47 protein-coding genes and 3 pseudogenes (1 of these 50 running past the window's edge) are annotated in these 57,671 nt (G+C 69.6%); 20 read left to right on the top strand and 30 right to left on the bottom strand.

All coding sequences use genetic code 11. The annotated features are described in order from the left end of the window. Both V7793_RS02445 and V7793_RS02440 read left to right on the top strand, forming a co-directional pair. Window positions 1-156 carry the 3' portion of a helix-turn-helix transcriptional regulator gene (locus V7793_RS02445; RefSeq protein WP_335581187.1) on the top strand. 891 nt of this gene lie to the left of the window's left edge, so only the last 156 of its 1,047 coding nucleotides appear in the window; its start codon lies beyond the left edge, outside the window; its stop codon occupies window positions 154-156. 170 nt (window positions 157-326) lie between these two features. Further along, a complete protein-coding gene (locus tag V7793_RS02440) occupies window positions 327-782 on the top strand; it encodes a hypothetical protein (RefSeq protein WP_335581186.1) in 456 nt (151 codons plus the stop codon). Here V7793_RS02440 and V7793_RS02435 read toward each other — a convergent pair. Beyond that, window positions 673-1,305: an ATP-binding protein gene (locus V7793_RS02435; protein WP_335581213.1), complete on the bottom strand. Its 633-nt coding sequence runs from the start codon at window positions 1,303-1,305 to the stop codon at window positions 673-675. The two genes, V7793_RS02440 and V7793_RS02435, sit on opposite strands and share 110 nt — an antisense overlap. Here V7793_RS02435 and V7793_RS02430 point away from each other — a divergent pair, their 5' ends adjacent. After that, window positions 1,306-1,581: a hypothetical protein gene (locus V7793_RS02430; RefSeq protein WP_443057829.1), complete on the top strand. Its 276-nt coding sequence runs from the start codon at window positions 1,306-1,308 to the stop codon at window positions 1,579-1,581. It abuts the gene before it with no gap. Window positions 1,582-2,017: 436 nt separating this feature from the next. Here V7793_RS02430 and V7793_RS02425 read toward each other — a convergent pair. The 11 genes and pseudogenes from V7793_RS02425 to V7793_RS02370 form a co-directional block, all read right to left on the bottom strand. Beyond that, window positions 2,018-2,321 (bottom strand): annotated as a pseudogene (locus V7793_RS02425) (IS5 family transposase); the annotation flags it as partial. A gap of 19 nt (window positions 2,322-2,340) precedes the next feature. Further along, the gene (locus V7793_RS02420; RefSeq protein WP_335581185.1) at window positions 2,341-3,387 is read right to left on the bottom strand and encodes a DUF4034 domain-containing protein; all 1,047 of its coding nucleotides are present in this window, start codon (window positions 3,385-3,387) and stop codon (window positions 2,341-2,343) included. 578 nt (window positions 3,388-3,965) lie between these two features. Beyond that, window positions 3,966-5,354 carry a cytochrome P450 gene (locus V7793_RS02415; RefSeq protein ID WP_335581184.1) on the bottom strand — a complete coding sequence of 463 codons (1,389 nt, stop codon included), beginning with the start codon at window positions 5,352-5,354 and terminating at the stop codon, window positions 3,966-3,968. Between the two features lie 182 nt (window positions 5,355-5,536). Further along, window positions 5,537-5,668, bottom strand: a complete 132-nt coding sequence (locus tag V7793_RS02410; RefSeq protein ID WP_335581183.1) for a hypothetical protein — start codon at window positions 5,666-5,668, stop codon at window positions 5,537-5,539. 1,030 nt (window positions 5,669-6,698) lie between these two features. Beyond that, window positions 6,699-7,064, bottom strand: a complete 366-nt coding sequence (locus tag V7793_RS02400; protein WP_335581215.1) for a hypothetical protein — start codon at window positions 7,062-7,064, stop codon at window positions 6,699-6,701. A gap of 621 nt (window positions 7,065-7,685) precedes the next feature. Next, window positions 7,686-8,498: an RICIN domain-containing protein gene (locus tag V7793_RS02395; protein ID WP_335581182.1), complete on the bottom strand. Its 813-nt coding sequence runs from the start codon at window positions 8,496-8,498 to the stop codon at window positions 7,686-7,688. A 51-nt stretch (window positions 8,499-8,549) separates the two neighbouring features. Beyond that, window positions 8,550-9,236 carry an ATP-binding protein gene (locus V7793_RS02390; RefSeq protein WP_335581181.1) on the bottom strand — a complete coding sequence of 229 codons (687 nt, stop codon included), beginning with the start codon at window positions 9,234-9,236 and terminating at the stop codon, window positions 8,550-8,552. Between the two features lie 535 nt (window positions 9,237-9,771). Further along, window positions 9,772-10,056 (bottom strand): hypothetical protein, encoded by a 285-nt coding sequence (locus V7793_RS02385; RefSeq protein WP_335581180.1) that lies wholly within the window; start codon window positions 10,054-10,056, stop codon window positions 9,772-9,774. A 414-nt stretch (window positions 10,057-10,470) separates the two neighbouring features. Further along, a complete protein-coding gene (locus V7793_RS02380) occupies window positions 10,471-11,913 on the bottom strand; it encodes an eCIS core domain-containing protein (protein ID WP_335581212.1) in 1,443 nt (480 codons plus the stop codon). Window positions 11,914-12,148: 235 nt separating this feature from the next. Beyond that, the gene (locus V7793_RS02375) at window positions 12,149-13,243 is read right to left on the bottom strand and encodes an endonuclease/exonuclease/phosphatase family protein (RefSeq protein ID WP_335581179.1); all 1,095 of its coding nucleotides are present in this window, start codon (window positions 13,241-13,243) and stop codon (window positions 12,149-12,151) included. A gap of 445 nt (window positions 13,244-13,688) precedes the next feature. Further along, window positions 13,689-13,901, bottom strand: coding sequence for a hypothetical protein (locus tag V7793_RS02370; protein ID WP_335581178.1), 213 nt, complete (start codon window positions 13,899-13,901; stop codon window positions 13,689-13,691). 443 nt (window positions 13,902-14,344) lie between these two features. Here V7793_RS02370 and V7793_RS02365 point away from each other — a divergent pair, with 443 nt between their 5' ends. Then, complete coding sequence (locus V7793_RS02365) at window positions 14,345-15,199, top strand: arylamine N-acetyltransferase family protein (RefSeq protein ID WP_335581211.1); 855 nt, start codon at window positions 14,345-14,347, stop codon at window positions 15,197-15,199. Window positions 15,200-15,256: 57 nt separating this feature from the next. Here the strand turns inward: V7793_RS02365 and V7793_RS02360 are convergent, their stop codons facing one another. Beyond that, on the bottom strand, window positions 15,257-16,195 hold the full coding sequence (locus V7793_RS02360; RefSeq protein ID WP_335581210.1) for a helix-turn-helix domain-containing protein: 939 nt from the start codon (window positions 16,193-16,195) through the stop codon (window positions 15,257-15,259). Window positions 16,196-16,343: 148 nt separating this feature from the next. Here V7793_RS02360 and V7793_RS02355 point away from each other — a divergent pair, with 148 nt between their 5' ends. Then, window positions 16,344-16,736, top strand: coding sequence for a cupin domain-containing protein (locus tag V7793_RS02355; RefSeq protein WP_335581177.1), 393 nt, complete (start codon window positions 16,344-16,346; stop codon window positions 16,734-16,736). Window positions 16,737-17,032: 296 nt separating this feature from the next. Here V7793_RS02355 and V7793_RS02350 read toward each other — a convergent pair whose 3' ends face one another. The 7 genes from V7793_RS02350 to V7793_RS02320 form a co-directional block, all read right to left on the bottom strand. Continuing rightward, window positions 17,033-20,848 carry a hypothetical protein gene (locus V7793_RS02350; protein WP_335581176.1) on the bottom strand — a complete coding sequence of 1,272 codons (3,816 nt, stop codon included), beginning with the start codon at window positions 20,846-20,848 and terminating at the stop codon, window positions 17,033-17,035. 7 nt (window positions 20,849-20,855) lie between these two features. Continuing rightward, window positions 20,856-22,670, bottom strand: a complete 1,815-nt coding sequence (locus V7793_RS02345) for a hypothetical protein (protein ID WP_335581175.1) — start codon at window positions 22,668-22,670, stop codon at window positions 20,856-20,858. A 66-nt stretch (window positions 22,671-22,736) separates the two neighbouring features. Beyond that, window positions 22,737-23,765, bottom strand: a complete 1,029-nt coding sequence (locus tag V7793_RS02340; RefSeq protein WP_335581174.1) for a polyprenyl synthetase family protein — start codon at window positions 23,763-23,765, stop codon at window positions 22,737-22,739. A 3-nt stretch (window positions 23,766-23,768) separates the two neighbouring features. Next, complete coding sequence (locus tag V7793_RS02335; RefSeq protein WP_335581173.1) at window positions 23,769-25,199, bottom strand: hypothetical protein; 1,431 nt, start codon at window positions 25,197-25,199, stop codon at window positions 23,769-23,771. A gap of 177 nt (window positions 25,200-25,376) precedes the next feature. Beyond that, entirely contained in the window at window positions 25,377-25,748 is a 372-nt protein-coding gene (locus tag V7793_RS02330) for a hypothetical protein (RefSeq protein ID WP_335581172.1), read from the bottom strand. Between the two features lie 44 nt (window positions 25,749-25,792). Beyond that, window positions 25,793-26,731, bottom strand: coding sequence for a hypothetical protein (locus V7793_RS02325; protein ID WP_335581171.1), 939 nt, complete (start codon window positions 26,729-26,731; stop codon window positions 25,793-25,795). 334 nt (window positions 26,732-27,065) lie between these two features. Continuing rightward, entirely contained in the window at window positions 27,066-28,358 is a 1,293-nt protein-coding gene (locus tag V7793_RS02320; RefSeq protein ID WP_335581170.1) for a hypothetical protein, read from the bottom strand. 367 nt (window positions 28,359-28,725) lie between these two features. Between V7793_RS02320 and V7793_RS38085 the strand changes: the two genes are divergently transcribed. The 4 genes from V7793_RS38085 (at window position 28,726) to V7793_RS02305 (ending at window position 34,670) form a co-directional block, all read left to right on the top strand. Further along, the gene (locus V7793_RS38085; RefSeq protein ID WP_443057828.1) at window positions 28,726-29,292 is read left to right on the top strand and encodes a methyltransferase family protein; all 567 of its coding nucleotides are present in this window, start codon (window positions 28,726-28,728) and stop codon (window positions 29,290-29,292) included. 357 nt (window positions 29,293-29,649) lie between these two features. Next, a complete protein-coding gene (locus V7793_RS02315; RefSeq protein WP_335581169.1) occupies window positions 29,650-29,943 on the top strand; it encodes a hypothetical protein in 294 nt (97 codons plus the stop codon). 521 nt (window positions 29,944-30,464) lie between these two features. Further along, window positions 30,465-32,504, top strand: coding sequence for a WD40 repeat domain-containing serine/threonine protein kinase (locus V7793_RS02310; protein WP_335581168.1), 2,040 nt, complete (start codon window positions 30,465-30,467; stop codon window positions 32,502-32,504). A gap of 54 nt (window positions 32,505-32,558) precedes the next feature. Further along, window positions 32,559-34,670, top strand: a complete 2,112-nt coding sequence (locus tag V7793_RS02305) for a WD40 repeat domain-containing serine/threonine protein kinase (RefSeq protein ID WP_335581167.1) — start codon at window positions 32,559-32,561, stop codon at window positions 34,668-34,670. A gap of 446 nt (window positions 34,671-35,116) precedes the next feature. Here V7793_RS02305 and V7793_RS02300 read toward each other — a convergent pair whose 3' ends face one another. Next, window positions 35,117-35,533, bottom strand: a complete 417-nt coding sequence (locus V7793_RS02300) for a nuclear transport factor 2 family protein (RefSeq protein ID WP_335581166.1) — start codon at window positions 35,531-35,533, stop codon at window positions 35,117-35,119. 75 nt (window positions 35,534-35,608) lie between these two features. Between V7793_RS02300 and V7793_RS02295 the strand changes: the two genes are divergently transcribed. From V7793_RS02295 to V7793_RS02280, 4 genes are all read left to right on the top strand, one after another. Further along, window positions 35,609-36,559 carry a helix-turn-helix domain-containing protein gene (locus V7793_RS02295; protein ID WP_335581165.1) on the top strand — a complete coding sequence of 317 codons (951 nt, stop codon included), beginning with the start codon at window positions 35,609-35,611 and terminating at the stop codon, window positions 36,557-36,559. A 478-nt stretch (window positions 36,560-37,037) separates the two neighbouring features. Further along, window positions 37,038-37,247 carry a hypothetical protein gene (locus tag V7793_RS02290; protein ID WP_335581164.1) on the top strand — a complete coding sequence of 70 codons (210 nt, stop codon included), beginning with the start codon at window positions 37,038-37,040 and terminating at the stop codon, window positions 37,245-37,247. 236 nt (window positions 37,248-37,483) lie between these two features. Next, complete coding sequence (locus V7793_RS02285) at window positions 37,484-37,705, top strand: hypothetical protein (protein WP_335581163.1); 222 nt, start codon at window positions 37,484-37,486, stop codon at window positions 37,703-37,705. Between the two features lie 54 nt (window positions 37,706-37,759). Beyond that, window positions 37,760-37,918, top strand: coding sequence for a hypothetical protein (locus V7793_RS02280; protein WP_335581162.1), 159 nt, complete (start codon window positions 37,760-37,762; stop codon window positions 37,916-37,918). Between the two features lie 609 nt (window positions 37,919-38,527). Here the strand turns inward: V7793_RS02280 and V7793_RS02275 are convergent. After that, entirely contained in the window at window positions 38,528-39,466 is a 939-nt protein-coding gene (locus V7793_RS02275; protein WP_335581161.1) for a LysR family transcriptional regulator, read from the bottom strand. Between the two features lie 71 nt (window positions 39,467-39,537). On the opposite strand from V7793_RS02275, the gene V7793_RS02270 reads away from it, so the two are divergent. Continuing rightward, window positions 39,538-40,158 carry a maleylpyruvate isomerase family mycothiol-dependent enzyme gene (locus tag V7793_RS02270; protein ID WP_335581160.1) on the top strand — a complete coding sequence of 207 codons (621 nt, stop codon included), beginning with the start codon at window positions 39,538-39,540 and terminating at the stop codon, window positions 40,156-40,158. Between the two features lie 1,655 nt (window positions 40,159-41,813). On the opposite strand, the gene V7793_RS02265 is transcribed toward V7793_RS02270, so the two are convergent. Next, a complete protein-coding gene (locus tag V7793_RS02265; protein ID WP_335581159.1) occupies window positions 41,814-42,341 on the bottom strand; it encodes a dihydrofolate reductase family protein in 528 nt (175 codons plus the stop codon). Further along, window positions 42,338-42,919, bottom strand: coding sequence for a TetR/AcrR family transcriptional regulator (locus V7793_RS02260; protein WP_335581158.1), 582 nt, complete (start codon window positions 42,917-42,919; stop codon window positions 42,338-42,340). Before V7793_RS02260 ends, V7793_RS02265 begins: the two co-directional genes overlap by 4 nt. 957 nt (window positions 42,920-43,876) lie before the next feature. Here V7793_RS02260 and V7793_RS02255 point away from each other — a divergent pair. Further along, a complete protein-coding gene (locus V7793_RS02255; protein ID WP_335581157.1) occupies window positions 43,877-44,740 on the top strand; it encodes a haloalkane dehalogenase in 864 nt (287 codons plus the stop codon). Window positions 44,741-45,967: 1,227 nt separating this feature from the next. Next, on the top strand, window positions 45,968-46,324 hold the full coding sequence (locus V7793_RS02250; RefSeq protein ID WP_335581209.1) for a DUF805 domain-containing protein: 357 nt from the start codon (window positions 45,968-45,970) through the stop codon (window positions 46,322-46,324). A 1,205-nt stretch (window positions 46,325-47,529) separates the two neighbouring features. Here V7793_RS02250 and V7793_RS02240 read toward each other — a convergent pair. Beyond that, a complete protein-coding gene (locus V7793_RS02240; RefSeq protein ID WP_335581156.1) occupies window positions 47,530-48,411 on the bottom strand; it encodes an esterase/lipase family protein in 882 nt (293 codons plus the stop codon). Window positions 48,412-48,680: 269 nt separating this feature from the next. Here V7793_RS02240 and tpg point away from each other — a divergent pair. Continuing rightward, window positions 48,681-49,025 (top strand): annotated as a pseudogene (gene tpg, locus V7793_RS02235) (telomere-protecting terminal protein Tpg); the annotation flags it as partial. A 214-nt stretch (window positions 49,026-49,239) separates the two neighbouring features. Here tpg and V7793_RS02230 read toward each other — a convergent pair. Beyond that, window positions 49,240-49,629 carry a winged helix-turn-helix transcriptional regulator gene (locus tag V7793_RS02230; RefSeq protein WP_335581155.1) on the bottom strand — a complete coding sequence of 130 codons (390 nt, stop codon included), beginning with the start codon at window positions 49,627-49,629 and terminating at the stop codon, window positions 49,240-49,242. A 122-nt stretch (window positions 49,630-49,751) separates the two neighbouring features. Here V7793_RS02230 and V7793_RS02225 point away from each other — a divergent pair, with 122 nt between their 5' ends. Both V7793_RS02225 and V7793_RS02220 read left to right on the top strand, forming a co-directional pair. After that, window positions 49,752-50,585, top strand: a complete 834-nt coding sequence (locus V7793_RS02225; protein WP_335581154.1) for an enoyl-CoA hydratase/isomerase family protein — start codon at window positions 49,752-49,754, stop codon at window positions 50,583-50,585. Window positions 50,586-51,393: 808 nt separating this feature from the next. Further along, a pseudogene (locus V7793_RS02220) lies at window positions 51,394-51,640 on the top strand (IS630 family transposase); the annotation flags it as partial. 54 nt (window positions 51,641-51,694) lie between these two features. Here the strand turns inward: V7793_RS02220 and V7793_RS02215 are convergent. Together V7793_RS02215 and V7793_RS02210 are read right to left on the bottom strand one after the other, a co-directional pair. Then, window positions 51,695-52,180, bottom strand: a complete 486-nt coding sequence (locus V7793_RS02215) for a GNAT family N-acetyltransferase (protein ID WP_335581208.1) — start codon at window positions 52,178-52,180, stop codon at window positions 51,695-51,697. A 256-nt stretch (window positions 52,181-52,436) separates the two neighbouring features. Continuing rightward, window positions 52,437-55,148, bottom strand: coding sequence for a SpoIIE family protein phosphatase (locus V7793_RS02210; RefSeq protein WP_443057827.1), 2,712 nt, complete (start codon window positions 55,146-55,148; stop codon window positions 52,437-52,439). 1,015 nt (window positions 55,149-56,163) lie between these two features. On the opposite strand from V7793_RS02210, the gene V7793_RS02205 reads away from it, so the two are divergent. Continuing rightward, entirely contained in the window at window positions 56,164-56,739 is a 576-nt protein-coding gene (locus tag V7793_RS02205; RefSeq protein ID WP_335581153.1) for a hypothetical protein, read from the top strand. On the opposite strand, the gene V7793_RS02200 is transcribed toward V7793_RS02205, so the two are convergent. Continuing rightward, window positions 56,697-57,119 (bottom strand): transposase, encoded by a 423-nt coding sequence (locus V7793_RS02200; protein ID WP_335581152.1) that lies wholly within the window; start codon window positions 57,117-57,119, stop codon window positions 56,697-56,699. The genes V7793_RS02205 and V7793_RS02200 overlap by 43 nt on opposite strands. A 108-nt stretch (window positions 57,120-57,227) precedes the next feature. Continuing rightward, the gene (locus V7793_RS02195) at window positions 57,228-57,332 is read right to left on the bottom strand and encodes a transposase (RefSeq protein WP_335581151.1); all 105 of its coding nucleotides are present in this window, start codon (window positions 57,330-57,332) and stop codon (window positions 57,228-57,230) included. Window positions 57,333-57,671: the final 339 nt, after the last annotated feature.

Raw genomic sequence — 57,671 nt, 5'->3', positions numbered from 1 at the left:
CTGGTTCTCCAGCACTTGTACTCCGGTGCGGCTCCCAAACAGATCGCCCGTAGCCTCAAGGTCTCCCTGCACACCGTCAACACCCACGTAAAGGCGGTGTTCCGGAAGACCGGTGTCAGCGGCCGCGATGCGTTGCTCGCCGCACTCGACTCCTGACCGCTGCTCTGCACCGCTCCGGCATCCCCAATATTGGGGATGCCGGAACATCGTCGGCCGGGGACATAGTCGTGGTGACCGAATACCGAGCAATCAACGGGAGAGAGCCTGTCATGGCACGCACGGTACACAGGAAGACAGTGGGCACGGCGATGATATTGGGCCTAGTGGTGTCCGGCATCGGAGTGGGGACGGCCCAGGCGGCTGGGACGACCCGGCCCGGGAATACGGCTCAGGTACAGACGCGGGCCGAGGCGACGCTGACGGCGGTCGAAGTGACCTTCTACACCACCTACGACAACAAGGACCACGACACGAAGGTCTTCACGTCGGTGACGGACCACACCAACAAGACCATCGGGACTCTGGGCGAGCACTTCGGCGACGACGAGTTCTCGGACGGGGACGCCGACGGTCCGTACGCCCTGAGCCTGACCGAGCCTGCCACGTGGTCGTCCATGCGCGACGGACGGCTGCGCATCAGAATCGAGCCCAACGGCAACGACACCTGGAAGCTCAACGTCCGGTCGACCCTGTTCTTCTCGGACGGTACCCGGCGCCATGCCGACCAGGACAACCTGGCTCCGAGCCAGCGCAACCGCCAGGTGGACGTCCCCATCGCCTGACGGCCGTGGGGGTTCCAGGTGTGGGCCGGCCTGGTCTCCGGCAACGTGGGCCACGATTGCCTGCCGAGCAGGGATATCCAATGACTGAGCCCGTCGCAGCTGTGCGGAAGCTGTCGCCGCGGAGGGCTGATGACTTCCGCATGTGAACCAGGCGGTCGATCATTGCGTCGGTGTCATCGCCGAAGGCGTCCCCCCCCCGGCGGCCGAAGGGCATGTTGCTGGTCACGATCACGGACGCATGTTCACAGCGGCCGGAAATGAACTCGGAGAACAGGCAGGCTGCTTCCGGTCCGAAAGGGGAAGCGGGCCGCGCGGATACGGCCTCGGTGCCGTGGGCGTCACGGGGGGCGCCTTCGTGCTGGAGGCAGGCGGCGAGGCATTCCTCGTGGCTCCATTCCTCCGCCCTTGCTCGCTCGGCGAGGTCGTGGGATGAGGCCGCGAGGTGTGGCCGCGCGCCTCGCCGCCGCCGGGGTCGTGGCCAGGCGCCGTGGTGGACAGGCCCGCGAACCGCCGCGCACGGCAGATGGAAGCCGGAAGCATCGCGGCGGCGTGCGCGGCAGTGGGCGAGGCACTGTGCCAGGTGGCTGCTGTGCGCCCGGCGCAGGCCGGCAACGTCGTGGCCACGGCCACGGCGATGGCAGGAGCCTTGTGGCAGATGGCCGCCCCGGGAACCGAACTGCGCCGTCTCTACGAGTCGGATCCGGAACTCGCCCACGCCGTCGTCGACGTCGCCCCCCGGCTGACCGACATCCTGGACGCAATGCTGCGGGGCTACAGAGCCGACAGCGAAGCCGAGTAGAGGAAGGCCTCAGGCCTCATACGGTGGGCGACCCGCCAGTTGGTACGATCCGCGGCGACATGCCCGACCTGCCGACTGGTGCGCGCCTGCGTGAGCAGGCTTCCGGCGCGCTCCATGAGAGCAAGGGCACGGTCGAAAGCCGGGTCTGCGGTCACCCGGACCGATTCGCGTACGCCTCATCTCCGCGATGCTGCCGGGTCGGCCGCGCCGGCATCACTACGCTGACGGACGGGCCCGCACCGCGACGGGCAGCCTCTCACCGACGTCCGCATGCCTTCCGGGATGCCGTCTTCGGCTGAGCCCGGGCCGAATGGCCACCCGGCCCGCGATGTGATGTCAGGGAGGTCTTCTCAGCGAAATGATCTCGTGAGGTGACTCGTCCCAGGGGATCCCGCCAGCCGGGAAGAGTTTCTACGGCGTCCGGCGGTCGTACTGTGCTGCCCTTGTTCCTCCGGTAGGCGGCCTGGTCGCTCTTCTCCGGCATGACCGCCTTGATCTGACGTTTGCACAGGTAGGCGCGGTTGCGGCGGGATGCGTAGGCCTTGTCGCCTGCGATGGCGTCGGCCGGGCCGGGTGCGGGGGCGGCCGACGGGCAGACGGATGCGCACCTTCTCGAGCACGGGGATGAACCGAAGGTTGCCGCTCGTCCTGGCCGACGGCCAGGACGAGCGGCCGCGGCCGGCAGCCTAGGTCCCTGGCGAGGCGCAGTCGAGCCTTCGGCCCGTACCCCGGCTTCGCCCCCGGCCCTCCGTCCCTCCGTCAGCGGCTCACCTGGCGCGCGCCCCTGATGGCCTCGTTGCGGTAGGCGCAGTAGGCCGGTGCCGGCTTGGTGTAGTGGGTCCAGGGTGTGGCCCCTATCCAGCCGTCCAGCAGGCGGAACTGCTCTACTGCCTCCGCGTACCGCTCCTGCTTCGTCAGCAGGTACGCCAGCAGGTGACGGGCGTCCGCCAGCCAGGGGTGATCCGGGCGGCAAGCCGCCACGTCCAGCAGCGCGGCGTTGACCATGTTGGTGAGGTCGACCGAGCGGTAGGCGACTGCCGGGGCGTCGTCGTCCAGGTGGTGGTACCAGTAGTGCAGCGGCAGCATGGTCATCAGGTTGCCGGGCGGGGCCGTGCGCGCCGCGGTCCACGCGAACTGCAGGGCCAGTTCCTCGGAGCCGTGCCACCTCGGGAACCAGTACCACAGCGCGCTCGAGTGGGCCCCGAAGTGGTACGGGGCGCGGGAGGTGATCTCGGCCCACAACTCCCGCATCTGCTCGTGCGACGCACCCGTGCCCGTGTACAGCGGGATCTGTGCAATGTACGGGGTGGGGTCCTCCGGCGCGGCCAGGGCGACGGCGCGGGTGAAGTCCTCGCGCGCCTCTTCCAGCATCCGGTGGAAGCCTGCGAACTGCTCGGCCGTGGTGTCCTTGGCCCAGGCCGTGCCCCGGATCTGTCCGGCCACGGTCACCTTCGCCTTGGCCTTGACGAGGGCCGCGGCCGGGTCGTCCGGGCGCGCGGCCTCCCAGGCCCGCAGCCAGGCGTCGTCCTTCGCCGCCTCGTGGGCGATGATGCCGGCCAGCGCCGAGCGCCGGTCCCAGTCGGTACCCGTCGCCTCGAGCGCCTGGGCGGCGGGCTGCCAGTCGCCCCGCTCGAGTGCCGCCACCACGGCGATCGCCTCGTGGTCCGCGAAGGACCGGTCCGTGTTCTGCTGCTCCGGCGGCAGCCAGCCCTCGGCGGCCAGCTGAGCGGCGGACGGCGCCGCGCGCCGTTTCCTTCTGAACCAGAGGAAGACGGAGACGGCAATGACGATGATGGACAGGAGCATGAAGGAGGGGATCCGATCGGGTTTGAGCAGTAATGGACAGCCGGTAGGACAAAAGTAGTGGTTCGCGTAGCGGAGCCGCGCAGCGGAGCCGTGTCGGGGATGTCAGCGGTGGCAGGCCGTACCGCCTGCACCACTGCCACTGCCACCGCCACCGCACCGCCTCCTGCATCCGGGCGGTCGATGGCGGCAGCAGGCGGGCGGGCTCCGACCAGGACGGTACCCACCCGGCCTGCACTGTTCCGACCAGGGTCAGTTCGGTGAAGTCGCACGGTCCGAAGTGCAGCGCCGGGCGTAGGAACTCGCGGGCGGCTCGGCGCGAGCGCGTCCTACAGTGGGCGGATGCGTACGGCCAACGTGAGCAGTTGGGATCCGGTCGGCAGAGTGGGAGCTCGTAGGGCGCGCAGAGATGTGTCCACTGGGCAGGGCCCCCACTGTAGGTCTGGCGAATGGCAGCGAGGGGGGCCATATGTGCGATTGAGGGGCCGGCGGGCTGACTGCGGCCGTCGTTCTCCTTGGTGCGGCATGGCATGAACCGGGTCCGTGCATCGTGCGCCGTGCGCCGTGCGCCGTAGCGCTCGTCAGCGGCTCACCGGTGACGAAAGCTGCGGACGCCGCGTGACGGTGATGTGGATGGTGGCGGCCGGGGAGATGGTGATTCCGAAGGCGGCGTCGGCCGGCGCGGCGGCGTGAGGGGTGGCGGTGTAGGCGGGGAGGAGGTGTTCGAGGAGAGTGAGGGCTTCGCGGAGTGCGAACTGGGCGCCGAGGCAGGCTCTGGGGCCGAGGCCGAAGGGGTAGTAGGCGCCGGGCTGGGTGGGCCGGTGGTGGCCGGTGGTGAAGCGGTGGGGGAGGAACCGGTCGGCTTCGGGCCACAAGGCGGGGTCACGGTGGGTGAGGTAGGGGCAGGCGAGAACAGTGGTGCCGGCCGGGATGTGGTGACCGGCGACGATGTCGTCCTCGGTGGCGTGACGAGGCAGGAGCCAGGCCACCGGGTACAGGCGCAGGGTTTCACTGACCAGAGCTTGGAAGGCGCGGTTGAGGTCCGCGCTGCCCGTGGGGCCCGCCCGCAGGGCGCGGGCCCGTTCCTCCGGGTTCTGGTCGAGAAGCAGGTGCAGCCAGATGAGGGTGTTGGCGGTGGTCTCCTGGCCGGCGACGAGAAGGGTGATCACTTCGTCACGGATGAGGTGGTCGGGCCAGGAGTGGTCGTCCGCGGCGCGGATGAGGGAATGCAGGAGTGCGGGGCCGCCGGGAGGGGCGGGTGTGATGCGTGCGTCGGCGATGGCAGCATCGACGATGCTGTGGATGGTGACGAGGTGTTCGCCGAGGTCGGGCTGGTGCCCATCGGGAGGCGGCAGCAGGGGCAGCGCGGTGAGGATGACGTCCAGGGCGCCCAGAATACGGATAGTGTCGGTGGTGGCGCCCTGCCCTGTGAGAGCCCGCCAGATGACATCGAGGGCGTAGAAGCGTATGTCGGCCGTGAGGTCACGAGGCTCCCCGCTGTCCGCGTGGTGGCCCCATCGGGCGGCGAGGTGCCGTGCCGCGTCCTGCATGGCCGAGGTGAAGCGGCGGATTCCCTGACCCGTGAAATAGCTCTGCAGGAGGCGCCGTTGGCGTTTCCACGGCTCGCCGGCGGCAGTGAGGACTCCGTCACCCAGGAGCGCCCGTGCCCGGTGTGACCTCTTGGGGTAGCGGTCCGGGTTGAGGGCCAGAACGTGCTGGATTCCTGCGGGGTCGGTGAGGAGCACGGTCGATTTCGACCCCAGCCGGAGCAGGCTGACAGGGCCGAGCGTGTGCGCCAGACGCAGCAGATCGATCAGTTCGCCACCGCCTTGGCGCCACTGCTGGATGTGTTCGACGGCGAGTTCAGGAGGTGCGGTGGGGACTGACGGGCCGGCAGGCGTGTGCGGGGAGGGGCCCGGGGCGGCGGTCGTGGTCGCGCAGGGCTCTTCTGAGGGCAGGGACGGCGACATGGCCACGGATCATATCGCTGTATGATGACTTTGGTGCGATGTGCTACCGCCCGGCGCCGGCGCCCTGGACGTTTCAGTTGCCGCGGCGTATCCGGTGGCCTTGCGGGCTCCTGTCCGCCGCTCCCGCCACCACCGCAGGCCGGCGAGGCCTACCACCTTGCCTGTCTGCTGCGAGCGTGCCATCAAGCAAACGCCTCGGCGGTCCGGTCGGCGGGGAGGATCCTGGTCCGCAGCAGGGACATCGCTGGGGCGTCGAAGAGCGCGGCCGCCGACCGCATCAGCATCCCGGTCTCCGCGGGGCGGTGGTCGATCATGTGCACCGGACTGCCCTGCCGGGCAGGCCCGGCAGGGCGAGAGCAGCGACGGCTCCAGCGGAGGGCCCGCGCCCAAGTCGACACGGCCCGGCTCGATGTACTGGCCGTACGGTGAGAGCAGCGCAAAGTCGGCCTCACGCATCGGGCCCCGTCAGTGCGTCGGCGATCACGTCGATGCCGCCCGGAACCCTGCAGCTCAGCCACGAAGGCGGTACCGCGCGAGGACGTGGCCCGCACCGCTCCGAGTCCGAGGTGGCGCAGCGACTGCTGCTCGGTCTTCGTCCCGGCCGCGGCGTAGACGGTGGCGCCGATCCGCCGGGCGAGGTGGAGGCCGGAAGTCAGTGCACGGACCCCCACTCGCACGACGACCCCGTGCACTGACTGCCGGCCTGGATACGGATGGAGTGCCGCTCATGTCCGGGCGGTGCCACTACGCCACTACGCCACTACACCCAGCAGGTCGTGGCAGTTGAGCACGGCGTGAGCGACGGCGATCCCCACCTCGCCCGGACCGGGGCGCCCCCACCAGGATCCTGCCCGTCGTGTTCGAGGTGGGTAACCCGGCGTTCTCGACCAGCCGGGTCGGTGTCACCGTCACGGACCGTCGCGGGCGACGTGGTGACGCGCACCGGCGCCGTCATCGGCTCACCCGGTTCATGTCGCCCGAGCAGGTGCGAGGGAGACGCGTCACCCCGGCCAGTGGCGTCTTCTGCCTGGGTGCGGTCCTTGCGTGCGCCGCCACGGGGCGGATGCCGTTCGGGGACAACGCGAGTGGTGTCCATGCCCTGTTGTTCCGGGTCGCTCAGGAGGAGCCGGCTCCGGACGGACTCCCGCCCGGGCCGCTCCGCGACCTGATCACGGACTGCCTGGCCAAGGAAACTGCCCTCCGGCCGTCGGTCCCCGAAGTGCTGGCCCGTACGCGTGACGACCCCGACGCGCCCGGTGCCTGGCTGCCCGGCGCGCTCACCGCACACCTCGGCCAGCACGCCGTTCGCCTGCTGGTACGCGCTTCCCTGCTGAACAGGGCCGGTCAGTTCTCCACCGGCCACTCCAGCGGCTTCTTGGTGAAGCCCCGGGTCAGTTCCACTGCGGCGGCCTTCTGGCCCTCCGGGATGAGGAAGGCGGTGCAGATGTTCTCCGACTGGCCGGGCCCGAGCTGCTTGCTGCTCTGGGGCTCGGGGCAGTTCGGCCACTTCGCCTCGCCCATCAGGACGAGGAGAGCCCGTGTGCGCTGGCCCGCATTCGTCCTGACGACCAGGTCGTTGTCCATGTCGCCGAGCTCCATGGGTGTACCGCTCTTGTGCGTGAGCGTCGACCAGACGTAGACGGGGATCTTCGGCCCGTCCTTGTCGTCCTTCTTCAGGCCGGAATTATCCATGTCGGCCTTGGTGCCCATCTGTGCCTTGGTCGGCGTGACCGTGTACTTGGCATCCGATGACTTCTGCTTGGAGCTTTCCTGCTCGGGGCTCGTCTCACCCAGACGGTAGGTCGTCTTCTCATCGGACGTGCCTGCACCGGAATGCGACGAGTGGGAGCCGGAACTACCCCGGCGCTTGCCCGAACCCGAGTCGCTGCAACCGGTGAGAGCCACCGCCAGAGCAAGGGCGCCTGCCGCTGCCGGTACGGCGCGAGTCCACGTACGCATGTCGTCTCACTTTCCCCGTTGAACGTTCTTGCCGGTGACGGAGGCGAGCACCCGCATCACCTGAAACGGCGGCAGGAACGCGGGGACAAGTCCCGCGAGAACGCGACCCGTACGTGTACGGCATCCGCTGAAACGGCGACAGCGGTACGGGGAGGGGCGTCGGCCCACGACATCGACGGCGAGACCTTACAGCAGCAAGGGAGAGGCCCCGAAATCCCGCCGCGCAACTCGACGCGCTCCGCCCGATACCGGACTCCGGAACCGCCGGTGCGGGATGCCGACGTCGTTTTTGGGCCGGAACCGCCGCCCGGGACGGCTGAATGGCTTTCCCGCACGGCTGATGAGCGTTCCCGAGTTGCTCAGGGATGTTGCTCAGGGATTTCTGACGGTCCACTTCCGGGCCGGGCCCGCTCCTGCCTGCTGAAGGCGCAGGGCGTCACCGGGGCCGACGCCCAGGGTCTGTCCGGAGCCCTTCAAGGTGAGCGTGTAGGCGGCGCCGTCGGCGGCCACCAGCCACTGCTGGCTGTCCGTTCCGGCGCACGGCTGCTGAGTCACCCCGCCGGTGGGCGCGGCGGTGTCGGCCTGAAGGCATTTGCCGGAGTGGACCGCCGTGATGCGGACGTAGCCGCCGCCTGCGTTGGTGAGGATCCATCGCTGGTTGGGGTTGCCGGTGGGCTGGTAGGCGATGACCACCGCGCCGTTGTCGCGGGAGGCCGCCGTGACGTCCGCGACCTTGCCGGTGTCGCTGATCAGCATGTACGGCCCGCCCAGGAGCACCGCGGCGGGCGCACTGGGGGCGGCGGAGGGAGTGTTCGAGGGGGAAGGGCGGCCGGTGGAGCCGGGCGTGGCGGTGTCGACGGGTGCCGGTGACTGGGCGGCGGGGGCGGCGTCCTGGTCGCTGTCACCGAGTACCAGCGCACCGACCGCGAGACCGGCGGCCGCGCAGGCGGCGATGGCCGCGATGGGTATCCACACCCGCCGGGGCCGGCGTGTCGGCGGGCCGGGCTCGCGGGGTGGTGCCGGTTCGGGGTCGATGCGGGGCAAGGGCTTGGTCGCGTCGACCGGGTTCTCGGGTGGGGTGTGGCCGTATTGCTGCCAGGCTCCCGGGGAGAGGACCTCAGTCGCGTCCGGGTCGAACGGCGAGGGCTGATAGGGCGGCGTCGCGGGCTGTTGCGGATGGTTCACTACGGCTCCGGCTGTCGTGTCCTGGCCAAACAGGTCCGACCCTATCCCCCGTCAGATCGACCACCGCCTGCGCCTGGTCCCGGCGGTGGCGGTGGCAGCAATGCACGGGAGCGTGGCCGGCCACTGGTCGCCGGCCCCGTGCCTTCCGGGCGACGCGATGTCCGCGACGTCCCCGGCCGGCCGTTGCTCGGGGCTTGCACCGTCATGCCGTTCCCCGCGCGACGATGCCGTGCCAATGGAGTGCCGCGATGGCGGGGTGGTGCGCCGGGCGGCGCCGGTCTCTGTCCGGGGTCCTTCGGATGTGCGAATGCGGGGCACGAAGGGGCGAGGGAGCGGCGCCGTCGGGTACTGGGCGCGGATGGTGAACCAGACGGTCTTGCCGTCGGGCAACGGCTGTACGCCCCAGCTGTCGCTGAGCGCCGCGATCAACGCCAGCCCGCGCCCTGGCTGAGTGGCGGGATGAACACCGAGCAGCGCGGCCAGGTCGGTGTTCCGGTCCGTCAGGGAGACGGTCAGCTCTTGGCCCGACCGGTGCAGCTGCAGGGTGCATCGCTTGTCGGGGCCGGCATGCCGGTGGACGTTGGCCAGGAGTTCATGTACGCCCAGCCGCACCGGTCGCATCAGCGGCTCCAGTTGCCAGTAGCGCAGGTGTGCGGTGACGATCCGCTCGACCTGGGGCAACCGCCCCGATCGGACCTCCAGGTGCAGAATGTAGTGGTGGTCGGCCAGGGCGTTCATGGTCGCTGCTGCCTCCTTCGCCGCCGGGAGACCACTGGGTGTGCGCGGTCTTCCTCACCTCGCCGTAGAGGCATGGGATGGTCCCGGCGCGCGCCTCCGCCCCCTGGAGCGGCCCGTACCCGTCTTTTTCGTCGGCCGCCGCCGACGGCCGATCTCACAGGCTGTCCTTATTCGGTGTATTCCTTGTATTCCCTGTATTCCTTGCAAATGTCGAATTTGTCAGGATCGCGCAGCCCGTCATGTTCCCGCAACGTCACGCCTGTGCCTTGCACACCGTGACACTTTCCGCGCGTCCGCTGCCGGGCGCACGGCTTCGGCAGGGCGGGGAGGCCATGACCTGGTGCCGGTGCCTGCCGTCCGGGAGAGGGGAGGAGGAGCGGGAGGAGGGGGAGGAGGGGGAGGAGGGGGAGGAGGGGGAGGAGGGGGGAGAGGCCGGGGCCGCCGTTCCTGTTGGACCGGGTCCCCGAGCGACGGTGGCAGGCCCGAGGGCGGCCCGGGCTCCGGAGGGAAGGGGGCCGGCTGTGGTCGGCCCGGCTCACGCCGTGGGGCCCTGCCCCGTGACCTCGGCCATCCAGCCGTACGGCAGCGCGTCCCCGTCCACCGTCACTTTTTCGAGGGCCTGCGTCTCGGGGTCGATCTCCGCTTGGATGCCCTCGCCCTCGTAGCGAGGGAAGCCCGAGACTCCCATCTCGCCCGTGGCCTCGACTGTCGCGGTCCGCAGGGCAGCGCCGTGGTCAGGGTGGTGCTCCTCATCGGTGACCCGGGGTTTGAGGGCGATGGTGTAGCGGCTCGGAGTGGAGTGGGTGGGCTGCGGGCTCATGGTCCGTCAGGCTAGCCGCCGGGGCGGGTGAAGTCCCGGAAGCCGCGGGGCCCATCGGGGGCGGCGGTCGTCGACCGCTGTGGCGCGGGCCCTTCACCGGGCCCCTCACCGGACCGCGTACGGGGGCGGTCCCTCGCGGTGAACGGCGCCACGCCGTCCCGGGCCGAGGAACGGTGACCAGGACGGCGGTCTGCTCTGCTGTCTCCGCCGGGCGGCTCGTCAGCCGTCCGGGATGGCAGCGGCGCCGTTCGAGAGCAGGTGGTGGCAGCGGGGCCGGCCGCCGCTCCCATAGATCGTCGGAACAAGAACAAGATCAGCACGCGCCCCGGACACACACCCTGCCGACCAAGATTGTCGAGTGCAAGACCCGCAGCCCGACTCGTTCTGAAGCGATCAGTAAAGCTTGCCCGTCGGTCAGCGCGTTCCGGGGGCGAAGCTGACGCCCTCGTCGTTGAGCTGGTGCCGGACCACGAACGCCTCCACCGGGTCGGTCGGCCAGACCGATCCCTGCTTTCGCAGTGCCTCCAAGTACTGCTGGTTCTGCGGTGCGTCGGTCAGGATGACGTTCTGGTTCCCCTTGGCCAGCCATGGGTTGTCCGACAGACGTATCCGGTGTTCGAGGTTCAGTGGCTCGAATGCCTCCGTGCCGTTGGCGCGGATGACCTTGATCTGCAGTGTGCCGGTCGGGTTGAGCCGGGCGTCGCCTGCAGCGGCGAGCTGGTTCTCCACGGCCTGAAGGGCCGGGTCGGCCCGCAGCCGGCGCATCACCTTGCCCTGCAGTCCGCCGAAGTCGTTGCGCGCGAGGTCGCGGGCCTCACGCAGGATGGCGTTGCCCCTGGCCCGCTGCTGCGGGGACAGATTGGGGGCGTCGCCGACCTCTGCGCGCAGCGCAGCGAAATCGGTGCTGAGCGTGGCCAGCCGGGCCCGGCCCGGAGTGGCCCGCTCCGCGGCCAGGGTCTGGTTGATGACACCCGGAAGGCGTTCGTTGGCGAGCTGCTCGTAGCGGGCGACGAGTCCGGGGTTCGAGACCCGGATGTAGCGGGTTTGCGGGGCGCCGCGGGCCCCTCGGACCTCGGGGGCCGGCTTCACGAGGCCTTTGGACGCACTACCCGGCTTCATGCCGGCCAGCCCCTTGGCCATGCCGGAGACGAAGGTGTCCCGGACGGTCTGTTGGCCGGCCTCCTTCTCCGCCTCGATCTTGGACTCCGGGCCTACCCTGCCTTCGCTGATGAACCGGTTTTCCTGATACGGATGCGGGACGAGGACGTTGTCGATGACGACGGGCTCCTTGGTGTCCGCCTCGCGGTGGGGCAGCGTGCCGTTCCTCTCCAGCTCCCTCTCCAGGTCGCGGGGCGGGATCCTGCTGGGATCCATCGGGCCCCGGCCGAGCTCCAGGACGAGCTGGGCGAAGGTCTTGCCGGTCCGCTTTTCGAGTTCGCTGCGGACCTGGGAGTCGGTTCGTCCGTCCCGCTCCGGGCTCTCCTGCCGCGCGACGATCACACGGCCCGAAGCGTCGTACTGGACGACGTGAGCGAGCTCGTGCGCCAGGAGACGCCGGCCCGCAGGGCCGTGCACGGATACCCCGCGGCCGAGGACGATGTCCCGCCCGAAGCTGTACGCCCGTGCCCCCAAGGCCCGGGCCAGCTCGGAAGCCTCATGTCCGCTGTGGACGCGAACGCCACTGAAATCGTGTCCGAAGGCCCCTTCCATCTCTGTCCGCACCGAGGGGTCCAGGGAGCGTCCGCAGTTTGCCGGTACAACGCCCCTGTTTGCCGGTACAACGCCCCTGTCCGGTGTGTGGCGCTCTACAGGATGTCCCGCCGGTGCCCGCGTTCTCGTGGAACCCGCCCTGCCCATCTCCGCCAGAGCGCGGTCGGCAAGCGCGTCCGCTCCCCGCTCCGCAAGGCCGCCGGGTCTGGTGATCGCCGGGCTGCGCGGCGTCCACGTCGTCTCTCCCTGGCCCGCGGCGGAGGCCGGGGCACGGTAAGCGCGCACAAACGAGGACATGGGGAAACCTCCCACGCCGTACGGCAAGGAGTTCAGCAGCCTGGCCTCTCCGAGCGCTGCTCGGGGCGGTTTCGGTGGGTCGTCCTCACAAGTCGAGGTCTGCGTAGAGGGCGGCGTGGTCGGAGGCCTGGGTGCTCTTGTCCTTCACGCCGTCGAACGGTGTGACGCCCGGGAGCTTGGCGGAGATGCCGCGGCGTTCCAGGCCCACCGACTGCACCGTGTCCCACAGCTCCGGCGAGAACATCAGGTAGTCGAGCTTGTCGGTGAGGCGGTCGTCGTGCACGTGGGTGCCGAAGCCTCCTCGGTAACTGGGGTGGGTCATCGCGTCCCGCAACCCCGTGGCCAGGAGGAGCGAGAGCGGTACGCTCTCGAAGCCGTCGTTGAGGTCTCCGGCGACCACCACACGTGCGGAGCGTTCGAGCGCTGCCCGGTAGAGCGCGGCGACCCGCTCGGCCTGGCGCAAGCGCTGGTCGAAGCCACCGCCGATCTTGCTCTTGAAGTGGTTCCCCAGGAGCCACAACGGCTCTCCGCGGCCCAGATCGATCTCGAACTCCGGGCAGTCCCGGCTGAAGATCACCCGGGAGCCCTTGGTGTCGGAGAAGTGCGAGCGGAGGGAGGTGACGGGACGCCGGCTGAGGAGCCCGACATCGATGCCGCGGCTGTCGTTACCGTCGATCAGCAGGTTGTACCGGTAGGGGCGTGCGCCCAACTCGCCCTGCAAAACCTGAGTGTTGAAGCGGTCCAGTGTGACCCGGTCCTCGATCTCGACGACCAGCAGCACGTCGGCATCCACCGCGGCGATCACCTTGGCGACGCTCTTGACGGCAGCCCAGGTGAGGTCGTCGCGGGCGAGCTCGGCCCAGCCCACCCAGTCCAGCCGCCCTTTGGCCCTGACCTGGAGCTTCCCGTCCTCCGTCTTGAGCAGCTTCGCTCCGCCACGGGGCTGGTTCAGCACGATGGTCCTGGTGGTCTTCTTGTCGTCGGAATCGGTGCTGTGGGCCTGGAGAATGGTGAGGATGTCCGTCTTGTCGACGTCGGTGTATTCGCGGTGGTCGAGGGTATCGACGAGCTTCTTGAAGGAGTCGACGACGTCCTTGCGCTTCGTGTCGTTCTCGATGCCGAAGGCGGCGGGCCGCCGGAACAGGTTCTCGGCGTTGAAGGTGGCGATGCGGACGCTCATGGCGCCTCCTTCCACATTTCCGATTCTCCGGCGGCACGCCTTGGCTGTCGAACGGAGCGGGTCGCTCCCGGTAGCGCGGCACGTCCCACGCCATGGCGCCACCTGACTACGGGCTTCTGCCGACCGGTTCATCAGGAGCCGGGACAGGGACGGCGGGGCGGCGGCCCAGTCGTTCAGGGCGAAGCAGAACAGGGCCTTGACCAGGAAGAACGCCCCCAGGCAAGGGCTCACCGGGGTGTGGCCGGCGGCCCGGGCGGCCGAAGCCGACCAGCCCCTGCGCCGCCATCGCGCAGCACACGCTGGGATACGCGGCGTGGCAGGACCCTCCCGGTGGTTCTTCCACTGCGGCGACGGCGCCGCGTACCTGGGCCCGGTCGGGGCCACCTGATGCGACGGCCCGCAGGCGCCGAGTGGAGCCTGCCGCCTGCCGTAACTTGCCGGGCGTTCAGCCGCTGACGTACCGGTAGTGGGTGGTCAGCCGGCCGCGGTCGTCCAATACGTGGAAGGCGACCGCCGGCGACTGGTCGAGGTGGACGTGTTCCAGAGGGCGCGCCGGGTGCTCCCAGGGGAGTCGGATCGCGAAGGCGACGCCCGGCGCCACCAGCAAGGGCAGCCCGGCGAACGTGCTCGCCGTCGCCGGCGTCACCACTGCGGCCATGGAGGACCCCGGGCACGACCTCTACCGCGAGGTCGTCCGGCGTTCCGGACTCACACCCCTCCCGCTCCCCGTCGACGAGCACGGAGCCCGCGTCGATGGGCCGACCCATGGCACGGGATCGGTGTTCTTGACTCCCGCGCACTCCATCACGACGCCACTGGTCGCCCCCAGGGTTTGCTGATCGGGTTCGCGGCCCCGCCGGAACACGCCTATCCGGCCGCCCTCGACGCGCTGCTCACCGTTCTGTCCGAGCACGCCGGCGCCGGGGCCGTTCCCTTCGGAAGCCGTCACACGGCCTCCTCGGGCAGCCCGGTCGACCCACCTAGGACCAATGACCGAGGCCGGTACCGGCTACGGACAGATGTCTCGGGACGGGCCCGCCGCGTACCGTCGGGATCATGATCGATCGGCTCATGGACGATCGACTGACCAGCGAAGGAAGCATGACGCACATGAGCCCCACGTACGACTGGAGCGGCGACTCCCTGGACCTCGACGCCTATCTGGACCGCATCGGGTATCGCGGGGAGCGGGCCGCGACGCTGGACGTGTTGCGCGGGCTGCAGCGGGCGCACGTCACGTCGATACCGTTCGAGAACTTCGACGCCGTCCTCGGCGTTCCGATCCTGCTGGATCTCGAGTCCGTACAGGGCAAGCTCGTGCACGGCGGTCGCGGCGGCTACTGCTTCGAGCACGTCACGTTGTTCGCAGCGGCCCTGGAGCGGCTGGGCTTCCGGTTCACCGCGTTGAGCGGGCGCGTCATGCTCGGTTCCCCCAAGATCCTGCCTGCCACTCACGCGCTGCTGGCCGTGTCGGCGGCCGACGACGAGCGGCTGTGGCTGTGCGACGTCGGCTTCGGCAGCGGGCCCCTGGAGCCGATCGAGCTGGCGGACGGCGTCGAGGCCGACTTCGACGGATGGGGCTTCCGGCTGGAGCGGCGTCCAGGGGCGCTGGGCTTCGACGACTGGTGGCTGCACCAGCGCCGCGAGGGCAACTGGCTGGACCGGCACACCTTCACCTTGAACCCGCAGTACCCGATCGACTACGTCGTCGGCAGCCACTACGTCTCCACCCACTCGCGCTCCCCCTTCGTCAAGCGCCTCTTCGCGCAGGCGTTCAGCGCCACTCACCACGACCGGCTCGACGCGACGACGTGGACCACCTTCCGGCCCGACGGGTCGTACACCGAGCGGAAGATCGAGCCGGCCGATCTCGGGCGCGTACTGGCGGAGGACTTCGGCATCACTGTGAGCCCCGAGGACGAGGCCCGTCTCCGCGACGGGCTCGACCAGGCCTGAGAGTCCGGCGAGGCGCGGATCGTTCGGGACGTTCGGGACGTTCGGATGTCGCCTCCCTCATGCCCTTCCATGGCCGAACCGCTGCCGGTACGCCGAGGGCGTGAGCCCTCTCTCGCGACGCATCAGCGCCCGCAGGTTGGCAGCCGTGCCCAGCCCGCTGCGCCGCGCGACGGTCTCCAGGGACATGGATCCCCGTTCGATGAGACGGCACGCCAGAGCGAGGCGCTCCCGGGTGAGCCAGGCCAGGGGAGTGGTGCCGAGCTGGGCCCGGAAGCGACGGTGCAGCGTGGCCGGGCTGACCGCGGCGCGCGCCGCCAGGTCGGACACGGTCAGTGCCGTCTCCAGGTGCTCCTGGGCCCAGGCCAGGACGGGCCCGAGGGACTCATCGGGGAGCTCGGGGACGGGACGTTCGATGAACTGCTGCTGCCCGCCGTCCCGGTGGGCGGCGAAGACCAGGCGCCGGCTGACGGAATTGGCGACGTCGGCGCCGTGGTCGAGCCGCACGATGTGCAGCCCGAGGTCGAGCGCGGCCGCGCTGCCCGCGGCGGTGAGGATGTCCCCGTCGTCGACGAAGAGCACGTTCTCCTCCAGGCGGACGCGGGGGAAGCGGGCCCGGAAGGAGTCGGCCCACTGCCAGTGCGCCGTGGCCCGGCGCCCGTCGAGGACCCCGGCCTCGGCGAGGGTGAAGGCGCCGCTGCACAGGCCGACCAGCCGCGCGCCGCGCGCGTGCGCCCGCCGGACGGCGTCGAGCACGGCGGGACGGCGGGGGACGTCCACGTCCGGACGGTTGGGGACGATCACGGTGTCCGCCGCGTCGGCCGCCTCCAGGCCGGCGACTCCCGTGAGAGTGAAGAACCCGTCGCGCATCACGGTGCTGGGCTCGGGGGAGCAGAGCCCGAAGTCGTACAGCGTGCGGCCGATCTCGGGCCGGTGCAGGCCGAAGATCTCGGTCGTGCAGCCCAGCTCGAAGGGGTTGGAGTTCTCGTCCACGATCACGACGACGCGGTGCGGGCCCGCCGCCGGAGCTTGGCGTGCGTGACGGGCGTGGTGTGCCTGGCGTGCATGGAAGGTGTGCGAGGATTCTTGCGGCATGTGCGATTCCTAGCACTCACCCGGGGCGCGCTCAACCGGCGACGATGCCTGCATGAGCAAGGAACCCCTCGACCTCGGCGAAGCCCTCGCGTCCTTCGACGCCTTCTGGAGTCCCCGCATCGTCACACACGTCAACGACTACGACGTCCGCGTGGCGAAAGTCCGCGGCGAACACCTCTGGCACGCCCACGACGACACCGACGAGTTCTTCCTCGTCCTGGAAGGAGAGCTGAGCATCTCCCTGCGGGAGACGGCCGGGGAGCGCACGGTCCGGCTGCCGAAGGGCGCCGTCTTCACCGTGCCGAAGGGCACGGAGCACAAGCCGTTCTCCGCAACCGGCGCCGCGATCCTCCTCTTCGAACCGACCGGGACGCCGACGGTCGGCGACCGCCACGACGAGATCCCCGGCCACGTCGACGCGACGACGGGGCACCCTCTCGACTGATGAGGCCCGTTCGCCCGGCGGCCGCTCCGAGGGTGCGCGGCGCGCGGCGACCGTGGCGTCGTGGCCCCCGTTCCCCCTCTTGAAGGGCGGCGCTGAACGCGGGACTTCGGTCTTGTGCAGCTGGAACTTCTCGGAGACGTACGCCTGGCAGAGGCGCGCGCGGCCTACCGCTCGGCCGCGTCGGGATCCGCTGGGCCTGCCCTCCCTGCCCGCCCTGTCCGCCCTGTCCGCCCTGCACGAGCGCGTGCCGGGCGGACAGGACGGGGCCGAGGCCGCCGCCCGGAGAACAGGCCGCGTCAGGTGAGCTCCGCCACGGTCGTCGTCGCACAGTTCTTGAGCGCGTCCCAGATGCCCTCGCCCAGGGACTCGAAGAGCTTCTCCGGGTTGTTCTGCAGCCAGGAGACGACGTCGTCCCACGTGCTGATCGAGAACTGCTGGTCGAGGTGGAAGTCGACCAGGTGCGCGCCGAGCAGGTAGGCGTTGCAGCTCGCCGTCAGGTGCAGGCCGGCGCCGTTCCCGCCGACGGTGAGGTCGAAGCCGCCCTGCGCATGGATGCCGACGAGGTTTCCGGCGGGGACCGGGATACCACCGAGCGTCACGCCCCGGGGGATGTCCACGTCGAAGTCCAGTTTGACGTGGGCCGAGGCCTTCAGCCCGGTGCTGTTGAGCGTGCAGCTCATGTCGCCGTGGAGGATGTGGAGCAGGTCCGCGGCGATCGTGAACGCGAAGCCCGCGCTGCCGAGCTGTGCCTCGATCGAGGCCGACAGGCCGAGGAGGTCGAGCTTGCCGGAGAGGTAGAAGATCTTCGCCGGGAGGTGCCCGCTGCGGATGCCGCGGGTGTCGAGGAGGTACTGCGGGCCCTTGGCCCCGCTCGCGTCGGAGAAGGTGAAGACGCCCGCCAGCTTCAGTGGCTGGGCGATGGTGCTGTACGCGTAGAGGCCGTCGTCGCTGACGTTCACCTCGAAACGCCAGTTGTTGCCGAAGAAGTCGATGTCCCCCTTGGCGTAGAAGCCCTGTTTCCACTCCTCGTGGGTCACGGGGTTGGTCCAGCCGCCGGGCGCGGTCACCACGCAGACCGCCAGCTTGTGGAGCACGATCTGTTTCAGGAAGGCGAGCCAGTCCGGCGGAGCGACGAGGACGGCGAGCAGGTCCCAGACCGAGACACCGGTGTCCTGGTGGACGGCCTCCAGGTCGAAGCGGAAAACGGTGACGAACGGCTCCGGGGTGAACCCGCCCTCGACGTCGAGCTCCAGTGCGGCCTCGCCGACGACCACCGAACCGCCCCCGCCCAGGGTGAACCCGGTACCCGTCCCGTAGCCGATCTGCAGGTAGAAGTAGTGGACGTCGAATCCCTGGACACCGAAGGCGTTCTTCCACGTGGGGCGTTCGCCGGAAGACGGGGGCGTGCCTCCGCCGAGGCCGGCGAGACGGCTCGCGGTGTCACGTACCAGGCCGTACGTGGTCGCACGTGCGCCGCGCGGCGTTGCGTCGTGGACGAGGCCGCCACCGTCCCCGGGGACCGGGTCTGCGGTCAGCAGCGTGTATCCCGGGGACCGCAGGGCGTAGGCCAGCTGGTGCGGCGCGGGCCGCCCCGCGACGCCCACCCCGTCCACCCCGCCCACCCCGTCCGCCTCTTCCGCCCCGGGCCCGACGGGCTTGAGGACCAGGAAGAGGTGGAACTCGGTGCCCTTGAGGGCTCCTCCGGCCACGAACTGCAGCAGGGTCGCCGGGGCGGCCCCGACGGCCGGGACGAGGAAGTTCCACGACGTCTGGAGCGACACCTCCCGCTGCGCCGGCCGGAACGCGAGGGTGAGCCCCCCGAAGCCCTCCCGCGTCTTCTGTTCCGCGATGGACGCGGTGAACTCGGACTCCTGGACCGGCGTCGTGAGCCGGGCCGTCAGATGGATGCCACCGGCGTCCTGGAAGAGCACCTTCAAGGGCGCCAGCGGGCCGGTCAGCCCCAGTTCGGTGAAGAACGTGAGGCCCTTGTCCAGCGTGGCGGGGAGGGTGTCGGGAGGGTCGGACCCGGCATCGACGGTCACGCCGTCGGCGCTGCTCACGGCGAGCCCGGACTTGGCGAAGGTGATGCCGTCGAGGAAGCCGAGCACCGGGGCCCAGCCCGACACCTTGCCCGGCGACCAGACCCAGTCCTGCTGCCAGAGAGCGGCGGCGAACAGGGTGCCGCCCTCGGCCTTCCGGGCTGCCTTGCCGAAGAAGGCCAGCTGCGCCGCGTCGAACGTCGCCGTGGTGCTGAGCGCCAGCTCGTAGCCCTTGCCCGCTGCCGGGTGCCCCGTCAGGGCGGTACCCACACGTATGGTCACCGCGGGGTGGAGGAGGGAGACCTGCGGCAGGCCGTCGGGCAGTGGCACGTCGGCATCGCAGGCGAGTGACTTCAGCAGCTTGGTCAGGTCGAGGTCGGGGAAGGTGCCGTCGAGCTCGAAGGTGCCGGGGACGGTCCACTTGGCGGAGAACTTCACCACGGAGTCGTTGCCACTGCCGTTGCTGCCGCTGCCGCTGCCGCTGCCGCTGCCGCTGCCGCTGCCGCTGCCGCTGCCGCTGCCGCTGCCGCTGCCGCCCGAGGCCGGGCCGAGCTCGGCCTCGGCCGACAGGGTGCCGGTGGTCCGCGCGCCGCCGTTCCCGTTGCCGGATCCGCCGTCGGACTGCCGCCCCACGTCACCGATGGTGGCGGCCCCCTCGCCGCCCTCGCGCGCCAGCTCCAGCCCCGCCTCGGTGAGGGCGATGCGGGCCGCGCCGACGTCGATGTGCCACTGCGACGAGACGGACGCGTCGACCTCGTACGCGCCCTTCTTGGGTGTCGCGGTGCCGGAGAACTTCTTCAGCGTCAGTTCGGGCACGCCGGTGAGGTCGGCGTGCGGCAGGAAGTGCTGGAGCACGTCCCGCAGCTCGGCGGGGGTGCTCTCGTCGAGGGTCAGCCGGAACGTGCCGGGCGGTATCTCGGCGGTGGCGTGGAGGCCGACGTTGCCGGCGACGGTGAAGTCGCCACGGCCGGTGACCTTTGCCGCGCGGGACGGCTGGAGCGGATGCGTGACGGTCAGCGTGGCGCCGACCCCGGTCAGAGCGAGGTCGTCGCCCACGATCGGCCAAGTGGTGCCCGGCGTGGTCTCGACGGTGGCGGTGACCTCGGTCAGTGCCGCTGCCGACCCGCCCTTGCCGAATGCCGCCGGGTCGATCGTGACGGTGATCCCGGACAGGCGGACGGAGTTGCCGAGCGTGAAATGCTGCTGGTCGACGAGTTGGTGGACCGCGGGACCGGTACCGTTCCACGCGGCGAGGTCGCCGGGGGAGAGCTTCCCGGGCAGCCGGTCGGCGCCGAGAACGAGCGCGCCGCCGCCGGAGGACAGCGGAGCGCTGATCGTCGCCCCGCCCACCTGCCCGATGACCAGGTCCGCCGCCAGCCGCAGTCCGTAGGTGACCGAGGACCCGTTCGCTTCGTCGTCGCGCGACCCGGCCCAGAGGTAGAAGGAGGCGGAGAACGCCTCGTCCGGTCGGGGCGACGAGCGCAGCGCGACGTCGGTGCGGACCTCGCCTTCCGGGGCCTTGGCGGGCCGGCGTACGACCGGCCCCGTCAGTGTCAGGGTTCCGGGCCGCGGCCGGAGCAGCGTGGCGAGGGCGCCGAGCTGCTCCGGGTCGCTCACCTGGGCGGCGTGGAACGTCAGGCCGGGATCCAAGGCGGGGTACCCGTCGCGGGCGGGCCGGGCCGCCGAGGTGAGCAGCAGCACGGGCGGTGCGGGGAAGGAGAGGGCGGCCAGGTCGCTGCCGTCGGTGGCGGGGAAGGAGGTGGCGAAGGTCCAGTCCGCGGGGAGGGCGAGCGGGACGTAGAGCGTGGGGTCGTGATCGAGGGGGTCGAGGCCGAACTCGATCCCGTGGACCGGCTGGTCGGCGAGGCCGAGGCCGGTGACGGTGAGGGTGCCGCGCACGACCACGCTGTCGTCGTGGTCCTCGCGCCGCAGACCGGTGATGGTCAGCGTGCCGTCGAGCCACGTGCCGACGAGTGCGGCCGCGGGGCCGGTGCCGAGGTCGCCCGCGGGGAGTGTGAGGGTGGTGCCCTGAGTGTGCCGGGTGATCAAGTCCCGGAGTTCGTCGATCGTCATGGGGAGGTCAGCCCTCGAGCTTGGCGTGGATGACCGTGCGGGCGTTGTCAGTGAGTTCCTTGGCGATGTCGGCGCGGTGGGTGTCGGCCGTGCTCTGCACGCCGTCGATGATCTTCTGTTTGACCTCGTCCTTGTTGAGCACCTGCTGGATGATCTTCTCCAGAGGGCTGGGTTCCTTGAGGTGGATCGTGACCTGCAGATCCTGAGTGGCGATCGCGAGGGTGAGGGCGTCGAGACCGATGGTGAGCTCGTCGGCGTCGCGGCCGGTGAAGGACAGGGCGGCCGTCGCCGACGGCTGGGCGATGGTGACGGTGATGTCGCCCTCGATCGTGTCGTCGTCCGAGGGAGCGTGTTCCGGCGCAGCCCCAGCCCCAGCCCCAGCCGCAGCCCCAGCCCCAGCATCGGCCTCAGCTCCAGCCGCAGCATCGGCATCGGTATCGGCATCGGGGAAGGAGACGACGCCCGTGCCGGTGATGGTGAGCGGGGGCGCCGGCACCTTGGCGTCACCGGGGAGCCGGCCGAACCTCAGCGTCGCCCCGATGCCTCCCTCGGTGAGGGCGGCGTCCTTGACGGGGATCAGGATGTTGGAGATGCCCTTGATCGAGCCGCCCTTGAAGCTCAGGTCGGCCGTCGCGACACCGATCTTGTACGAGCCGAGGTCGATGTCTGCGAGGGCGTACGGCTCCAGCGTGGGGCTGCTCGCCCCGAGGACGACGGTCGGCGGGTAGAAGCCGGAGGCGGTGTCGTTCACGGAGGCGCGGAGCCGGTCGAAGAGGTAGATCTCCAGGGGCCCGTACTTCGCCGGGAAGCCGCTGTCGTCCGACGGCAGCGTGCCCTTCGGCACCGCGCCGAGCACCCCGTCGAGCGCCTTGTCCAGCTGGGCGGTGACCGTAGAGGAGAACTGGTCGCGGAAGGAAGGGTCGGCGAGGGTGCCGACGAGCTTCGCGGTGAGCGCCTTCCCGGCGTCCGCGCTGTTGAAGGCGTCGGCCGCGGCCTGCTTCCAGACGTCGAGGGTCTGGGCGTCGATCGTGCTTCCCTCGATGGTCAAGGAGTCCTTGTCGAGATGGAACACCGGCTGCGAGGTGACGGTGATCGACTCGACGGCCAGCTGCGGGGTGCGGTCGGTCCCGGAGCCCGTGGCCTCGGCGCGCAGTACGACGTCGAAGACGAGGTCCCGGGCGGTCACGGTGAACTGCCCGTGGCCCTCGATCTCCTGGCGCGGCCACTCCACCCCCTCCAGCCCCTTGACCACGACCTTCGTGGGCGGCTTCAGGCCGTCACCCCCGCCGCCGTCCCCCGGGTCGTCGATCACCACGACGTGCTGCACCAGGCTGTACGTGCCCTTGACGGTGATCTGCTTCTGCCACCCGTGCGTGTCGTACGCCGCGGTGGTGACCCGGACCGTGCCCCGGTAGCCGTTGTCGGTGGGGGTGAGGTTCTGCAGCTCCCCGACCGAGGCGTTCGGCAGCCCCTCGACGGTGACGGCGGTCAGGGACAGCGTCGGGAAGGGGTGGTCGGCGTCGCGCTGGCTGGTGAAGGGGTCGAGGTTGTCCGGGAGACCGGAAACGCCGCGGTCCTTCGCGTCGTCGAATGCGGCGCCCACGAACATCCACCACGCGGACGCGATGGTGTCGCCGATCGTCTTCCCCTCGTCACCGCCGAGTTCGCCGATGTCCCACGTGTCGACGGCCAGGGGATTCAGCGTGCGGCCGTCCGAGGTGCGGACGTCCTTGAGGACGGTGGGCAGCCAGTACGGGCTGTCCGGATCGTTGACGCGCTTGTACATGGTGGCGTAGATGAAGTCGAGCAGCTTGGTGGCCACGGGCCTCTCCTCAAGGGGCGTCTCGGTGGTGTCGGTCGGGGGACGGACGGGCTGCCGGGCCGCTGTTCAGAACCCGCGGTCCACGACGTGCAGGGCCAGGTCCTCCAGCGCGTAGCGGTACCGCCCGGCCGGGAACGGACGCAGCAGCTCCACCGCCTCCAGCGCCTGGGCGCGGGCGTCGGTGTACGCGCGCGAGAACCCGGCGCCGCCGCGGACCTCGGCGAGCGTGCGCTCCAGGACACCGGGATCGGTGCTCTCGCCGCGCATGATGCGGCTGACCGCGTGCTCCGGGCCCCACTCCTGCATGGCGTAGATCAGGGGCAGGGAGGCGCGGCGGCGCAGCAGGTCCATGCCCCGCGGCTTGCCGGAGCCGGCCTCGTCCTGGGCGAGGTCGAACAGGTCGTCCATGACCTGCAGGGCGCGCCCGAGCCGGCGGCCGTAGAACCCGGCCCGGCGGGCGTCGCCGCTGCGCCCGTCGGCCAGCGTCACCCCGGCCTCCGCCGCCAGCCCGAACAGGGCGGCGGTCTTGCGGTCGGCGGTGCGCCAGTACGTCCTGGCCAGGAGCTCCGGGTCCTGGGAGAGGTCCGTGCGCAGCTCGTCCAGCTCTCCGCAGCCGATCTGGAACGCGGTGTCGAGGACGAGCTCGATCAGGCCCATGTCGCTGTCCCGGTCGATGGCCCGTACGAAGCCGCGGATGGCCTGGACGAACTGCAGGTCGCCGACGAGCACCGCGGCCTCGGTGCCCCGGGCGGCGTTGACCGAGGGCAGGCCGCGGCGCAGGGCGGCGCCGTCCACGATGTCGTCGTGGATCAGCGTCGCCACGTGCAGCATCTCCAGCGAGACGGCCCCCTGGAGTACCTTGTCCGGGAGCGGCGAGGAGCCGTGCACCGTGCGGGCGGCCAGCAGCAGGACGGCCGGGCGCAGCCGCTTGCCGTGCCGGTACAGGGCCCGTTCACCGTCGGTGAGGTACTCCTGCTGCGGGGCCAGGGCCTGGTCGAGGAACGCCTCGAAGCGCGGCAGGTCATCGGCGAGCAGGTTCCTCCACACCCCGCCGAGGACGTCCTCGGCGGGGGCGGTCGTGTCGAGGATGAGCACGGGTCAGGACCGCCCGTCCTGCGGGTGGGCGTATCCGGCGACGCCGGTGAAGGCGGCGTGGCGGACCGTCTCGGCGATGGCGTCCTGCAGCAGCGTGTGCACGAAGCGCATGGCGGCGAGGCGCTCGCGCGCGACGTCGGCGGCCGTTCCCTGCCACTCCTCGTCGTTGATGCTCAGGGCGAGGTCCGGCAGCTCCACCGTCACGTCCGCCGGCGCGCCGTCCGGGGTGAGACGGGTGGTGACACGGATGCCGGCCAGCCGTGCCGTGCACTCGCCCGTGTGCAGGGTGTCAGTCGCCTGCGGGGCCTCCTGAGCCTCGTCGTGGTAGGCGGCGGCGCCGAACTCGTGGATGACGGCGCGTTCCTTGTCGGACAGGGCGATCCAGTCCTCCGGCTCGTCCGGCCGGTCCTCCTGTGCCGCCGGGAGTGCTTGCCCGTCCCCGACGCCGAAGGCGGCGAGCCCGTTGTAGCGGGCCATCTCCTCGGGGGAGACGTCCGGCAGCTCCCCGGAGTGCTCGTCGATGGTCGTGTAGATGCTGTCCTGCGTCATCGGGTTGGTCTGCGCCCCGTCGTTGCCGGTGTCCTGGACCGACTTGGAGAAGCCTTCGGCGGCCGCCGCCGCATCCTGGAGGCGCTTGGCCTTGGCCGGGTCCTTTTGCTGGATCCGGGCAGCTTCCGTGGTCAGCGCGGTCTGGACCGTGGTCCGCTGCTGCCAGGCGTGCGCGTTGTACGTGCCGCCCTCTTGCGGGTCCTGCCAGTCGTTGACCGGCTGCTGATCACCGGCGGACGGCAGGGCGTCGGCGGTGGCGTCAGGGTCCGTGGTGCCGTAGGTCTGCTCCGACATCCGCTGGGTGACGCCTTTTTCGGCCCACTTCTTGCGGAGGTTGGAGGACACCGAGGAGCTGCCGTTGAAGATGTCGTAGTAGCTCTCGTTGTGCGTGCCGTACTGGATGAGGACCTGGCGGCCGTTCTCGGTCTTCATCAGCTTGGTGCGGTGGGCGTCGGCGCGGCCGGTCCAGCGGCGGACGGTCTCGTCGTCCGGGTGGCTGACGGGGACGGCGCGTTCCCCGGTGGGCAGGGTGGGCTGCCGTGCCTCTGCCGAGAGCGGTTGCAGGTTCCCGGCGGTGTCGATCTCCCGGATCTCGTCGGGCCGGGCGTCGAGGGCGTAGCGGCCGGTGAGGACGAGGGCGGGGATGCGGTGGGTGAGGTGGCGGCTGCCGCCGCGGGTCTCCTCGGAGAGCGCCTCCGGCGGGCCGTCGGCGCGTAACCGGAGCGCACCGAGGCGGAAGCTCAGCGAGCCGGTGGGGTAGTCGAGAGTGCCGGGCATCTCCACGCTGCGGGCGAGGGGGTAGCCGGGCGTGTCGGCGAGGTGGAGGGGCTCGGTCCGGGGACCGGGCCGGGCGTCGCCGGACTGCGGGGGCTGGGGCGTGCTCAACGGGTCTCCTGAAGTGGTCGTCGGGCGGGCGGGCGTAGCGGGGCGGTGCGGCAGTGCCGGCGCGCCGCGGGCGAGCGGGGCGGTGATGCAGGAGGTTCAGGGGCGATTCAGGGCCTTTCCGGGCCTTTATGGGCTGTTCAGGGCTGTTCAGGGCAGTTCAGAGCAGTTCGGAGCGGTTCAGGAGACGACGAACGTGCCGCTGACCATGAGCATCCCGTCGTGCGAGCCCAGTTCCGGCGACGTCACCTTCACGGACACGGTCTGGCCGCTGACGGTGATGTCGGTGCCCAGCGGCTTGTCGAGCGGGATGTCGACGGTCTTCTTGTCCTCCAGCGCCTTCTTCAGCACGGACGGGGCCGCGAGGGCGAGCAGGTTGGCGGGTGCGGCGACCAGCATGGCGGCGGTGGACTTGGGGGTCAGCGTGAGCGAGTTGAGGACGATCTTCTTCAGCGTCGCGGAGAGGGCCTTGTCCGTCAGGCCGGTGGCCTTGAAAGTGACGTTGGGTTCGGTCGGGTTGAGGACGACCTCGAAGTCGACCAGCGCATCCATGGGTGTGTACCTCCTGGAGTGAGGAGCGGTGAAGGCGAGGGAACTCAGGACTCCTGGGAGGCCTTGAACAGTGCGCAGCCCTTGCCCGGGGCGACGGGGAACAGGTCCACGCCCACGGACCAGGGGATGTCGAAGTCGGCCGAGACGGTCGTCGGGTCGCTCTCGTCGACCTTCACGTTGTCGGCCTTCCGGAACTTCGCTTTCCACCAGACCGTGGCCACGCCGGTCACGGTCTTGTCGTCGTTGGCCAGTTCCTTGTCCTGCCACTGGCCGAGGGCACCCTGCAACAGACGCGCCAGGAGGTCCCGGCCGACGAGGAGGAAGACCTGCTTGTCCGACGGCCAGGCGGTGGCGGCGCCGGAGGAGACCGTGGCGGCGGGGGAGTGGCCGGTTCCTGCGGTCGCAGTGAGCACGAGGTGCGTCCCGGTGACGTCCAGGAGGACGGGGGTGAGGGAGACCTGCTGGCCGAAAAGGTCCTGGACGGGCAGCTTCAGGCCGTTCACCAGGTTCTTCGCCTGGTCGAGGACGTTCGGCACGATCACCTTGTCGACCATGATCTTCGTGTAGCGGTCCGGGATGTCGGACAGCCACACGCCGAGCGGGACGACGGTGATGCCGCCGTTGTCGACCTTGGCCTGGACGGCGACTTTGACCTCACCGACCCCCGGGGGGAGGGCATCGCCGGCGATGGTGCCGTTCACCTGCAGCTGCGGGACGTGGAGCTGCAGGACTCCTGAGTCGGGCAGGTCCTTGACGCCCTGCGCTTTGATCATCTTGCTCCAGAGCTCGGCGTCCGGTTTCTCCAGGACGAGCTCGGGCGGCACCAGGAAGTCCCAGGTGAAGGTGTAGACGATGTCTTCGATGGTCTCGGGTCCGTAGGTGCCGTGGAACACCGCACGGTGTTGGCTGTGGAGGGACTTGAGACCCGAGTTGAGGCCGTCGGCGTGGATTCCGAGTGCGAGGTCATATGGCGTTTCGGTCACGGCAGCAGATCTAACGGGGTGAGCGACCGGGAGAACAATCGGTTCCTGGCCAATTCGGAAACGGAATCCGGAGGGGAAGGAAGGACTGAACGCGTCATTCCGTGGCGTGGTTCATGCATTCATGTAACGCCGAATTATGTAAATGCGCAGCATGAAGGAACGGGTGCCGTGGCACGCGGGTGTGCTGTCGAATTACGGGCCGCCTCGAACTGTGGTGCGGCCGGAGCTCGTCGGGGCTCACCGGAACGCGCCCGGAAACGGGCCGCGATCGCGCGGCATGAGGACGGCGGCGGTGCCCGGCGGCACCCGTCCGGGCACCGCCGTCACCGTGGCCCTACCGTTTGCCGACGTGCAACGCGCCCTGGAGCGCGAGTGCGTCACCGAAGCGCCCGAGCGTCAGGTTTGTCGGCGTCACGTCGAGGTGGACGGGATCGACGTCGATGGGGATGGCCGGGAAGGTGCCCACGGGGAACTCGACGCCGCGGAGCGCGCTCCCGACGATGCCGCCGAAGGTCGACGACAGGGCGTCGACGACCCACGAGACGATCAGGCTGACGATGTCGCCGCGCGTGGGCACGAGCTTGAGGTCGAAGGAGCTCACGTCCACCGCAGTGGCCTTCAGCGTCGTCCCCGACATGGTCAGGGTGAGCGTGACGGTCGGATCGGGTTCCAGATGGAGGTCGAAGAACGCATCGGTCGACCCGCCCAGGATCCAGTTGATCCCGGCGCTTCCGCTCCCGGAGACGGCCGTGTGGACGCGCACCGTCGGCACGTCGTCCCACGCCACCTCACAGCGGACGTTGTGGATGGCGATCGTCGCCTTGTAGTACGCAGTGCCGACCCCGATGTTCTTGGAGTCGCCGGCAGGGAAGGTTTTCCCCTCCAGATACCCGGTCGCCAGCTGCGCGATCCGCTCGACCGCATCCCGCCCGAGCAGGGCGAAGAAGGGGCTCTGCGGCCAGCTGTCGGGGAACGGGGGCTTCGGGACGCCGTGCTCCGCCAGATTCAGGGCGGCCACGGCCTGCTGCGGCTGGATGACGGGAACGGGCGTCGACAGCGGCAGGCCCGGGATCTGCGGCGCGGGCAGTGTGATGCCCGACAGGACCTTCCGGGACTGGTCCAGGACGTTGGGGAGCACGACCTTGTCGAGGAAGATCTTGTCGACCTTGCTCGGTGCGTCGGCCGTGGCCTTGAAGGGGTTGAGGCTGAACAGCCCGGTGTCGGACGTCGCGGCCTGGACGTCGACCGTGATGGCGACGTCCTCCTCGACGGGGTCGCCGTCCCCGGAACCGATCTTCACGTGCACCCGGTTCAGCCGCACCTGGAAGGTGCTCCCGTCCATCGAGGCGCGCAGGGCGGGGACGTGCTCGGAGAGCTCGGACTCGGTCATGGCGCCTACGGCGGCCCCCGCGGTGAGGTGCGCACGTAAGTCCTCATCGGACTGCGCGGGCGGGGTCAGGTCGAAGACCGGCGCCTCCTTGACGTCCCAGGAGACCGTGAACGTGGTGCCCTCCACACCGAAGGGCTGCGAGCCGGTGAAGTACTGCGGGTAGAGCTGTTCGTAGACCTCCCGGGACGTCGAGTTCACGACGTCGGCATTGGCCCCCACCATGAGGTCGCAATTCATGCGTGCTCCTTTTGCAGTTCTTTACCGGCGGTCGGACCGGCTCATGGGAAAACACCCGGACCGCAATCCAGAAGCGGGGAATCCGGGCATGGCGACGTGACTTGGGCGACGGCGTCGATGATGGTGCGTCGGCTACGGCCCGTTCAAGACCGCAGGAGAATTTTCGACAGGTCGTCGAGGCCGCAATGCTCATGGAAACAGCTTGGTCGGTACGTGTTGGCCTCCCGCTTTCCGCCCGGATCGCGGTCGTCGCCGGACGACGGTGTTTGGCGTAATCGGGAGGTACGCACATCAGGGGTGAGCATTACCCTCTGTGCTCGCGTTCTGTGCTCGCGCGCTCGGGGTGCGATGGGACTGCCGACACTTCATGTACGGGCGCATCCACACCGCCGCCCTGCGGGCGATCGCCGAGCTCGACGTGGCCGGCCTCCTGGCCGACGGCCCGCACACCCCCGAGGACCCGGCCGCCCACTCGGCCACCCACGCCGGCTCCCTGCGCCGCGTCCTGCGGCTGCTCGCCGTCCGCGGACTGTTCCACGAGAACACCGACGGCACCCTCGCCCTCACCGACAGCGGACACCTGCCGCGCGCCGACGTGCCCGGTTCCCAGCGCGCCGCGGTCCCGCTGTTCACCGGCGAGAGGTTCCGCAGGGCCGGCCGCCACTGGCCTCACCGACACCCTGCGCACCGGCCGGGTCAGATTCGACGATGCCTACGGGCTTGCTTTCCAGCAATGCACGCTGCGCCGGCCGACGGAGGTTCTTGGCGGCTCGCCGTGCCCCGGCCCACCGCCACGGACGGCTCCGCACCGCCCGCGATCAGGCATAGGCCGCCTCGTAGCTCGGGAAGAACACGTCCACTGCGTGGGAAAGTGCCGACTGCCCGCTCCACCAGGGACTCGACTCCACCAGGGACTCGACACGCTGCGCGGTGAAGTAGCCGTTCGGCCTTCTCGCGGGCGGTCGGCCGGCGGCCCTGATGATGACCTCGGGCGCAGGCGGACTGGGCGTGGGGATCCGTCATTCCCGGCCCGTCGCCAGGTCATTTCCTGCTTCCCGCTCCAGACCGTCCTGGCCGACGGGTGCGCGGCGGCGATCGCCGATGGGGCCCTGAAGAGCATCGCGACGTACCACGCGGCAGCTCTCCCGCTCACCCCTGAGGGTGTGAGAAGCCGATGCTCAATGAAGGCCATGGTTGAACGAGGGACCTTCCTGGGCCCAGTGGCACCGGGTGCAAGGCTGAGGGACCATGGCTTCGGGGCTCCAAGCACTCGACGCTCGGGAGCGTAGCCATGAACACCAAGCCCGCCTGTGGGCCGGAGCGTGACCCTGACTTCTTCGAAGAAGTCGACAAGCTGTTCGCCAAGTACCCTGAGGCCGCTGGCAGGTATGCGGTGACTTGCAGAAGGCTGGAGCTCGAAGTACTGAAGATCGACTTCAAGAAGCAAGTGGGGGTCACGCGTATCGAGGACGGCCGCATCATCACGGAGTTCTTCGACCGCGACCAGGTCGAGCGTGTCGGCAGCGGCTGCTGCGAGTGGCCGAAGAACGACGACGGCCTTTGCAACAGGCAATGTGACGTGTGATTCACACCTGGATGGTCGTGTGCAGGTTCAGCACACCTGTTCTGCACCGGCCGGTAGCCGACCGTTGGCCGGATCACCTTATGGCCGGCGGCCATGTAGGGCTTGCCGGGGGCGAGTCCGGTGTGGCGGCGAATCCTCGGCAGTGTGGAACCGCTGACCGCTGACCGCTGACCGCTGACCACTGACCACGCGACAACCGAGCCGCGAGACGCTCGCCAGACTCCCATCCCCTGCGCCAACGTAATCTGTTCCAGGGTTTGTCGAAGCCGCACCGTTCGCCGTCCGCAGCGGATGATGAGCTGGTCCACTTCCCGGTCTCCCGGCCGTCGGCCGCGGCGTCGACGAGCCCTCGTGCGTACCGCTGTGCCGGTTCGAAATGACCGTTGACACTCCGGGACTCATATGACCCAATACCAGCGCGTATGGGTCAGTGGGGAACTTCAGGGTCCCGCCCCCCCTGCGTCTGACCATGGTTCAATGCCGTGCGTGATCACACACATACCTGGAAGATCCGCGTAGCCATGGTGGAACCTCTGACCCCTTCGGATCCCCGGCGCATCGGCCCGTACAGGCTCGAAGGCCGGCTCGGCGCGGGCGGCATGGGACAGGTCTTCCTCGGGACCTCGGCGGCGGGGCGCAAGGTCGCGTTGAAGGTCATCCGTCCGGAGCTCGCGGCCACCGCGCAGTTCCGCGCGCGATTCGCCCGAGAGGTCGAGGCGGCGCGGCGGGTGGGCGGATTCCACACCGCCCAGGTCGTCGACGCCGACCCCGAGGCCGCATCGCCTTGGCTGGCCGCCGCGTACATCCCCGGCCCCACGCTCCAGCAGGTCGTCACCGCGCAAGGCCCGCTCGCCCCCGAGGCCGTGCTGCGCCTGGGCGCCGGAATCGCCGAAGGCCTGGCCGCGGTCCACAACTGCGGCCTCGTGCACCGCGACTTGAAGCCCGGCAACGTCATCCTCGCCGCCGACGGCCCGCGGATCATCGACTTCGGCATCGCGCACGCCCTCGACGCCGGGCCGATGACGCATACGGGCGCCATCATCGGCACCTACGCCTACATGTCGCCGGAACAGATCCGTAACCCCGCCCAGGTGACCCCCGCCGGCGACGTCTTCTCCCTGGGCTCGGTGCTCGCTTTCGCCGCCACCGGCCGGGGCCCGTTCGACGCGTCGACCGTCCCTGCGATCATCCACCGGGTCACGAGCGAGGCACCCGTACTCGCCGGCATCGCCGAGGGAGGCCCGCTGTACACCCTGGTCCGCCACTGCCTCGCCAAGGACCCCGCCGGGCGCCCGCTGACCTCTGAGGTTCTGTACCGGTTGGCCGTCACGGCTCCCACGGCCCCTCCTCCCGTACCGTCCCTGCCTCCGGCCACGCCGCCACTCCCGGCCACGCCACCGCTCCCGGCCGTAAATCTCTTAGGCGGCCGTGGGATCCGCCGCCGCTCCATGCTGTTCGGCGGACTCGCCGCCGCGACGGCCGCGGTCGCCGTGCCTGCCGCCTTCGCGTTGTGGCCGGAGAACGAACCACCCGCCGAGCCGAAGGACAAGCCGAAGGCGAGCAAGAACCCCGACCGGGACTTCACCAAACCCGTCGGCGAACTCAAGGGCCACGAAAGGGACATCGAGAGCCTGGCGATGAGCCGGGACGGAAAGTTCCTCGCCACGGGCGGCTACGACAAGACGCTGAAGCTGTGGGACCTCACCGTGCGCCGGGAGAAGCTCACCTACGAAGGCCACACCGATGCCGTTACGTCGGTGGCCTTCAGCGCCGACGGCACCACCCTGTACTCGGGCGCCTTCAAGGAGCTGCTGACCTGGGACGTGAACAGCGGGGCGGCGAAGGAGAAACTGGCCTCGTACAAGGGCGAGTTCGACTACGTCAGCTGCCTGGCCATGAGCCCGGACGGCAGGACCCTCGCCGTGGCCGTCGGCAGCCGCGTCGAGCTGATGGACCCGGCAACCGGGCGCGTCCGGGAGACCCTCGAGGGGCACACGGGCAGCATGAACTGGGTCGCCTTCAGCCCGGACGGCAAGACCCTCGCGAGCGTCGCCGCCGACCTCGGCAAGAGCGGTGTCCGGCTGTGGGACACCACGAGCGGCCGCTCCCTGAAGATCCTCCGCGACGGCGGGGAGAAGAACTACTCCCAGGTGGCGTTCAGCCCCGACGGCAAGACCCTCATCGCGAACGGGCCCGGTATCCAGCTGTGGGACCTCGCCTCCGGGAACCTCACCCGGAAGCTCACCGACCGGCACGAGTACCTCGGCGCCGCGGCCTACCGTCCGGCCGGCACCGGGACCGGAGGCAAGGCGATCGTGGTGGGCGGCGGCACCTATGTCGAGACGGAGAAGGCCGACACCGTGGGCCGCACGGTCAGCGTCTGGAACGCGGACAGCGGTGAGCTCACCGCCACCCTGGTCGGCGGCGAGCAGCAGATCCTTCGGGCCACCGTCGAGCGGCTCGTCTTCACCCCGGACGGCAAGACCCTTGCGGGCCTGCTCGTGCCCGCTGCCAACGAGAGCGGGGCCAAGCCGTCGATCCAGCTGTGGCAGCTGCCGTGAGCAATGCCGGGCAAACCGCTGACACCCTCTGACCCTCTTCGCACGGACGGAATCATGGACGCACTCAGACCTGACGACCCGCAGTGGGTCGGCCCCTACCGCCTGGACGGACGGCTCGGCGAGGGCGGCATGGGCTCGGTCTTTCTCGGTACGTCGCCGGGCGGGCGGAAGGTCGCGGTCAAGCTGATCAAGCGGGAGTTCGCGGCGGCCCCGCAGTTCCGGGCGCGGTTCGCGCGCGAGGTGGACGCGGCGCGCCGCGTGGGCGGCTTCCACACCGCGCAGGTCGTAGACGCCGATCCCGGGGCCGACTCCCCCTGGCTGGTCACGGCGTTCATCCCCGGCCCGACGCTGCACGACGTGGTCGCCAAGGACGGCCCGCTGGATCCCGCCGCAGTACTGAGGCTCGGCGCGGGGCTCGCGGAGGGGCTGGCTGCGATCCACAATTGCGGGCTCGTGCACCGGGACTTGAAGCCCGGGAACGTGATCATCGCCGACGACGGCCCACGCATCATCGACTTCGGCATCGCCCGCGCCGTCGACGCCAGCTCGCTCACCGCGACGGGCACGATCATCGGCACCTACTCGTACATGTCCCCGGAGCAGATCCGCGCCGACAGGGCGGGCCCGGAGAGCGACGTGTTCTCGCTCGGCTCGGTACTCGCCTTCGCCGCGACCGGGCACGGGCCGTTCGACGCTCCCACGCTGATCGAGGTCGTCCAGCGCATCCTCGACCAGCCGCCCGCGCTCGACGGGACCGACGGGACACTGCGGGAGCTGCTGGCCGCGTGCCTGGCCAAGGAGCCCGGGGCACGGCCTGCTGTCGGCGAACTGCCCGCGCGGTTCGCGGCGGGTGTCGGGGGCGCGGTGGTGGAGCCGAGGCCTATGGGGGACCGCCCGGTGGATCCTCGTATACCGGCATCGCCCGCACCTGCCACGCCCGGACCCGCACCTGCCACACCCGGACCCACACCTGCCACACCCCCACCCGCCACACCAGCACCCGCACCTGTCACACCCCCCCACCTCACCCACGTTGCGACCGCCGCCGCCCCGCCCAGCACTCCATCACCAGGGTTCGGCCCGGTGAGCACCACCGTGGCGGCCGCGGATGACGGGCCCCGCTCCGGCAGGGTCTCCCGGCGCACGCTCCTGTTCGCCGGGCTCGGCACGGCAGCCGCGGCGACAGCCGTCGGGGTGCCGCTCCTGCTGCGGAACCGCGACAAGGCGGACGGCTCCTCCGGCAAGCCCGGCGCGCCGTCGGGCGGGGCGAAGCCGGGCAAAGCCGAGGAGGTCATCCGTTTCAAGGGGCTCGAAGGGACGCGGACGCTCGCCTTCAGCGAGGACGGCAAGCAGCTGTACGGCACCGGCCACAACAGCATCTGGAAGTGGGACCCGCGCACCGGGGACGGCGCCCCCGTCCGCATCGGCGCCCCCGGGTACATGCAGCCCACGGTGTTCAGCCGGGATCTCAAGCTCCTGGTCAGGGCCGAGGAGAACAAGGTTCGTATCTGGGACACCGCCAACGGCAAGGCCGTCCACACGTTCACGCTGCCCACCGAGAAGGGACCGACCCAGAAGGGCTGGCCCACGGGCCTGGCGATCAGCGCGGACGGCAGGACCGTGGCCGCGACCACCTCAGAGGGCCTGCACCGTTGGGAGTTGCCGTCCGGGGAGTCCATCGGCGTCTCCACGAGCGTGTCCGGCGGCCCTCTGGTGATGCGCGGCGACGGGCAGATGATGGCCGGCGGGCGCCCCTTGCAGCTCATGTCTCCCGGGGGCCATGCCACCGCCACGGTCAAGGACAGCGGCGGCGCCGCCGTCGTCGCGTTCAGCCCGGACGGAACGCTCCTGGCCTACGGCACGCAGGGCGGCCGGCTCGTGCTGTGGAACACCGACTCCCGCTCGGAGGTCTTCAGGGTCGAGGACGTGACCTGGCTCGCGTCCCTCGCGTTCGATGCGGAGGGGCGCCACCTCGTCGGCGGCGGCCGTGACTCGGTCGCCCGCCTGTGGGACACGGTCCAGGGCAAGGAAGTCGCCCGCTACAAGTGCCCCAACTCGATCGACGCGGTGGCCATCAGCCCGGACGGCAAGTCCGTGGCGATCGGCCTCAGCTTGGCACCCGACCTCGACGCCAAGGACTCGGCCCTGCTCTGGCAGCTACCCTGACATGGCTCTGACGTCGTTCATCGGGCCCAGGCAGAGATCACGGGGAGCCGACACGCAGCGGGCACGCCGGCTTCCGGCGGCCGGCACGAGGGACCGGCCATGCAGTCGCGTCACGATCGCGCGTTCTTGGCGGCCTTCTCCGCGAACGGGCCGGGCAGGGAACGGCCCTCGAACCGCGGGGCCGTGGCGTCCGAGGCAAGTGCCCGGCGGGCAACTGGGCCGGAGACCTTCTCCCCGGCCGCGACGCGGTTACGAAGGTGGGCGGTGGTGTCGGCTGGCGCGGGGACGGTTCTCAGCTGTACACCGCACCGCGATGTGAATACTGAGGATGATGGCGCGCGGAGGTGGTGCGGGCGGTGCGCATCGGGTCAAGGGGCGCGTAGGAGACCGGACACGCACCCCTTGACCAGGTCTGTCTGACAGGTTCGCGGCCGGATGGGGGATGACTACTGTGGAGCTTCACCCAAGACCATGCGGAGTCCGCGGGCCGTGTCCACGTACTCGCGGACCCGGTGGACCAGCCCGCCCCGGAGTCCGAAGACGAAGCAGTAGTCGTTGCTGTAGTGGTTGCCGTTGGCGAGCGTTGCCGTCATGGTCGTCTCCACGACCGCCCACTCGCCGTCGGCATGGAAGCCGTGAAAGGCGACGGTGACGTCACGCGCGTACAAGCGGGGGAAGTCCTGGGCGAAGAAGCGCACGATCGCCTTCCTGCCCACCATGTGGTGGGTCCCCCCAAGCGCGACCACAGTGGCGTTCCCAGGGGGCGACAGCCACTCGGCGTCCTCGGTGAGGACCGCGGAAATCCGGTCCGGGTCGTAACTGGCAAGCGCCTGAAAGGCGTTCTCGATGATGCTGCGGCTCATGAACCCACTGTCACCGTCAGCGCGCACCGGTGTCTTGGACAAATGTTCCGGCCGATGTCCTCGTACCATGGAGCGATGCGATCCACGCGATCCTTTGTGCGCGAGCGCGAGCGTGAGGCGGTGGCCGGATGGGCCGTCGCAAGGCCGCCATGGCCCAGCCGGACCGTCGGTGTCAGCCTGGCCGGATTCCGTGACTACAGCACGGGCACGGTTGACGTGCCAGTGGTCCCGCACCCGGCCGTCACGCTGGTCCTGGAGTTCGGTGACGGCTCGTTAGTCGTGGGCGACGCCTCTGGTCGGCAACAGGGCGGAAGTCTTGTTGCCGGGCTCGCTCCCGGTGCAGTCCGCATGCGGGGCGAGAACGTTGCGTGTGTGGAGGTGCACCTGTCCCCGGTGGTCGCTTACGCCGTGCTGGGTGTCTGCCCGGCGGAGCTGGACCGCACCGTGGTCGCCCTCGACGACCTGTGGGGCCGGGACGCGTCACGGATCCGGGAGCAACTGGGCGATTCCCCTTCATGGGAGGACCGTTTCGCATTGACGGACGTCCTGCTCGCCCGTCGACGCGAGACGGGGCCGCTGGTGGACCCGGAGGTGGTCCGGGTCTGGGACCGAATCGTCGTCAGCCGGGGCCTGGCCAAGGTCGAGGACCTGGCCGTCGAGGTCGGGTGGAGCCGCAGGCGCCTGTGGTCCCGCTTCCGGTCGCAGATCGGCCTGCCTCCCAAGCGCGCTGCGACGCTGGTCCGCTTCAGGCATGCCGCCCACGGCCTGGCCGCCGGCAACAGCGCGGTCCGCGTCGCGGCCGAATGTGGTTACGTCGATCAGTCCCATCTCCACCGGGAGGTTGTGGCGTTCACCGGCATGACTCCGGCGACGCTGGCCGGTGACCCGGGGCTGGAGGTGGACGACATCGCGTGGGCGCGCACCGCGTCGGCGCGACGGACCGCCAATCCGCCCCACTCAGCGCCTACCGGTCGGGGCGGGCACAGCGATGGTGTCCAGCGCCGTGTCACATCTACTGATCTGTAAAGCTGCGAGAGGCACCAGTCGTGATCACGTTGACAGAGAGACTCGCCGTCGACACCGTTGACGAGTTCCTGACAGGCGAGGAGGTTGCCCGCTTCTCCCGGGCGATGGACGACTTCATCCGGCGGACCGGCTGGAAGCCCGTCTACGTCGGCGAAGAACTGGGCGTCTTATCCGACGAGGTCCAAGCCGCCCTCCAGGCAGCGACCTTGCGCCACTTGCCCGAAATTCGCCGCACGTTCCCCTCCGCCACGGGCTGCTCCCCGTGGCAGCTCATCCAGTTCGACGCGACCGAAGGCGCCGTGCGCCAGCTCGACGGCATCGGACCCGACCCGGTCACCGGCCCCCGCCACGTCGCCCGTATCAGTGTCACCGTCCAGGACGCGCGAGCCGGCGGCCAGTTCTTCTTCGAGACCACCTCCAGCCCCACCTCTGGGACCCCCGATTCGGCGAAGGAGCGGCGCTCGGCTACGCCGACGGGATGCGCTTCACCCGTATCGCACCCCACGACAAGATCTCCCGGCAGGACCCGGAGACCGACTGGATCCACGAGGTCCGTGGCACCCCCTGGACCACGCCCGCCGGTTCGGGTACCGCCATCGTCTACGGCTCCCAGCTCATCCACGGCATCACGCCAGTCACCGAAGGCCGCTGCCGCAAGTTCATCACCGGTCTCATCGCCGGAGACTGAACCACCCTTCCCTCCCCAGCGCGCCGAGGCCATCGGACCGGGCCGACGCGAGCAGGGCGCCCCCCCCCGTGAACGCCCGTGCGCGCCGGGGAGTGCATCCCACCGTGTGTGCGAGGCGGCCGCGCTGCCGGAGCAGGGTGCTATCTGGTGGTCTTGGTGTTCTCCAGGGGTAGGCGCCGGGCCACAGGCTGCTCCGGACGAGCCGGAGCACGCTGTGGCTTCCCGGGGAGATGCGGATGTTCGCAAGGCGCGGCCTCAGCGTGGCGTTGTGTTTCCTGGCTCTGGCCGGCTCCTCCCTGGCGTGGTCCCCGGTGGCTGCCGCCGGCGGCAGCGGCGAGACGGCGTTCGTCTGCACCGGGAAGGAGAAGGGCTCCTCCACTCCGGGCCTCGGTCTGCTGCCGAAGCCCACCCGTCTCGAAGCCGAAGCCCAGTACACCTGCTCGGGCGGGCCCGGATAGGCCATCCCGGCCACCGGGCATTTCGTGGGATCGGCGAATGCGTCCTGCGTTGCGGTGAGCAGCCCCACCGGACGGGAGAAGGTCCGCTACACGGACGGCCGGGAGTCGGTCATCGGCTACACGAGTTCGACCGTCGTCCGCCTCAGCACGGTCACCCTCGTCATCCTCAACGGCACTGTGACTGAAGGCCGCGGCCAGGGCCGAACCGCATGACGCAACGCACCATCGCGACATTGGCGACCCGAGTGCCCGCCGGGGGGGGGAGGGACTGTCTGCTGCCCGCCTCCGTCAACCATGCCGCAGGTGGCGTACAGCTGGACGTCGGCCCAGCCTGAGGGGCCATACCCGGCGGCATGGGACGCCGGTACGCCAGCCCGTTCCCAGGCCGACAGCCCGGATCGGCCTGAAGGCGATGTACCGCCGCTGAACCCAGCTCTGATCCCTGCCTTCTGACGGAGTGCCGTGCCTGTGAAGTCACCAGGCAGGGCGCGCGGCCGGGTAGGTTACGGGTCAGGCGGCCCATTCCACCCCGAGTCCGGCGAGAGCTTTCCTCTGTCCCTGGGCATTACCGGTGAGATTGGCCCTCGACCTGGATCTCCTTGGCGTGGGCCTGCCCTGGGGACCCGGGGGTGGCCCTCGCGGGCGACGTACCGTGCGAGACCGGCGAGGACCTGGCATGTTCGTGAGTTCTGATCCACTGGCCGGTGAGTGGTCGGTGTGATCGATGCGTGGACCAGGAAGAGCACCACCCGGCCCCGGAGGGGTTGGGTGGCTTTGTTCATGAGTCGCAGTTCTGGCTCAACAACTGGACAGCGCTGGTGATCACCACGCGGACTCCTGTGCCTCTGAGGGTTGAGCCGTTGGGAAGGCCTTCCGCATGCGGGTGAGGAGGGCGTTGGCCGCCGGGGCGGTAGGGCCGTCCGTGGGCCAGGCGAGGGCGACCCGGCCGCGGAGGCTGGGGGCGGTGATGGGGAGGGTGCAGAGGCCCAGCTTGGCTGCTGCCTCGGACGGGATGTCCGGGAGGATGGCAACGCCGAGGCCGCGGGCGGCGAGGCGTGCCAGCAGGTGCGGTGCGGCGGCCTCGAAGGCGATGCGGGGCTGAAAACCCGCCTGTGTGCAGGCATGGTCCAGTACGCCGCGCAGGCCGGTGCCGCGCGGGAGGCTGATCAGGGGACGGCCGGCGAGCGCGGCCAGCGGGATTGAAGTGCAGCCGGCGGGGGTGAGCAGCGGGTCGTCCGGAGCCATGGCGGCGACCAGAGGGGTGTCGACGATGACCTGAAGGCTGACGCCCTGCGGGGGATCGTCGTGGGCGAGGCCGATCACGGCGAGGTCGAGTTCGCCACGGTGCAGGGCGGTGAGCATCCGCTCCGATGTGTCCTCGGTGAGGGAGATCTCGACCTGCGGGTGGTCGTCGTGGAAGTCGGCCAGTACCGCGGCCACGTCGAACTCGTCGGTGGCCGCACTCGACACCAGTCCGATGGTGACCTGGCCGCGGACCAGGCCGGTGAAATCGTCCGCTGTCTGCCGCAGCCCCGCGATGGCCGCGAGTGCCGCCCGCGCGAAGGGAAGGACTGCTTCGCCGACGGCGGTCGTGGTCACCGTCCGGCCGGAGCGGTCCAGCAGCGGCTGCCCGAGCTCCCGCTCCAGCTGTCGGATCTGAGCACTCACCCCCGGCTGTGCGAGGTGGAGGCGGGCGGCAGCGCGGGTGAAGTTGGCCTCCTCGACAACAGTGAGGAAGTACTGCAACTGACGGAGCTCCATAAGCAGAGATTCTAGTGATGAGAAGTACCGGCTCTTGGACTTCTGGTGGCTGGTTCGGCACGCTGGTGATCATGGAGAGTACGGCGGCGGAGATACGCGCAGAGATTGCGGCCGAGCGGCGCGAACTGGCGGATGTTCTGGATGGACTGACCGATGAGCACTGGGACTCACCGACCCTGTGCAGCGGATGGCGTGTGCGGGAGGTCGCCGGCCACATGAGCATGGGGTTCCGGTATTCGTTCGGCAGGACGGCGCTGGAACTCGCCCGCGCGGGCGGCAACCTGCACAGGATGACCGACCGCCTTGCGCGCCGCGACGCCGCCGCCCTTTCCCCACGCGAGCTTGCCGTCGCACTGCGGGACAACGCCCATCACCCCTGGAAACCGCCGGTGGGGGGTCTAGCGGCAGCCCTGGGTCACGACGTGATCCACGGCTTGGACATCACCCTCGCACTCGGCCTCGGGCGGCAGGTCCCCGAGGAGCGCCTGCGGATCATGTTCGGGACCGTCAATCCGCGGACGCTCCGCTTCTTCGGCGCAGACCTCGAAGGCGTCGAACTGCGGGCCACCGACCTGGACTGGTCGTACGGCACAGGCACTCAGGTGGTAAGCCGCCCCGCCCAGGAACTCCTGCTGCTCGCATACGGGCGCAAGCTCCCGGGAGGGTCCCCAACCGGCAAGCAGGCCCGGTGACCGTCAGCGGCCGGGGTGACCCGGGCTGCCCGAGATGAGTCACCCTGCTGGACCGGCTCATCCACTCGGCGCCGAACTGCACGAGCAGCGGCATCGGGCCCGCACATCATCGAGCAGGGCATTGACGTCTCCGCCATTGACGGCCTCGCCGGGGCCGTTGACGTCCCCGACGGGAGTTTCGATCGTCATTTTCGCGTTCCTCTTCCCATGGGTGCGAGACGCGCTCAAAGGCGTCAACGCCAGAGGGTGCGCATCGCTCTTCCTATGAGTGCGCACTGGCGAACAACGGACCGAAATCACTCGTTCAGGTGATGTCGTTTCCCCCTCAGAGATCGGTGAACAGGGCGTCCAGCGTCAACTCGACGGCCCAGGTACTGACCGGCCCGTCCTGGCCCACCTCACCGAATGCCGCACCCGAAACGGCCAGGACCCCACCGAGGAGCTCGAACCGATCACCCCACGGGAGGCAGTGCGCGCCCTGCGAGCCTTGCGCAGGCTCAGCCTCATCGACCACACCCCCGACGTCCCCCCCACCAGGCCGTCCGCGTCCACCGGCTCATCCAGCGCACACCCGTGCAGCCCTGGCTCCCAACTGGCCCGCACAGGCGCGCTGAGTAGAACGTCTGGTGTTTCGACACGAGTACGTTCGCGGACCGATCACGGGGTCTGTGACCGAGGGCCATGTCCTTGAGCGGGTCGGCCAGTGCCGTGCGGCGCCGGAGCTGTGTGCCTTGAGGAGCCGGGCAGCCACAACGCCCTTCTTGCTGCGAGCCCGGCCGATGATTCCGATCTCTCGCACTCGCACCCTTCCTCGGCCTGCGTCTTTTTGCCCCAACAGCTCCTGTCCGGTTCGGGCTGAGAGACCCTTGCGGGCCTCCGGAGGCGCGGCCTTTTGAGCTGGCCGGAGTGGTCGGCTCGCCGGTTGCCTGCTGAGGAGTGGCCGCGGGCGGTGTCCGGATGCGCCCAGACAGGTACGGGCGCAGTCTGGATATGTGTCCGGATTTGCGCGGATAGTTGTGCACCCGCCGTCGCCGTCGGGTGGCCGGAGGGTGACGGTAGGCGCTGAGATGCTGGGCGTGGCGTACAGCGTCGTTGATGTTCTGGTGTTCTTGAGGCGTGCGGGCGCGGACCCGCACGAGGTTCAGCTGGATGATCCGCAACAGATCGAGTGGCTTGGTGGCGGGCCCGGGGTCTGGTCATGACAGCGGCCTCCGTTCCCGGAGGAAGCTAGGCGCCGCTTCGGGGTCGTCGATTATTGGCGTTCGACAGGTAGGCCTTCGCGCTCACCATGCACCTGCTCCAGTCCGAGATCGCGCACGTCAAGACGTTGCTGGTTCAACAGGCTCTGGCCGAACCGGCCTGGGCGAAGAGGCTGAGCGACGACGACCGGCACGGCCTGACCGCTCTGTTCTGGTCCAACGTCAACCCGTACGGCACCTTCCGCCTGGCTATGGACAAGCGAGCGCCTCGCCCTGGGACCCGGCCGCAGCCATGCAGCCAGTGCCCGGCGCGGCCCGTCCAGCTTGGTGCGGCCGTGGTTCAACGCGTTGTACGACACGTCGTACAACGCGTCGTACAACGCACCACGGCCACGACGGTGTTCAGCTGGCAGTGTCAGATCGACTGCGACATCACCGGCCCGCCCGGATGCGCCGTTACTTCTCCACGGCGTAGCGCAGCTGCGCGAAGCCGCCGACGTCGGTGGCCGAGTCCAGGCGAAGCGGGACGTCCTCGGTCAGCTCGCCGAAGAGACGGTGACCGGCGCCGATCAGGACCGGGGCGACGCTGATGATGAACGCATCGACGCGTCCGGCGCGGATGAAGCTTTGGACGAGGCGTCCACCGTCGGGGTAGACGTGCTTGATCCCGCGCTTGTCAAGGTCGGCGACGAGGCTGTCCATGTCGCGGTAGACGGTGATGCGCGGGTCGGCGTCCTCGGGAAGGGTCGTGCTCAGGACGCCGACGTGGCGGTCGCCGTAGTGCCAGTTCTCCTCGCCGAAGCCGACGACCTTGTCGTAGGTGTTGCGACCCATGATCACGGCGTCGACCGAGCCGAGGAACTCGAAGAAACCCATGTCGCCGGCCCGCTCGCCGCGCGAGGTCAGCCATTCGATGTCGTCGTCGGGGCGGGCGATGTAACCGTCGAGGCTGGTGCCTATGAAGACGGTGGCAGTGAAGGTCACGGGGTGCTCCTCAGCAGGTGGTCGAGGTCGTCGTGGAGAAGGGCGGCGGGATCGCCGTCGCCGGTGAGGGCCCACCGCAGCAGGGAACCGTCGGTGGTGATCTGGACGGCGCGCGCGAGGCGCGGCACGTCCGTGCCGGACGGGAGCTCGCCTCTCGCGACGGCCTCGGTGAGTAGTTCTTGCAGTGCTGCGTCGACCGCGCGGGTGTGCTCGGCGGCATGGACGCGGAACTCTGGATCGGAGAGGTCGAGCTGGAGCATGGCGAGGTGATTGGCCATCTCCTCGGGGGTGGACATGTAACCGGCGAACTCGTCGGCGACGGCGTGCAGGGCCGCCAGGGGCGAGTCGTGCGCGGTCCGCGCCCTCCGGTAGGGCGCGGCGGCGTTCCCGGCGGCGTCCGCAGCGAAGGCCAGCAGCAGGCCCCGCTTGGACCCGAAGCGCTGCGACAGCGTCGCCGGAGAGACTCCCGCCTCGGCGCCGACGTGCGCCAGTGTGAGCCTGCCGGGGCCGTGGGCGCCGATGGCGCGCGCGGTGGCGGCGAGGATCTCGGCGTCGCTGGTGGCGCGTGGTCGTGGCATGGGTTCCTCCTCTCGTGATCGACTGTAGCACGTTAATAAATGGTGGTTCATTTATTAAGTGGACGTCTGTCACCTCGGCGCCTCGGCCGCCCGCCAGGCTGGCGACGCCTCCTTGGCCGCCCGCTCGCTCGGCTCCCCTGGGGCTACTGGGCGGCGGACACCGGCAACACCCGCTGGACCTGGAACTGGTATGTGCGGCCGCAGCCGGCAGGGGGTGTTCCCCTGGTGACGCGGTCGCCGCTGGCGGCCTGTCCGGCCTGGACGAGCGTGCTGGCCGGGGGCCGCCGAGGCGCCTGGTGGGCGATGGTCGATGGGCGAGGCGTTGGAGCAGATCGCCGACGCGCCGCGGGCGAAGCCGCCGGCCGGCTGTGGCCCGGATGCGCCCCGACCCACGTCCGCGAGTACGCCCTGTGCCGGTCCTGGTCGGTCACTGCGCTCCCGGACGCGAACGGGACGGAAGAAGCCGCCGCAGAGGCGCACCGCATGCTTGAGATCGCGTCCTCGGTCCCGTCCGCGCGCGGCCGAACGCGGCGATGTGGTCCTGGCCGCCCTGCGGCATCACCGCCGAGTGCCGGAAGTCGCCGAAGTCCTCGTTACCTGGGACGCCCTGCCCGCGTGATGCGGGTTGATACTGGTGGGCTCGCGTATTCAACTGTCGTGTATTGGCCCACCAGCAGCCTCGGGCAGTGACTTCGGGTGAGGGGGTTGGGTAGTTGAGTCCGGGCAAGTGGTGATGTGCTGGTGGAGGGCGGCAGGGCATGTGCGGCAGGTGCGCAACGGCTACGTGGAGGCCGTTCTGGCGGCAGACGCGCGAGTGACGGTCTTCCCCGAAGGGCCGTTGACGGGGTACGAGTTCGACTCGGATCCAGTCGTTCCGGATGATGAACGATGGCTCTGATCGTTGCCGCGTGCGACGAGGCCGGGACACTATGTAGCCCGGCACCGAGGGAGGGCCCAATGCTGATCGACTTCGTTCCCGACGGGAATCTGTACCCTTTTGAGTCGTGTTGGTTTGACTCATCCGTCGGCAGGGTTCACTACATTGACGAGGGGACCGGACCAACGATCCTGTTCTGTCATGGTGCTCCGGCGTGGAGTTTCCTCTACCGCCACATCGTGAAGGACCTGCGCGACCGGTATCGGTGTGTCGCCGTCGACTACCTGGGTTTCGGATTGTCCGAACGTCCTGCGGGCTTCGGCTACACCATCGCTGAGCACACCGCGGTGCTCGGCGAGCTGATCGATCACCTGCAGCTCGACGACTTCGTTGTGATGGGACACGATTGGGGCGGACCCATCGGGCTGGGCGCGGTCACCGCGCGCGCGGACCGGGTGAGGGGGATCGTGCTGGGTAACACCCTGTTCTGGCCGATCGAAGCGATGGCGAACCGGGCCTTCAGCGTGATCATGGGTAGCCGTCCGATGCAGCGGCGGATACTCGACCAGAATTTCCTCGTCGAGCGCGTCCTGCTCGCAGAACTGGGGCACAAGCTCACCCCGGCAGAGGCTGACCACTACCGCGCGGTGCAGCCCACCGCGGAAGCCCGGCGCGGACTCGCCATGACGCCCAAGGAAATTCGTGCCGCACGCCCGCTGCTGGACCAGCTTGCCCGAGACGTTCCCGCCCTGCTCGGCGACAAGCCGACCCTGTTGGTATGGGGAATGCAGGACATGGTGTTCCGTCCGAACGCCTCTATCCCGCGGATGCGTGCCGCCTTCACGGATCTGGACATAGTCGAGCTGCCACATGCGCGGCACTTCATTCAGGAGCACACCCCGGACGCGATCACGGCGGCGATCGCGAAGCGATTCCGGTCATGATACTGGTGCGCTCGCGCATTCAACTGTCACCAGTTCTCCGGGGTCCGGCCCGATGGTGACCGCCAGTGGCCGTCGAGGCGGGGCAGCTGAGCATGGGCGAGTACGGCGGCGAGCGGGTGGATGTGCAGCAGCGACTCGACCACCTGCCCGGCCCCACCTGCCCGGCCGAATCCAGGCGGCGCACGGCACCGCGCCCGACGGCCACGGTGCCGTGCGGTCCGGTGACTGCCAGGCGCTCGGTCTTGGGGCCCGCGGAGCGGGAGACCAGCAGCGATCCGTACAGGCCGTGGTCGTAGGCGAGGTGGACCAGCACGGTGTCCTCGGCGTCGTAGACGGCGCCCGTTGCGGCGGCAGCCGAGGTGTGCGCTACGACGCGGTCGGGCAGGCCGAGGCATCAGATCAGCAGGTCGATTCTTCTTCACACAGGGCGGCCAGTTCGGTGGCCTCGTGCGGGTCGGTGGCGAACGGCTTCTCCTTCATCACGTGCACCCTGTCCGGGCGCTCTCGGGCCGAGGCCCCGGGTGGTCCGGAGTCCGATGCGTCTCACTGACCGAGGAGGGCGCCGCTTTGGTCACGGAGGTGCTGGGAATCTCTCCGGTCCCGGCGGGGGGAGAAGCTCTTCGACACGGAGGTCAGGTTTCGCTGAAGGCGGCGCCGGTGGGCCTCTGACGGAGGAGGCTTTCCCGCGGACGGAATCACTGGGTACGGCGGCGCTGGCCGGTCAACCTCGGACTGCCGTGTCAGTCACTCCGTGCGGCTTGGTTTTCCAAGTTCATGATTGGGTCCTGGAGACGAAGGACTCCTACTGCATCGGCTACGCCATGCACTTCGAGTGCCTTCTGTGCCGGATCCACGGCGACGTCTCCCACGCGGCATAAGCGTCGGGTGGGGTGACGACGCGACTCGCTGCCCTGGCCGTTCCCCCGCTGAGGCCGTCGCTGAGGCCTTCTCGCCCCCCCGCGTTCGCTAGCCCTCCTGGGCGCCCTCCGGAACCGGCAGTCCGACGGCTTCGAACCGCCGGGTGACCGGCTCCCGGCGCGGCCCGAGGGCCACGCCGCCCGCACGGGGGCTCGTGTATGCCGGTGCGCGCACGCAGGAGCCCGGGAGCGCTCTGCTGGCGCTGTTGCCCGCATCTTCACGACCGTTGACCGACCTCTTTGAGCCACCTACGTTCGGGATGAGGCCCGGTCCATGTGGACGGGCCAGCCGCGGCTCTTGGGGGCGCAGGTGCACTGGTATGTGGATGTGCTCAAGAAATACGCGACGTTCAGCGGAAGGGCGAGCCGCCCCGAATTCTGGATGTTCACTCTGGTCAGCCTCGTCATCAGCGTCGTGCTGGCCGTCATCGACGCTCTACTCGGCACGGGCATGATCATCGAAACCGTCTACGACGTCGCCGTGCTCCTGCCCAGCCTCGCTGTCAGCGTCCGGCGCCTGCACGACACCGACCGGTCGGGCTGGTGGCTGCTGATTGGCCTGATTCCGATCGTGGGCCTCATCGTCCTGATCGTGTTCTGGGTTGCGGCCGGCAAGCCACACGAGAACGCCTACGGTCCGAACCCACAGGAGGTTTCGGCCCGTTGAGGGCTTGGCCCCGCGCCTTTCCTGAAACGGCTCTCCGGAAGGTGGCCTGCTCAGCGAAAGGCGCCTCTGGCCAGTGAGCACGAGGGTTGTCCAGGCACTCGTCCCCGCACCAGCCGGAGGCACTTCTCACTTGAGTCAGTCCTCAGGCATGAGTGCCGACGTGATGTTTTACAGCCGCCGAATGCGCAGCAAGCCGGTCAGCATGGGGAGAGTGAACTCGCCGCGGGCGGCCTCAGGCCTACTTGCTAGGACTGCGCGGATCCGTCCCGGCGCGGCTTTTGTTCCTGATCTGGCATGACGAGCACCCCTGCGCGCGGCGCGATGGTCGCTACGAGCGAGTCGGCGGTGCGGGGCTGCCCGTGCGGGAATTCGGTCCGCTCCGGTAAGCCGAACCAGGCGGCCGTACCAGACTTGGGAAGGTGCCTGTCGGCCGTTGCAGCGCGCCAGTGGGTGGGCGTGTCGCGCGGGCCGATGGCTGCGCTCCCGCTGACCCGCGGGAGCCGGGCAACCCACTCGACCTGGCCGTCCATGAGGTTCCGTAGGCCGGCCAGGAAGCCGCTGGGTGCGAGGGCCTGGCGATCTCGGGATCCGCGACCGCCATATCGAACCAGTACATTGCGTTGCCGGCCGGCACGGCATGATGGGCGTCCGGCAGTGGCATCGCCTCGGAGCTGCACGGCGGGCACGGACAGCCGGCAGGGAGCGGCTCAGCTCGGTCAGCATGTCCGGGTCGGGCTCGACTGTGGGCTCGACTGCAATGACCTCGGAACCCAGCGTGACCAGCGTGGCGGTCAGCTTGCCGCTGTCGGCGCCCAAGTCGAGCACGCGCGTGCCGGGCACAGGCTCGAGCGTCCAGCGCACCGCGACCTGTGCATCGCGGCCTGCGCGTAGTCCGGACGGTGCTCGGCGTATGCGACTGTCACTGCTGCGAACGACGAGGCGTGAAGCAGCCGTTCATCAGGCTGTGATACTGGTGGAGACCGCTCGCAAGAGTGGCCTGGGCACGGCGGTTTCGGCGGCTCCGGCACTGTGGTGCAACCGGCGGGTGGTGCACGATCCGGGCAAGGCCCCGCTGGATGTCGCGCTCACGGTCGCGGTCGCACAAGGCTCAGGCCGACGTCGGTCTCGTCCGACAGCTCGACCTGTATGGCTTCGGTGCGACCGGGCCGGGGCGTCACCGCCCCGGCCCGGCGAGAACGCTGGTGTCAGCTCACGACCGACGCGCAGGTGGTGGGTTCGGCGTTGGCCGGGTCGAGGAGGTTGGCGACCTTGTGGACGACGATGCGGTCGATGCTCCCGATCGAAATGTGCTCGGAGAGGTCGAGGGCGCAGAGGTCCTGGAGCATGATGTTGCGGACGTTCGGGCCCGACAGGAAGTTCGTGCCGTGCGGCGTGACGACCTGGTCGTACTTGGTGGCGATGACCGAGTACTCGACCCCGGGCATGGTGTCGGGGCTGGAGTTCAGGCGCTTGAGGAACTCGGAGCCGAGGGCCTGGTCGGTGAGGCCGGGGGCCATGCCGCCGAGTGCCTTACGGGCCCCCGGGACGGCGTCCATCAGCTTGGTCAGGCCCATCATGGTCGTGCCGTGGCTGGACGGGGCGAGGCCGATGAGGTGGTTCACCTTGTCGGCGCCACCCAGGAAGTTGATGTAGTAGCGCGGCATCATGCCGCCCTGCGAGTGGCCGACCATGTCGACCTTGTCGACGCCGGTGGCCGTGCGCACCTTGTCGACGAAGACGGAGAGCTCTTCGGCCGACTTGGCGATTGGGCCGAGGCCGTAGAAGACCGGCACGCCGGGCAGCTTGCCGTAGTCGAGGGAGAAGACGCAGTAGCCGCGCTTGACCAGGTAGGGCGCCATCACGAGCCAGTTGTCGACGGAGTTGCCGAGCGTGCCGTGCACCAGGACGACGGGGCGTGGGTGGGCGGCGGAGGGCTTGCAGTTGTAGTCGTTCCAGCCGCTGCTGACCGTGGAGGGGCGGTCAGCAGCCGAGGCGGCGGAGGCAGTGGTGGAGCTGACGGTCAGCGTCAAGGCAAGAGCCGATAAAACGGAACAAACAAGGCGGGAAGCGCTGCGGATTCCAGACATGAAGAACCTCATCCATGGGACGGGCAGACGGCATCGGCACAACGACCTGACCGGTCGCGCGCTGAAAGCGTCCGCGTGGATGAGAGTAAGATCACCGATAAGTTACCCACAAGTCAAGTAAGAATGTTCCAGCACGTCAGACCGGATGGCGGGACGCCAAGTCGGCGGCCGCGCACTCATCAGGAGCGCGGGTGAAGAGCGCGTGCGAGGATGCCGTCATGACCGTCGGCACTGCCGCTCTCCCCGCGTTCTGGACGAAGGGTGGGGCTGTGTGTGGGGGGAGAGAGATCGACGACGCGATCGAGCGCGCCGACCAGGAGACGTTCACCCGAGAGCCGCCCAACGACGCTCAAGGCTCAGATCGGCTTCCTGCTCAAGCAGCCGAAGTCCGCGAAGGCCGTCGCGGCGGAGCTCGGCGTTACTGCGGGCTCCGTCAACCGCTACCGCCGCGGTGCCCGCAAGCACTCGCCGAAGGACATCGCCGCGAAGATCGGCGCGGCCGTACGGGCCAGCTGGCGACCGCAGTCCGCAAGCGCCGGCAGCGGCAGGCCGCCATCGGCACCGGCACCGGCATCGGCATCACGGTGGAGACCAGCGCCCGCTTCGGCTGCACCGACATCGGCTACCTGGATCTCGACGACTAATCCAGAGCCCCCACTAATTACTCGTTGAGACTTGGCTGCATCGATGTCGAGCCGAGTGACAGCACTTATGCACCGGTTTCGATGGCAGTTCACGATCAGTCCAACTCGGAGGGGCGGGGCGGTACGCCGAAGCGGCACCCAGAGCGAGTCAGCTCAGGACAATGGGGCTCTCGGGCACGCCTTATCAGCTCTGAACGCGTCGGTCATAGTCCATTTGGTGCGCCCGGATCTCGTCTGCGTTCTTGACCGTCCAGTCGTACAACTGGCCGAACGGCTCCCGCAGGGATTCGCCGAGCGGGGTGAGGGAGTACTCGACCCCGACCGGCGAGGTCGGCAGCACGCGGCGCACGATCATCCCGTTGCGCTCCAGGCGGCGCAGGGTCTGGGTCAAGACCCGCTGGGTCACGCCCTCAAGGCGGCGCTTGATCTCGTTGAACCGAGTGGGCTTGTCGAGGACTGCCATCACCATCATCGACCACTTGTCAGCGATCTGGTCGAGGATCGGGCGGCTGGGGCAGTCGGACCGGTAGACGGTGTCGTTGCCGGCGCCGGCGCCGGTTTCAGGAATATCCATATCGGTATCCTTCGCGATCCTTGCGATGCTGAAAGTGCGTTATTGACGCCGGTCGCCCGCCAGCGCACCGTAAGTATGCATCAGGAACCTAGATGCACACCTGGTACCGATCGGAGCCCTCCATGACCCACGACGCCTACGCGACCCTGCGGGTGAGCCGCGAGGACGGCATCGCCCGCGTCACCCTCGACAACCCACCCGTCAATGTCCTGAACGTTGCCCTGATGGCCGACCTCCGGCACCTGCTGACCACTTTGAGGGACGACGAATCGGTTCGGGTGATCGTGTTCGACAGCGCTAACCCAGAGTTCTTCATAGCCCACGTCGATATGTCGCTCGTCGACACGCCGGACGCCTTCGAGAAGTTCGCGGCAGATCTTCCGGACGGCGTCAACGTCTTCCAGGCCCTGGGGGAACTGCTCCGGCACCAGCCCCAGGTGACCATCGTCAAGCTTGCCGGGATGGCGCGCGGAGGAGGGGCAGAGTTCGTCACGGCCGCGGACATGGCGTTCGCAGCGATCGGTCGCGCCGGCATAGGCCAGATCGAAGCTCTCATGGGCATCATTCCCGGCGGAGGAGGCACGCAGTACCTCGCCGGCCGGATCGGCCGCAATCGCGCCCTGGAGTCGGTACTGAGTGCCGACCTGTACGACGCCGAAACCGCAGAGCGCTACGGCTGGGTCAACCGGGCAGTCCCTGCTGACGAGCTCGACGACATCGTCGATCGCCTCGCCCGCAACATCGCCACCCTGCCCGAGGGCGTGATCGCGGCGGCCAAGCGCGCCATCGTCCCCGAGGACCTGGACGAAGGTCTCCTGCGGGAGCACGACGCCTGGGCGGGCCAGGTCGTTTCACCCGTGGCCGAGCGGTTGATCCGCGGCGGGCTGGCCCACGGTGCCCAGACCCGCGACGGCGAGCGCGATCTGGAGGGCCTGCTCCGGGGACTGGCCGGATGACAGGAGCCGGACCATGACCCACCTGCCCACCTGCCCACCTGCTCACCGGCAGCCGCCGGGCGTCCACGGCCAGGACCACTTGTGACCGGTCGCTTCTGCCCGTGTCGTCAGCCGGCCGTCGCCCTGGGGACGGTGGCGCCGGCCTGGATGGCCGGGGAGTCGACGACCACGGTCACCGACCGTGGTGTGTCGGCGGCCAATGCGCGGTGCCGCATTCCTCAGGCGACCGGCTCGCTCCGGGCCGACTGGTTGGGAGGTGTGGACCGGCCGGAGCCTTGTGGTGCGGCGGCCGGGTTCCGTGCGTGTGCACCCGGGTTCGCACGAAGGCGGCCGCCGCTGTGTGGTCCAACGACAGCGCCCTGGAGATGGTCACGCCCCTTGGCGCGTCCGCGCTCGCCGGAGCGGAGCCGATGCTGCCGTTGGGTTCGTGACGGCGGCCATGGGGCCGCGGTGGTCGCGTGCATACTGCTGACCATGAAGCCCCCCTCGCGCCCCGCGTCCACTTGCTGGTCACGTTCGTGCTGGTGACGTGTGCGGCGGTGGGCGGAGCTTGCTTCGGGTTTCTTGCAGGTGGCCGGTCGGTGGCAGTGATGGCCGCGGGGGCGGCCGGCCTGGGTGCGGGGATCGGGTCGTTTCCGGCCCGCTGCCGGCAGCGGCCTTCTTCGAGCCCGAGGCCGTGACGGCTGATGGGTACGCGATGGGGATCGCCGACGCGGTCCTGATGGGGATGGCGACGTACCAGGGGGCGGGTCTTTCTCCTCGCTCTTGATGGGCGACAGGTGAAGAGGTTCCCTTCGGCTCCGACCGACCGACCGACGCCTCCTGGGCCAACCCGATCGAGGCTCACTTCGGGCCCGCTGCGGCAGTTCACGCCGGCCAACTCGAACCACCGCAGCCACCCTGCACAGACCCAGGCCCTGCACCACTACCTGATCTGGCGCAACGCCAACGCCCGCCACTCCGATGTGCTCGCCGCTCAACGCCGCGAGCGCGCTCGCATCCGCAGTGTGAAAGGCATCCGCTGGGGCAGGCGCCCACTCGCTGCCGCAGAGTGACCACCGCGGCGGGCGCCCCGGTCACAGCTCGGTGTTATGCCGTGAACCTTCCCATCAAGAGGGTGGAACCCGGCGGGCAGGAACCTCGAAGACGAGTTCACGACCGTCCTCCTCGTCCCACTGCTCTCCGACTTCAACGAAACCGAAGCCCGAGATCGTGGCCAGGGATGCCACGTTGCCGGGGCTGATCGTCGCCCGCACAGTCGTGACTGCGGCTTCGGCCGCTGCCCGGCGGAGCAACTCGATCAGCGCGGATCGGGCATATCCCTGGCGGCGGAAGTCGGGAGCGACGGAGTAGCCGATCTCGACCATGCCGACCTCATCGGGCGGTCCGTGGAACCCGGCATGTCCGACGACGAGACCGTTCTCGCCGACGACCGCTTGTCGCACCATCCACCGTGCCTGGCCGGGATCGGCGGTCATCTGGCCGAGCCGGAACCGCCATAGCCACCGTGCTCTGTCGGTCACGAAGTACTTGGTGAGCGAAACCCCGGCCACTCTGCTGGCTTCGGACAGGTCACCATCGAGCAAAGCGGACATCGCCCCGCCGGACAGCTCGACAAAACGTACGCACCTCGGGCTCCGCGTGAACGGTCTCCCGTGATCGGCTTCATCTGTCACCTACGGATGCTCGCTGACTAACCCAAGGGCGTCCAACGATTTCGAAGCAGCCCAGCAGCGACCCTGCGACGTCATCCACCACCACGACCCCACCCCGGTGAACCTTCCCAGTCACAGCACTGGGAAGTTGTCGAAGGACCCCTGCAAGGCAAGATCCGGTAGTTCCCGTTCCCGGCTACGGCAGTGCTTGCTCCGCCCAGATGATTTTGCCCCGGGCGTAGTACCGGGTGCCCCAGCGGTCGGTGAGCTGGGAGACGAGGAAGAGGCCGCGCCCGCCCTCGTCCTCGTCGGCGGCGTAGCGCAGGTGGGGTGAGGTGCTGCTGGTGTCGGAGACCTCGCAGATCAGGGTGCGATCGTAGAGGAGGCGGACGCCGATGGGTCCGGCGGCGTGGCGGATGGCGTTGGTGATCAGCTCGCTGAGGATCAGCTCCGTGGTGAAGACCGTCTCCTCCAGGCCCCACTCGGTCAGTTGCCGTGTGATGTCGGCGCGGGCCCCGGCCACGGCGGAGGGCTCGCAGGGGACGTCCCATGCGGCGATTCGGTCGGCGTCCATGCGGCGGGTGCGGGCGACGAGGAGGGCGATGTCGTCGCTGCGACGGTCGGGAGGGAGGGCCCCGAGCACAGCCTCGCAGGTCTCCTCGGGCATGCGGCCGGGCACTCCCAGTGCCGTCCTGAGGATCGCCAGGCCGCTGCCGATGTCGCGCTCGCGTCCCCCGACGAGACCGTCGGTGTAGAGAGCGAGGCTGCTGCCCTCGGGGAGGTGCAGTTCCGCCGCTTCGAAGGGCAGGCCGCCCAGGCCGAGCGGTGGTCCTGCGGGGAGCTCGGGGAAATCGACGGTGCCGTCGGGGCGGACGAGCGCGGGGAGAGGGTGGCCGGCGCGGGCCAGGATGCAGGTCCCGTCCGTGGGGTCGTAGATCGCGTACAGGCATGTGGCGCCTGTGACGGCGGGTTCGTCCCCCGCCGGGGCCGTGTCGTAGTCGATGCCGCAGACGAGCTCGTCGAGATGGCCGAGGAGTTCGTCCGGGGGCAGGTCGAGGGTGGAGAAGTTCTGTACGGCCGTGCGCAGCCGGCCCATGGTGGCGGCGGCGTGCAGTCCGTGTCCGACGACGTCGCCGACGACGAGTGCGACGCGGGCCCCGGGGAGTGGGATGACGTCGAACCAGTCGCCGCCCACCCCGCTCCGGGCGGGCAGATATCGATGGGCGACGTCGAGGGCGTTCTGCTCGGGCAGCTTGCGGGGGAGCAGGCTGCGTTGCAGAGTGACCGCCATGGCGTGTTCGCGGGTGAAGCGGCGGGCGTTGTCGACGCAGACGGCTGCCCGCGCCGCCAGCTCCTCGGCCAGTACCAGGTCGTCCTGGTCGAGGCGAGGGCTGTCAGCCGTTCGCCAGAAGTTGGCGACGCCCATCAGGACCCCGCGTGCCGTGAGCGGCACGGTGATGAGTGAGCGGAGGCCGAGTTCCAGGATCTTCCGTGTACGTTCGGGATCACCCGCGCGCCATTCGGCGGCGGCCGCCACGTCGGGCACCAGCACGGGGCGTCCGCCGGCGAGAACCCGGGCCATGGGGGTGCTCGGGTGGTACGCGTAGACCTCGCCCACCTGGTAGAGCGGGGGGCCGCCGTAGGCGCCGGTGACCGCCACCCGGTGCAGCTCCGGTGCTCGCGGGTACGAGCCGGGGGGTGGCTCGTCGCCGCGCAGGACGGGATCGGCGAGGTCGACGGAAGCGTAGTCGGCGAACCACCGTGTGGCCACCTCGGTGAGCTCCTCGGCCGTGCGCGAGACGTCCAGGGTCGTGCCGATGGCCACGCTCGCCTCGTACAGCAGCCGCAGCCGGCTCTGGGCCACCTCGGCCCTTCCGGCGAGTTCGCGGAGCTCGGTGGAGTCGCGCAGCGTGGCCACGCTGCCGCCGGCGTCCTCATCGGGGTAGGTGGGCCGGTTGTTCACCGCCAGCAGCCGACCGCCGACCGGCAGCACCTCGTCGGTGACCGCTCGGCCTGACGCGAGCAGGTCCGTCATCCGGGGGTCCAGGCCGAGACCGGAGACGGGGCGTCCCTCCGCGTCCCTGGCGAGTTCGAGGAGACGACGCGCCTCGTCGTTGACGAGCACGGCCGTGCCGTCGCCGCCGACGATGACCACACCTTCGCGCACCGCGTGCAGGACGGCGTCGTGGTGCTCGTACATCCGCGTCATCTCGGCCGGGTCCAGGCCGAGGGTCTGCCGCCGCAGCCGTCTGCTCACCAGGGCCGTCCCGGCCGTCGCCAGGCCGAGGGCGGCGGCACCGGCACCGAGGACGTACGGGAGCTGTCGGTTGATGGCGCTGCTCACCTTGCCGGGGTTGAGGCCGGCCGACACCATGCCCACGACCCTGCCGCCGTCCGACACAGGGACGACGGCCTGCACTTCGGCCGCCATGGGGCCTTGGACCTCCTCGATGGTGACGCGGCCGTCGAGCGACGGCCCGATGGTGCCGACGAACTTCTTGCCGATCCAGTCGGGCCTGGGGCTTGTGTAGCGGATGCCGTCCCTGTTCATCACCACGATGAAGTCGACGCCGGCCGCCCGGCGGGCGCTCTCGGCCAGCGGCTGGAGCACCGCACTCGGATCGGGACCGCGCAACACGGCCGGCAGGCTGGGCCCGTGCGCGAAGGACTCGGCGGCTGCCAGCGAGCGGGCGCGCGCCGCCTGGAACCTGTCGGCGCGCGCCTTGAACACCAGCGTCACCACGGCGGCCACGACGAGCACGACGACGATCAGTACCTGCAGCACGAACATCTGACCGGCGACGCTGCGAACGTTCGCCACCGGTCCCGTACGCCGCGTCGACGGCCCCCACGAGCCCGGCGGCTGCTGTCGCCGCTCACGTGAGGAGCGGCCCGGGAAGCGGGCCATGCACCATCTCTACCGCCCCGTGCGACAGCGACGGCGCACACCACGCCGTGGCATCGCACGGCTGCACGAGGGGCAGCTCCGGCGCAGGGGGTGGTGGTGTTACTGCTGGCGCTGCCACTCCGTCTCGTCGCCGCCACGGCCCCTTCTCTGCTGACCTATCCGCTGCTACTTGTCACGTCACCGTGGTCGGCAGTTTCGGAGACAGGAGGAATCCTGCCTCCGAAACCAAGAAAAGACCCTCCGCCGTGTACGTGCGACGATCTGGACCGTGGAACAAAAAGACGCATGGACCGCAGGACGGGTAGTCGAAGCGGGCACGGGACGCGACGACCTGCTGGCGTTGGTCAAGAGGGCAGTGCGCGGGCTGCTGCCGGATGAACAGGTCGTGGCAGTGTCCGCCATATGTGAACTGTGCAGTCCGGACGGGTGCGGCGAGTTCCAGGTGATGGCTCACGAGTGTTACTGCTTCGGCTGCCTCATACCGATCGGAGTAGCGGACGGGGAAGAAGGCGCACATCCCGGTGCGTACCCATGGAAGCTCATCCCGTCCGATGCTCCACTGCCGGCGATCTCATCCGGGCCTTCCGGCGAGGCGTCGGACATCTGCAGGTGCCCAGCAGGGCACGTTGTCTTTGAGGTGGCCGTTGCGTACATTCTCGCCAAGGACGGTTTGGTACGAAGTATCTCGGTTGGCTTGAGATGTCCGGAAGACGGCGCACTGCACCTGTACATCGACAATGCACGCGTGGTTCCGAGAGAGACTTGACGCCGGGCCGGCACTTGCGGAGCGGGCTGGCCCTGGAGGCGAAGCCGGAGGGCCTGGGGCGGGGGAGCGAAGCGGATCCGCCCAACGGGCCGAAGGCCCAGACCCCGTGAAACGGGGTCACCTCCCACCCTGAGAAGTTGTATCTCAACCGAACGTGATCCGTTGATTTCTACTGGTCAGGCATGGTGTGGCTCGGAATGAGAGGGGCATCCGGCGTCTTGTTTCCACTCCGTGAGCGAGGGGTGCGCGATGGCGCCGGTGCTGGGAATGCTGGAGGAGCGGGAGACAGCGGCCCCTGTGCGGGTGGAAGGACTACGGGAGGAAGTCGCCCGGTTGGCTGAAGTGTTGGAGGCTGCCGAGATCGAGCTGGACCGGCGGGTGATCGCGCGGGAAGAACTGGTCGAGGCCCTGGCAGCCTCGGCTGCCGAGACCACCGCCGGGACCGAGGCCGAGGAGAAAGCGGTGCTGTCGCTCGCGCCGGTGCCGGGCTCGACGGTGCCGCCCTGGCGAGAAGGGCTGCCGGTGACGGTTCTGGCGCCGGACTATCAGCGCATTCTGGGCGTGCTGGAACAGCAGCGATCCACGGGTCACGGACCGCTTCGGGCCAAGGAGATCGCGGTGGAGCTGGGCCTTGACGCGACGTCGGCGAAGGTCGAGGGGCTGCGGTCGAAAGCCCGGCGCCTGGCGGAGCGCGGGTGGCTCCTCCTGGAGGCGTCGGCGGTTCAGTGCCGGTTGGTGGCCCGAGGCCGCGCCAGACGCCGGCTCGTCCGCGTGACCATCGACTACCGGATCATCGCTTCGCTGGTGGCGGTCAGGGTCTCGTAGTCCCGGGCCAGGCGGTGTGAATGCATCAACCACGCGAGCGTGCGCTCTGCCACCCACCGCCTCGGCAGCACCATGAACCCTGCCATGTCGTCGGTGCGCTTGAGGATCTCCAGGGTCAGAGCGAGCTTGTCCCGGCACCAGCCGACAAGGCCGCCGGTGTACCCGCCGTCGGCCCACACGAGGGTGATGTCGCGGTGCATACGGCGCAGCCGCATCAGCAGGCCCGCCGCGGCGTCCCGGTCGCCGATGTTCGCAGCCGTGACCGCGACGACCAGGAGCAGGCCGAGGGTGTCGGTCACAATGTGCCGCTTGCGGCCCGGCACCTTCTTCCCGCCGTCGTAGCCGCGTGAGGCGGCCGGCACCGAGGCCGCGGCCTTCACTGACTGCGCGTCGATGATCCCCGCCGTGGGCTCGGCCTCACGGCCCTCGCGCTCACGGACCGTCCCGCGCAGCCGGTCGTGGAACTCGGCGATCAGACCGTGCTCGCGTCAGCGGCGGAAGAAGGCGTAGACCCGGCCCCAATCGGGGAAGTCCGCGGGTATCGCCCGCCACGAGATCCCGCCCGCGACCAGGTAGCGGATCGCGTCCAACAACTGCCGATGACAGTAGCCCTCGGGCCGTCCACCCGCCCCTGGAACCAGGCCGGCACCGGCAGCAACGGCCGGACGGCCACCCACTCCGCGTCCGTCATGTCCGACGGATACCGGCGCACCCGGTCGGGATGGTCGGCCGCGTTGCTGTACACATGCGCGAGGCAATCGCACGACACGGCGGGCGAGTTGAAGTCAACGTGCCCGGGCACGTACAACATAGACAACAGGGCCTCCGGGAACCACTCGGAATGGGATCGCACCCCCGAGCTACCAGGAGGCCCTGCTTCCACGCGCGGAAGCCGCCGCAGTCACCCGATCGAGACTCCCGTTCGACCGACA

This window comes from Streptomyces sp. KLMMK (genome assembly GCF_036961605.1).
Classification (GTDB): domain Bacteria; phylum Actinomycetota; class Actinomycetes; order Streptomycetales; family Streptomycetaceae; genus Streptomyces; species Streptomyces telluris.
The sequence above is the reverse complement of the archived record's forward strand: the minus strand, read 5'-3'. Positions and strand labels throughout refer to the sequence as shown.

Bases quoted from the DNA above. Each gene is read 5' to 3' on its own strand.
- V7793_RS02430 (WP_443057829.1), top strand. From the start codon at position 1,306: ATGGAAGCCGGAAGCATCGCGGCGGCGTGCGCGGCAGTGGGCGAGGCA.
- V7793_RS02420 (WP_335581185.1), bottom strand. From the start codon at position 3,387: ATGCTCCTGTCCATCATCGTCATTGCCGTCTCCGTCTTCCTCTGGTTC.
- V7793_RS02415 (WP_335581184.1), bottom strand. From the start codon at position 5,354: ATGTCGCCGTCCCTGCCCTCAGAAGAGCCCTGCGCGACCACGACCGCC.
- V7793_RS02410 (WP_335581183.1), bottom strand. From the start codon at position 5,668: ATGATCGACCACCGCCCCGCGGAGACCGGGATGCTGATGCGGTCGGCG.
- V7793_RS02400 (WP_335581215.1), bottom strand. From the start codon at position 7,064: ATGGGCACCAAGGCCGACATGGATAATTCCGGCCTGAAGAAGGACGAC.
- V7793_RS02390 (WP_335581181.1), bottom strand. From the start codon at position 9,236: ATGAACGCCCTGGCCGACCACCACTACATTCTGCACCTGGAGGTCCGA.
- V7793_RS02385 (WP_335581180.1), bottom strand. From the start codon at position 10,056: ATGAGCCCGCAGCCCACCCACTCCACTCCGAGCCGCTACACCATCGCC.
- V7793_RS02380 (WP_335581212.1), bottom strand. From the start codon at position 11,913: ATGGGCAGGGCGGGTTCCACGAGAACGCGGGCACCGGCGGGACATCCT.
- V7793_RS02375 (WP_335581179.1), bottom strand. From the start codon at position 13,243: ATGAGCGTCCGCATCGCCACCTTCAACGCCGAGAACCTGTTCCGGCGG.
- V7793_RS02370 (WP_335581178.1), bottom strand. From the start codon at position 13,901: ATGGCCGCAGTGGTGACGCCGGCGACGGCGAGCACGTTCGCCGGGCTG.
- V7793_RS02365 (WP_335581211.1), top strand. From the start codon at position 14,345: ATGACGCACATGAGCCCCACGTACGACTGGAGCGGCGACTCCCTGGAC.
- V7793_RS02355 (WP_335581177.1), top strand. From the start codon at position 16,344: ATGAGCAAGGAACCCCTCGACCTCGGCGAAGCCCTCGCGTCCTTCGAC.
- V7793_RS02350 (WP_335581176.1), bottom strand. From the start codon at position 20,848: ATGACGATCGACGAACTCCGGGACTTGATCACCCGGCACACTCAGGGC.
- V7793_RS02330 (WP_335581172.1), bottom strand. From the start codon at position 25,748: ATGGATGCGCTGGTCGACTTCGAGGTCGTCCTCAACCCGACCGAACCC.
- V7793_RS02320 (WP_335581170.1), bottom strand. From the start codon at position 28,358: ATGAATTGCGACCTCATGGTGGGGGCCAATGCCGACGTCGTGAACTCG.
- V7793_RS38085 (WP_443057828.1), top strand. From the start codon at position 28,726: ATGTACGGGCGCATCCACACCGCCGCCCTGCGGGCGATCGCCGAGCTC.
- V7793_RS02315 (WP_335581169.1), top strand. From the start codon at position 29,650: ATGAACACCAAGCCCGCCTGTGGGCCGGAGCGTGACCCTGACTTCTTC.
- V7793_RS02310 (WP_335581168.1), top strand. From the start codon at position 30,465: ATGGTGGAACCTCTGACCCCTTCGGATCCCCGGCGCATCGGCCCGTAC.
- V7793_RS02305 (WP_335581167.1), top strand. From the start codon at position 32,559: ATGGACGCACTCAGACCTGACGACCCGCAGTGGGTCGGCCCCTACCGC.
- V7793_RS02300 (WP_335581166.1), bottom strand. From the start codon at position 35,533: ATGAGCCGCAGCATCATCGAGAACGCCTTTCAGGCGCTTGCCAGTTAC.
- V7793_RS02295 (WP_335581165.1), top strand. From the start codon at position 35,609: ATGCGATCCACGCGATCCTTTGTGCGCGAGCGCGAGCGTGAGGCGGTG.
- V7793_RS02290 (WP_335581164.1), top strand. From the start codon at position 37,038: ATGCGCTTCACCCGTATCGCACCCCACGACAAGATCTCCCGGCAGGAC.
- V7793_RS02285 (WP_335581163.1), top strand. From the start codon at position 37,484: ATGTTCGCAAGGCGCGGCCTCAGCGTGGCGTTGTGTTTCCTGGCTCTG.
- V7793_RS02275 (WP_335581161.1), bottom strand. From the start codon at position 39,466: ATGGAGCTCCGTCAGTTGCAGTACTTCCTCACTGTTGTCGAGGAGGCC.
- V7793_RS02270 (WP_335581160.1), top strand. From the start codon at position 39,538: ATGGAGAGTACGGCGGCGGAGATACGCGCAGAGATTGCGGCCGAGCGG.
- V7793_RS02260 (WP_335581158.1), bottom strand. From the start codon at position 42,919: ATGCCACGACCACGCGCCACCAGCGACGCCGAGATCCTCGCCGCCACC.
- V7793_RS02255 (WP_335581157.1), top strand. From the start codon at position 43,877: ATGCTGATCGACTTCGTTCCCGACGGGAATCTGTACCCTTTTGAGTCG.
- V7793_RS02240 (WP_335581156.1), bottom strand. From the start codon at position 48,411: ATGTCTGGAATCCGCAGCGCTTCCCGCCTTGTTTGTTCCGTTTTATCG.
- V7793_RS02230 (WP_335581155.1), bottom strand. From the start codon at position 49,629: ATGGATATTCCTGAAACCGGCGCCGGCGCCGGCAACGACACCGTCTAC.
- V7793_RS02225 (WP_335581154.1), top strand. From the start codon at position 49,752: ATGACCCACGACGCCTACGCGACCCTGCGGGTGAGCCGCGAGGACGGC.
- V7793_RS02215 (WP_335581208.1), bottom strand. From the start codon at position 52,180: ATGTCCGCTTTGCTCGATGGTGACCTGTCCGAAGCCAGCAGAGTGGCC.
- V7793_RS02210 (WP_443057827.1), bottom strand. From the start codon at position 55,148: ATGGCCCGCTTCCCGGGCCGCTCCTCACGTGAGCGGCGACAGCAGCCG.
- V7793_RS02205 (WP_335581153.1), top strand. From the start codon at position 56,164: ATGGCGCCGGTGCTGGGAATGCTGGAGGAGCGGGAGACAGCGGCCCCT.